This is a genomic window from Sphingobium sp. FG58 (assembly GCF_057809055.1).
This window is the reverse complement of the sequence record NZ_JBMDJF010000008.1, coordinates 1-55659: the sequence shown is the minus strand read 5'-3', so window position 1 is coordinate 55659 and position 55659 is coordinate 1. Positions and strand designations below refer to the sequence as shown.

The following is a 55659-nucleotide window of genomic DNA, read 5'->3' as shown; positions in this document are numbered from 1 at the left end:
TTGGCATCAACGTGCGTTTCCTGTTCGGGTCGCGCTGATCGACGACAGGCCGGTTCAGGGCTTTGGGATCGGCCGGGCAGCCCCATCGGGTTGTCCGGCCGATTGCTGTCATGGCCTTGAAAAACCGGCATGGCTCTTCGCTGGAGCGATGAACGGTCGGGTTCCGCGACGGGAGCGTCCGACTGCTTGACTCTCCCCGGCGCACAGGCAGGGATAGCGGCTGAACAGAATGATGGTGACGACGTGCCCTTGCCTGATGGACAACATGGACGTTGATTATCCGGGTGGTCCTGTCCGACATGCTTTGTGCCGGGACGGGGAAGCCGCCTGAAGGACAATTGAGGCACACGCTATGACGGACATTCGCAAAAGACGCGCTCGCGACCCCGCAGCTACCCGTGAGGCGATATTGGACGCCGCGCAGGCGCTGCTGGCCAAGCATGGCCCTGAAGGCATCAGCCTGGCGGAAGTGGCGACGCTCGCCGGGGTCAACCGCGGCACCGCCTATCAGCATTTCGAAACGCGCGACAAGCTGATCGCCGCCACGGCGGATGGCGTATCCGACAGTATGTTCCGGGCTGTGTTCGGCGATCCTGAAACGATCGGCGAACGACGGGTCGAGCAGGTCGACATTGCCGACACGACCGATCGCCTCGCCATTTTCGCGATGGACAATCCTGAACTCTGTCGCATCTGGTTGCTCCAGCTGCTGGCCTCGCCCGATCCGATGGCCGATCCCTTCTGGCGCGAATATGAAGGGTCGCTGCAACGCTTCGCCGACACCGACCTGGCGCAGCCTGGGATCGATGTCGAAGTGCTGTCGGTGATGATGCTGGCGGGGGCTTTTCTCTGGCCGGTCTGGGCGCGCTCTCACGCGCGCGATGATAATGAGCGCAGCCATCTCGCGCGCCGCATGGCGCAGGAGGCGCTGCGCCTGTGCATGTATGGATCGCTGCGCGCCGAATCTTTCCCCGAAGTTGCCGAACGCCTCCGGCAGGGCGTGGCGGCTGCCGATCCATCACCTTCCCTTTCGGAAAAGGACTAACCCATGTTTTCAGCCATCGTGATCGACAAGAGTGACGACAAGCAGAGCGTATCGCTCAGCCAAATTGACGAAGCGCAACTGCCCGAAGGGGATGTCACGATCGACGTCGATTATTCGACCCTCAATTACAAGGATGGCCTGGCCATCACCGGCAAGTCGCCCGTCGTCCGCAAATTCCCGATGGTGCCTGGCATCGACCTGGTCGGCACCGTGCGCTCATCCGATCATGCCGACTGGAAGCCGGGCGACAAGGTGGTCCTGAATGGCTGGGGCGTGGGTGAAGGCCATTGGGGCGGTCTGGCCCAGGTGGCCCGGCTCAAGGGCGACTGGCTGGTGCCGCTGCCCGCCGCCTTCACCGGCGCGCAGGCGATGGCGATCGGCACGGCCGGCTATACCGCTGCGCTATGTGTCGAGGCGCTGGTCAAAGCTGGCGTGACCCCCGATCAGGGCGAAATCCTCGTCACCGGCGCGACTGGCGGCGTGGGCAGTGTCGCGGTCGCCCTGCTGAGCAAGGCGGGGTACAAAGTCATCGGATCGACCGGCAAGGCGGCGGAGGCTGACTATCTGACCCAGCTGGGCGCGGCGGGCGTCATCGACCGCGCTGAACTCTCCGAAAAGGGCAAGCCGCTCCAGAGGGAACGCTGGGCCGGTGTCGTCGACTCGGTCGGCAGCTTCACGCTCGCCAATGCCTGCGCCCAGACCCGCTATGGCGGCGCGGTTGCGGCCTGCGGTCTGGCCCAGGGCGCGGATTTCCCCGTCACCGTCATGCCCTTCATCCTGCGCGGCGTGCGCCTGCTCGGCATCGACAGCGTGATGGCGCCCAAGCCACCGCGCATGGCCGCCTGGGAACGCCTGGCCCGCGATCTCGACCCCGCGCTGCTGGGCGTCATCGCCCATGAAATCCCCCTGTCGGAAGCGCCTGCCGCTGCCGCCGACCTGATCGACGGCAAGGTGCGCGGGCGCATCATCGTCAATGTGAACCGCTAAGCGATAAAGCGAGACCGCATCATGACCGACCAGCCGCTCTCGATCGTCGCCGGTCCCCCGCTCAGTGAGGAGCCGGGGCTGGGGACGCTGACATTGAGCGGCTGGTTGCGGGAAGTCACGGCCCGCTCCGGCCCGGCGGAAGCGCTCGTGATGCATGAAGGGGACAGCGCCACCCGCTGGACCTATGACGATCTGTGGGCGCGGGCGAACCAGGTCGCCCGCGCGCTCATCGCCTGTGGCGTGGGGAAGGGCATGCGCGTCGGCGTGCTGATGACCAATCGCCCTGAATTTCTCTCGGCGGTGTTCGGGGTCGCGCTGGCGGGCGGGGTTGCCGCGACGTTCAGCACCTTTTCGACGCCTGCCGAACTGGACCATCTGCTCCAGTCCTCGGCCTGCCACGTCCTGCTGATGGAGCGCAAAGTCCTCAAGAAGGATTTTACCGCGATCCTCATTGATCTGGAACCGGCCATCGCGACGGCTGCCCCCGGCGCACTGGCCGCGCCGCATTTTCCGTTCCTGCGCCACATCGCCTGCGTCGGCGGCGGCGATGGCATGATCGAGCCTTGGGACGATTTCCTTTCGCGCGGCGATGCGGTCGATCAGGCGCTGGTCGATGCGACCGCCGCTACCGTCACCCCGGCGGACCCCGGCGTCCTCTTCTTCTCGTCCGGCTCCACCGCCAAGCCCAAGGGCATCCTCTCAATGCATCGTGGCGTCACGCTGCAACTGTGGCGCTGGAAACGTTTTCTCGCCGCGAAGGAGGATGCTCGCGCCTGGTCGGCCAATGGCTTCTTCTGGTCGGGCAATTTCGCCATGGCAATCGGCGGCGCCCTGTCATCGGGCGGCAGCCTGATCCTGCAAGCCACCTTCCAGCCCGAAGAAGCGCTGACCCTGATGGAGCGGGAGCGGGCGACGATGGCTTTCGCCTGGCCGCATCAATGGACGCAATTGGAGGCGGCGGCCAACTGGAACGATGTCGATCTGTCGTCGCTCTATTATGTGAATCCCGCCAACCCGCTCGGCCGCCATCCGACCGTCAATACCGACTGGCAGGAGCCGATGAGCGCCTATGGCAATACCGAAACCTTCACGATCAGCACCATCTTCGATTCCGGCACGCCGGTAGAACGGATCGCCGACACCCATGGCGCGCCGCTGCCCGGCAATATTTTCAAGATCCTCGATCCGTTGACCGGCCAGGTCGTGCCGCTTGGTGAGCGTGGCGAAATCGCGGTCAAGGGGCCGACTTTGATGCTGGGCTATATCGGCGTGCCGCTGGACGAAAGCGTCGATGTGGACGGTTTCTTCCACACCGGCGATGGCGGCTGGTTCGACGCTGATGGTCGCCTCCACTGGGAAGGCCGCCTCAACGATATCATCAAGACCGGCGGCGCGAACGTCTCCCCGATCGAGATCGACACCGTCATCAAATCCTGCCCCGGCGTCAAAGTGACCCAGACCGTGGGCGTGCCGCACGAAACGCTGGGCGAACTGGTGGTCACCTGCATCGTCCCCCATCTCGGCGCGCCACTGGATGAGGAAGCGATCCGCAGCTTCGCCAAGGCGCAACTGGCCAGCTACAAAGTGCCGCGCCGCGTCCTCTTCTTCAACGAGGATGATCTGTCGCTGACCGGCAGCGCCAAGATCAAAACAGCGGACCTGAAAGCGCTGGTGGTCAAGCAGCTGGCTGCCGAACTGGCATGAGTGATCAGGCGGATCAGGCGCTGGCGATCGCCAATCTGAAGGCCCGTTATTGCGCCGCTGCCGACCTGTCCGCCAGCAACCCGGATCAGGCGCGCCGCCTGCTTGCCGATATATTCGCGGACAATTTCGTCGGCGATTATGGCATGGGCCTTTTCGAGGGTGCGCAGGCGATCACGGACTTTCTCTGCACCGCGATCGGCGCGAACAGCGAATGGATGATCCATATGCTCCATTCGCCCCGCATCGAAATAGATGGCGACCGCGCGACGGGCGACTGGACCGTGCTGGGCCATATGAAGCGGCGCGCTACCGGCGCGATCGACAGCGTCGTGGGCCGCTATAGCGACATTTTCCGCCTGACCCCAACGGGCTGGCGGATCGAGCGGGTGACCTTCACCCGCCTGCAATAATCAAAAAAGGACAAGAGGATCATGGCCGATCGTTTCAGCGGCAAGACCGTGCTGGTCACAGGCTCCGCAGGCGGGCTGGGCCGCGCCCATGCGCTGGCGTTCGCAGGCGAGGGCGCGCATCTCATCCTCGCCGACATTAACGAAGCGGGGCTGGCGGAGAGCAAGGCGCTGGTCGAGGGGCTAGGCAGCAGTGCCTCGGTCCACCGTGTCGACATGGGGCAGGAAGCTGACATCACGGCCTTTGCCACCACCGTGCTGGCCGCACATGACCGGCTCGACGTGCTGATCAACAATGCAGGCCTGCATGCGGGCGAAATTGCGCGCGGCTTCTTCGGCCTGGGCATGGCGAAATGGCAGCATTTTTTCGCGGTCAACACGTTCGGCCCAATGCTGCTCGCCGAAGCGCTGCGCCCCGCACTGGCTAAGGCGAAAGGCGTCATCATCAACAAATGCTCGATGGCCAGCTATAATCCCGCGACCGCCTATGGCATCACCAAGGCATCGCTCAATGTTTTCACCCACGCCATGGCGCAGCAATTCGGTGCGGACGAGATACGCTGCGTCGGCATCGCGCCGGGCCTGATGGAAACCGAAGCTGCCTTGCAAGGGGTCGATCCCGCCAATTGGGAGCGGCTGAAAGCCATGCAGTCGGTCAAGCGGCAGGGGACGGCCCAGGACATCTCCAACCTCGCCCTGTTCCTCGCCTCCGACGAAGGCAGTTTCGTCAATAATCAGGTCATCCTGTGCGACGGCGGCAACCAGATGCGCGGCTTCCGTTTCTGATGGCCGCGCCAGACTTTGCCGACTGGCTGGCCATCTCCGAGCTGAAGGCGCGCTATTGCCGCCTGCTCGACAGCAAGGACTGGGACGGCTGGGCGGCCCTGTTCACGCCAGACTTTTTTCTGGACGCCACCGGATCGGGCGGACCGCGCATAGAAGGACGGGACGCCTTCGTCGTCAGTATCCGCGGGTCGCTGGAAACCGCAGTCACGGTCCATCATGTCCATATGCCCGAAATTGCGGTGACGGGTGATGCCGCCACCGCAATCTGGCCGATGATGGATCATCTGGTCTGGCCCGACGGGCGCACGCTGACCGGCTATGGCCATTATCATGACCGCTATGTTCGCGTGGGCGGCGATTGGCTGATCGCGGAATCGCGTCTGACCCGCCTGCACATGGCTATGGTGTCGCCGCCCGACACGCCCTGATCGCATTGCCCCGGCGATCAATCGGCCGAGTGCGTCCAAGCCTCTGGCGCGCCGTCCCGGTCCATGCTGGATTAGCGCCAAACAAGCGCCATAGCGCGCGCCGCCAGAGGGCAGAGGCCATGAAACAGCATACCACTATCCACCTCCACAACGTCCCCGCTGGACGAGAGGCTGACTATGCCGCCTGGTTCGACGGCCAGCATCGCGACGACCTTGCCCGGTTGCGTGGCTTTCGTTCGGCCGACCGCTATGAATTGACGCCGCAGCAGATCATGCCCGACATTCCGCAGCCCTGGCGCTATATGAGCGTCTATGAACATGACACGGCGACCCCGGAAATAGACCTGCCTGCGCTCGCCCCCTTGCTGGCGCAGGCGCGCGACGCCGGGCTGATCGACGACAGCGACGAAAGCGAGCGTATCCACAGCTACGCCATGTATGCCGACTGGGCGTTCAGCCCCAATCATCGTCCCGACCAGCCATTCTCCGGCGTCAGCATCATCCTGGCCAACTTCGTCGCCGGGCGCGAAGCGGAATATCATCACTGGTATGACAATGTGCATTCCCCCGAAGTCACCCGCGTGCCGGGCAAGGTTGGCATGAAACGCGGTCGCCTGTCGCCGGTGCAGCTTGAACCCAGACGCTATTGCCCCGGCAGCGACCTGGTATTGTGCGCGCAGCAGACCGACGATCTGCTGTTCACCGTCAAGGATTTCAGCGCCCGCGCCCGCGGCGTCAGCCCCAGCGGCGTCGCTTTCGCGCCGCGCTCCGCCTCCGGCTCGGTCGCGCGCACGGTCCATTATTTCGCCAAGGTTAGCGGCACGCATTTCTGGCCCGGCGGCATCGCCTATGATGGCGATCTGTCCGTCTATCCGACCGACTTCGCCCGCCCGGTGGGCTAGCACCAAGCAGCTATCGCGCGCGCGATGGCCAGCCCCCTTGCCGCGCGCGCGCCGGTGCGGGAAGGAATGAAGCGACAATCAGGACAAGCGGAGCAGGATATGGCCAAGACGATCGTGATCACAGGAGCCGGCGATGGCCTTGGCCGCGCGCTCGCCCGCCGCTTTGCGCGCGACGGCGAAACCGTCATCCTGCTTGGCCGGACCTTGTCGAAGGTCGAAGCGGTCGCGGCGGAACTGGGCGCGCCGCATCTCGCCCTGCAATGCGATGTCGGTGATCCTAACTCGGTGCGCACCGCATTTGCGGCAATCGCCGCGCAGCATGAGCGCATCGACGTCCTCATCAACAACGCCGCCGTCTATGAACCCTTCACTCTTGCCGAAGTGCGCGACGACCAGATTGTCACGTCGCTGATGACCAACGTCGCCGGGCCGATCCATTGCGCCCGTGAAGCACTGCCGCTGCTGCGCGGCGGCGGGCATATCATCAACGTCAGCAGCGAATCCGTCGCGCTCAAAATGCCGATGCTGTGGATGTATGCCGGGGGCAAGGCGGCGCTGGAACTGGTATCGGACATGTGGTCGCGCGAACTGGAGGCCGATGGCATCCGCGTCACCACCGTACAGGCGGGCATGATGATGGATGAAACCAAGACCGGCAGCAGTTGGCCGGTCGACGTGTCGATGCGCTTTGGCCAGGAAAATGCCAAGGTCGGCATCAACCTGCGCGAACGTGGCATCAGCCATTATAACAGCGTGACGGACGCCTTCCGCGCCATCCTCGACATGCCCGCCGACCTGCACATGGGCATCGTCGCCCTCAACGCGCGCAAGCGCTGACCTCCCTTTTTCCCAAGCCTTTCGACAGGAACACGCCATGGCCACTCTTCCCGACGCCAAACTTTTCATCGACGGCGCGCTGCGCGAAGCACAGGGCGGCGCGACCTTCGACGTCATCAGCCCCTGGACCGGTGAGCCGGTCGGCAAGGCCGCCGATGCGTCGGCCGCCGATGTCGATGAAGCGATAGCCGCCGCCCGCCGTGCCTTCGACACGACCGACTGGTCCACCAATGTCGCCAAGCGCGTCGAACTGGTGACGAAGCTGCGCGCCCTGTTTGATGAGAATCGTGAACGCCTGTCGGATCTTGCCCGGAATGAAGCAGGCGCAGCGTTGGGCGCGGTCGGACGCGCCCATGTCGATATGGCGCTCGACGGCTGGGACGATTATCTGCGCCTCTTCCCGCAGTTGAAGTGGGACAAGGATTATGGCGGTCGCACCGGCTATGGCTTCGAAACCCAGCGCAAGGCGGTCTATGAACCCGTGGGCGTCGTCGGCGCGATCACCCCTTGGAACGTGCCGCTCTATGTGAACGTGGGCAAGGTCGTTGCGGCCTTGCTGGCGGGTTGCACCGTGATCCTGAAACCCGCGCCCAACACGCCGGGCATGGGCGCGATCTTCGGGGAACTGGCGCGCGAAGCAGGCTTCCCTGCCGGTGTCCTCAACGTCATCTTCGGCAGCGACGCGGCACTGGCCGGCGAAATGCTGGTCACTGACCCCCGCGTCGATCTCATCTCCTTCACCGGCTCCACCGGCGTCGGCAAGCGGATCATGGAACAGGGCGCCGCAACCCTGAAGCGCGTATTTCTGGAACTGGGCGGAAAATCGGCCAAGATCGTGCTGGAGGACAGCGCCAATTTCGCCATGGACGTCGCCCAGTCGATGCTCGTGTTCCACGCTGGTCAGGGTTGCGCCGTCCATTCGCGCCTGCTGGTCCCGCGCAGCCGCTATGAGGAAGCCAAGGCGGTCCTCAAGCACGCCTATGCCAGCTTCGGCGACAATTGGGGCGACTATGACAATCCCGCCCACATCATGGGTCCGGTCGTGTCGAAGCGGCAGATGGAGCGGGTACTGTCCTATGTCGACATCGGCGTTGCCGAAGGCGCGACTTTGCTCGCAGGCGGCAAGGCGCGGCCCGACAAGGGCAGCGGCTATTTCATCGAACCGACCTGCTTTGCCGACGTCACCAACGACATGCGCATCGCCCAGGAGGAGATTTTCGGTCCCGTTCTGGTAGTCATCCCATTCGATGACGACGATGACGCCGTCCGCATCGCCAATGAAAGCGCCTATGGCCTGTGCGGCGGCGTCTATTCGGCCGATCTCGATCGCGCGATCGCGGTCGCGAAGCGGATACGCACTGGATCGGTCAGCGTTAACGGCGGCATGTGCATCGCGGGAGACTTGCCTTTTGGCGGTTACAAGGCCAGTGGCATCGGTCGCGAATGGGGTCTGGAGGGAATCGAGGAATTTCTCGAAACCAAACTGATCGCATGGCGCGCCTGACGGACAAGTAAAGGACGGCAATGTGAGCGCAAAGGCGGAAGCGGCGGTGGAGCAGGGGGCAACCAGGCCGTCTCGCACACGCGCGCCCGCCGCGACCAAGGCGCTCAGCCATAATCTGAATGGCCAGCGGCTGGGACGCAAGGGGCGCGACACGCGCGACCGTATCCTGGCCGCGACCAACGAACTGCTGGCCGGTCCCCCCGACGTCGAGATTTCACTGAGCGCGGTGGCGCGCCAGACCTCGCTGGGCATGACGTCGCTCTATAATTATTTCAACGATCTGACCGAATTGCTGCTGGCGGTGCTGGAACCGGTGATGGCGACGGCCGAGGATGAATATGTCGGCCTGCTGCGCACCCGCTGGGACGACGCGGATCTGGGTGAGCGGACATTGGCGTTCGTCACCGCCTATCATGGTTTCTGGGTCAAACATTCGCGCCTGCTCCATTTGCGTAACCGCATGGCCGATGCGCAGAATGAGCGGATGATGATGCATCGTGTCCGCGCAGCCCAGCCGGTCATGCGGCTGATGGTCGAACAGATGGACGGGGAACTGGCTCAGCCGCAATCGCCGGTATACAGCATGGCGACGGCGCTGATGACGGGGCTGGAACGTATCGTCACGGTGACGACCGACGTTGCCCTGCAAAACACGTTGCACGCGCCAAACCCGCTCGGCCGCACCCATTTGCTGCGCGCCGAAGCGCGGCTGCTGGAACTGGGAATTCGCGATTACCGGACGCTGGCCGCGTCGTCCTAATCCTTCTTGCCGCCAACACCCTTCAGATAACGCTCCATCCCTTCCAGATAGGCCGGGTTCAGCATCAGCGCGCTATTGGCCATCCGCTCGACATGGCGGCCCATGGACGGCCCGACTTCCGCCGCCAGTTCGATCGCGATCTTGGCCGCGCCCATCTGTTCGGCGTTCTGCTTTGTCAGGTGACGGCAGAAATTCAGCGCCGCCTCGTCAAACCCTTCATCGGGCAGCACGTCATGCACCAGCCCCATGATGAGCGCCTTATCGGCATCCGCCTTCTGGTTACCCATGATCAGCCAGCGCGCCCAATGCGGCCCGCAAATGCGCGTCAGGCGACTGACCCCATTGGACGCGGGCAGCACGCCGAACAGGCCTTCGGGAAAAGAGAAAGCCGCGCTCTTCGCCGCGAGCCGGAAATCGCACGACAGCGCCATTTCCAGCCCGCCACCCACACAGGTCGCATGAATGGCGCTGACGATCGGCTTTTCGATATGCTCCATCTCGTCATAGATGCGCTGCATCCCGTTGAGATTGAGCCGGTGGTTCTCGCGAATGCCCGAAGGCGTGCGCGGATAGGCGGGGGCGTCCCCGCTTTTCAGGTCCGCGCCCGAACAGAAATAGCGCCCGGTCGCCCGGATCAGCATGACCAGCAGTTCCGGCGTATCGCGGAACCGTAACAGCGCCTGCTCGAACAGCGTCATTGTCTGCGCCGACAGTGCATTGAGCTTGTCGGGCCGGTTCAGCGTCACGATCAGTATGCCGTCCTGATCCTCGCTCAACAGATGCGGGGCGTCGCTCATATCATCATCCTCAGGCGCGGGTGCGCGGCAGGCCCAGCGCACGCTCGGCGATCATGGAACGATGGACCTCGCTTGTCCCGCCATAAATGGTCGCGCCCTGGGCATGGCGATAGAACATGTTGATATCTGCCGCCGCGCCCTTGCGCTTGGATAGGGACAGCGGCGCTGTCAGGTCCAGCAGGTCGCGGGCATCGCTCTGGAATTTTTCGGAGCTGAACATCTTGGCCATCGGGCCATAGGCCAGGTTCGGTTTCTTCTCCATGCTCGCCCAATTGGCGCGGAAGGCGATCAGTTCCGACACCCACAGATTGGCGGCAGTGCGCGCCAGCCGCGCCTGCGCACCCTCATCCTCGATCAGCGGCTTGCCGTTGTGGCGTATCTCGCGGCACAGCGTTTCGGCTGCGTGCAGCATGGCGCGCTGATATTTGGCAAAGCCGCCTCCATGCTCCAGTTCCAGGCTCGCGCTCATCGTGCGCACGCCGCCGTCAATCTCGCCCAGCCGCCAGCTATCGGGGATGCGCACCCCGTCATAGAAGGTGATGTTGGTACGCTCGTCCTGAAATGTGTAAACCGGCTGAATCGTCACGCCATCGGCCTTCAACGGCACGATGAACATGGTCAGCCCCTTATGCTTGGCGACTTCCGTGTTGGTGCGGCACAGCATCAGCACATAGGTGGACAGATTCGCCCCGCTGGTAAACATCTTGGTGCCATCAATCCGCCAGCTGCCGTCCGGCTCCTGGGTGGCGCGGCATTGCGCCGCGAACACGTCGGACCCGGACCCTGGCTCGGAATAGCCCAGCGAACAGATCACTTCGCCCCGCATGATTTCCGGCAGGACCGCCGCCTTCAGTTCCTCGCTGCCGAACCGGTGGATGATCAGCGCCACCATCTGCGTCACCCCTGCGGCAGGGTTGTTATAGCCCTGCAACTCGAACGCATCCATCGCGGCGGTCTTTTCATAGGCGGACAGGCCACGCCCGCCGACATCCTTGGGCAGGCCCAGATAGAGGAGATTCTGCTCTGCCAGCTTTCGGTTGAGTTCGGGGTTATAGCCTTCCCAGCTATAGTGGAATGTCTCGCGCATGTCCGGCGTGACGTTCGCTGCGAAAAAGGCCTCAATCTCCTGCGTGATCGCCCGCGCATCCTCACCCAGATCGAAGTCGACCGGCATCGCGCCAGCGTCGGGCAAGGCGGCGGTTTCCCCGCTATAAAGGCGCCGACCAGCCTCTGCGATCAAGGCTTGCGGATCGCCCAGCACCAGCGGCCATGCCTTGGCCCGCAGGTTGAACAGGAAAATATCATATTCGGTGGTCAGGCCATAGCCGCCGAATGTGTGCAGTCCTTGGCCCACCGCGCGGCTTGCCGCATCGCTGTTCCACCATGCCGCGATGCTGATTGCAGCGCCCGCTTGCGGCGCACCATCGGCCAGATCACGGATCGCCTTCCACACCAGAAACTTGCCGCCATCGACATCGCAGAGCAGATCGGCGAGCGGGTGGGAAATCCCCTGAAACTGGCCGATATACTGGTCGAACTGCTTACGCTCACAGGCATAGGCTGCCGCCAGTTTCAACGCTTCGCGCCCGATCCCGGCGAGACCCGCGGCGATCAGCAGCTTCCATTCCTCGACCCCCGCGGCGAAGGTTGCCAGCGCATCCGCACCCGACGCCAATGTCACCCGCGGATGCGCCAGCAGGTGGATCTGTGCGATCGGTGTGGAGGCCAGATTATCCTCCGCGATCCGCGCCGTGTCGGGTACGCTGATCAGGACGATCTCTTCGCCCATGCGCGCGATCACGGCCTGCGCCACCTGTCCGCCGCCGATCCACTGGACCGGCTCGACCGCCACATCGTGGAACGCCAGACTGGCAACCGCCTCGCCGCTGACGACCTGTGCCAACAGCGTTGCACCGACGTCACCGCCCAGTTGCGCCAGCAGGCGCGCAGTCACTAATGTTTCGGCCAGCGGTCCCGACGCCAAAGTCCGGCCCGCTTCCTCCATCAGGATTGCGGCATCGAACAGCCCCAGCCCCAGCCCACCGGCTTCCTCCGGCACGCGGATCGACAGCGCCCCCAGTTCGGCCAGCCCCGACCACAGCGTAGGGTCGAACCCCGACGGCGCGGCCTCACGCACGCGGACCATGCTGCTATGTTCATCCAGAAAACGCGCGAACATGTCGCGCATCATCTCCTGGTCGTCGGTCAGGTCGAAATTCATGGGGCCAGGCTCCGGGGGGTTATTGTGCGGGTGCGGAACGGCGCATCATGACGCTCAGGTCCACCTGTCCGGTGGCGACCCCGCCCATGAAGCCGCCATCGACCGGGAACACCACGCCATTGACGATGCTGGCCAGATCGCTGTTGATCAGCACCAGCCCGGCGGCCTGTTCCTCCGGTGTCGAATAGCGACCCATTGGTTCCGCTGCCGCCGCGACGACATCCTTGCCCGACGTGGCTTCGAACGCGGCCATCATCGGCGTCTGGGTAGGGGAGGGCAGGGTGCAATTGATGCGGATGCCCTGCTTGATCAGATGCGCGCCCATAAACTGGGTCCACACGATCACATTCTCCTTGGAGAAGCTGTAGCCTTCCTTGACTATGTCCATGTTGCTGTCGCACCAGGCGGCCGCTTCGTCAAAGCCCTTGGTCGTCACAAATTCCATATTGGTCGGAATCCGGCGGCTCCAGCCCAGCCCGCCCGTGGACGCAATGCTGGCGATCGCCCCGCCCGGTCCCATCAGCGGCAGCACCTGCTGCGTCAGATGGCGCAGGCCAATGAAATTGACCTTCATCACGTCCATCGCCGGGAAGGATTGCGGCAGGCCCGCGCAGTTGAACAGCGCGTCCACCTTGCCGCCGATGCCCGCGACCGCCGCGTCGATGGATGCCGGATCGCGCAGGTCGACATTATGGAAGGATGCCAGCGGCAATGCGCTGTCCTTATAATCCAGCCCATGCACTTCCGCGCCCAGCTCCAGCAACAGCTTTGCCGTCGCCTCCCCCATGCCGGAAAAGCAACCGCTCACGATGACGCGCTTGCCCTTATAGCCCAATAGGTCGCTCATTTTCGGCTCTCCACTATCTGTTGTCAGGCTTTGGCCGCAGGGGGCCAGCTGATGCTACCGTCATCTTCCTCGACGAAGATGATCCGTTCCGGGCAGGCGCGCGCGCCATTTTTCGCGGCGCGCTCCTCGCCTTCCGGCACGTCGAAACCCTCGGTATCGATGTAGCCATCGTCATCGAGCGGATAGAGGCTTTCCGACACGGCGGCGCAGCGGGCATTGCCCACGCAACCGGCCTTTTCGATACGAATTTTCATGGGGTCTCTCCCGCATTGCTTGCTGTCCTTAGAAAGGAGAAAGATGTGTCGATCAACATGGCCATCCGCTCAATCGCCGCCACGATACGGCATCGGCGCTCGGCCGTGCGTCTATCGTCGGTGCGGTATCATGGGGCGGCGCACGGCGGACATTTGCCTTTGACGGCGCTGCGCGCGACACCGGTCTTAACAAGATGCAGGATTGCCGGAGATTCACATGGCCCACGCCGCCCTAAGCCCCGCCGCACCCAAGCCAGCCCATGTGCCGGACGCGCTGGTCTATGATTTCGATATCCATGCCGATCCGGGCCTGCTGGCTGATCCACACGCCCGTATCCTCGACCTGCTGCGCAGCGCCCCGCCGGTATTCTGGACCCCGCGTAACGGCGGCGGCTGGGTCGCGCTGACCCACGCGGCCAATCATGAAGCCTCGCGCGACACCGAAACCTATTCCAGCGAGTTCGTGCCGCAGGACAAGATGAAGGCGCTCCTCGCCTCGCTCCCGCCCGGTGCGCCGCACATCCCGCAGCCGATCCCGATCACGCTCGACCCGCCCGAACACACCAGATATCGCCAGCCGCTGCAAAAGGTGTTTTCGCCCAAGACGATCGCCGCGTTGCGCGACAGCATCCGTGAGCTGGCCGCTGCCCTGATCGAAGAGATGAAGCCCGCTGGCCGCTGCGAATATATGGCCGCGGTCGCCGAACCGCTGCCGGTGCAGGTGTTCCTCAAGATGCTCGGCCTGCCGCTCGACCGGCTGCCCGAATATCGCGCCATCGTGAAGGAGCATATGGAGGCGATCGACAGCGATCGCGAAGGCTCGATGCGCCGCCTGCAAAAGATCGCTGCCGCCATGCGCGATACCGTGCTGGACCGGCGCGACAATCCGCGCGACGACATCCTTTCCATGCTGTGGAAGCTGGAGATTGACGGGCAGCCGACGACGCTGGCTGACATGGAAAATTACGGCGTGCTACTGTTCATCGCGGGCCTCGACACCGTCATGAACGCCATGGGCCTGGCCATGCGCGGCCTGGCGACCGACCTGCCCCTGCAACGCAAATTGCGCGCGGAGCCCAAGCTGATCGCAGAAGCCGCCGAAGAGATGCTGCGCCGCTTCACCTTCACCGTGCCGATGCGCATCATCAAGAAAGAAGCTGAGCTTGCTGGCGCGCGCATGATGCCCGGCGAAACGCTCAAACTCTTCCTGCCCGCTGCCGATCTGGATGCGAAGGAATTTCCCCAGCCCGACATCTATGATCTCGATCGCGAAAATAACGTCCATATCGCCTTTGGCGTCGGCCCGCATCGCTGCCTTGGTTCGCACCTTGCCCGCGTGGAATTGCAGGTCCTCTATGAGGAGATGCTGGCGCGGATGCCCGAATTCCGGCTCGATCCCGATCATCCCACCGTGTTCCATGGTGGCCATGTGATCGGCATTGAAAGCCTGCATCTGGTCTGGGACGTCTGACCCATGGCCTGGCAACGCTCACGTCCGCGCCTCGACCGGGAAAACAGCGCCTTCTGGACCGGGGGGGCGGACGGGAAACTGCATATCACCCGCTGCGGCGATTGCGGCCAATATACCCATCCGCCGCGCGAGATGTGCCGCCATTGCCAGTCTGAAAATGTCGCCCCCCATGCCGTCGCGGGGACCGGCACGATCGACACCTACACCGTCAATCATCAGGCCTGGGCCAAGGATATGGACGTCCCCTTCGTCATCGCGCGGGTGAAGCTGGACGATGCGCCGGGGGTCTATCTCACCACCAATATCGTCGGCAGCCCGGTCGACGCTGTGGACATAGACGATCCGGTCCATGTGGTGTTCGAGGAGCAGGACGGCATCTGGTTCCCCTTGTTTGAGAAGGTGGCCTGAGCATGGCGCAACCTGAAGCCTATATCACCGGCATCGGCATGTCCGACGTCGGCGTCCGCCTGACCCGTTCGCCCTTGTTGCTGACGGTCGATGCGGTGCGCGAAGCCATTGCCGACGCTGGCCTGACCCTCGACCAGATTGACGGCGTCGCAACCTATCCCGGCAAGATGCCGAGTTTCCTCGGCTTTTCTCCCGTCAGTTCGGACGATCTGATCGAAGTGCTCGGCCTGAAAACCCGCTGGCATATTGGCGCTGCGGAATCGACCGCGCAATTGGGCGCGATCATCGAAGCCGCCAATGCCGTGAAAGCGGGGCTGGCTCGCCATGTCCTCTGTTTCCGCACCGTCTATGAAGCCGCCGCCCTTGCCCGCCCGGAAGAATTCCCGCCGATGGAGCGGCGCAAGGATGTGTCGGGCAATTCGCAATGGGTGTCGCCTTTCGGCGCTTTCTCCGCCGCCAACTGGACCGCGCAATTCGCGATGCGCCACATGAAGCGCTACGGCCTGACCCGCGAGCAACTGGCGCAGGTCGCGCTCAACGATCATGCCAATGCCGCGATCAACCCCCGCGCGCTGGTCAAGAAGCCGCTGACGATGGACGACTATATGTCCGCGCGGATGATCAGCACGCCCTTCTGCCTCTATGATTGCGACCGTTTCACCGATGCCTCTACCGTCGTGATCGTGTCGGCGGGCGAGGCGCTGGACGAGGTGAAGGCCACACCCATCCGCATCGTCGCCAGCGCCGGATCGGTCGAACGCTATAGCTGGGACCAGGCCGAATGGGCGGGCGCCTATCCCACCGGGCGCGACCTGTGGCGCAACACCGATTATACGGTCAAGGACGTCGATACCGTCCAGCTTTACGATGGTTTCGCTTTCCAGCCGATCACCTGGCTCGAAGGGCTGGGCTTTTGTGACGTGGGCGAGGGCGGTCAGTTTCTGGAAGGCGGCACCCGGATCGCCCGCGACGGCGCATTGCCGATGAACACCGGCGGCGGTCAGCTTGGCTGGGGGCGGCTCCACGGCTTCGGCTTTGCCTATGAAGCCGTCGTCCAGTTGCGAGGGGAGGGCGGCGTGCGCCAGATTGGCGGCGATCCCCGCGTCGCCATCGCCACGTCAGGCGGCGGTCCCATGGCGGCGGCGCTGTTGCTGGCCAAGGACTGAACATGATGGACAGCGCCACGCTCGACGCGCTGTCCGGCTTCCGGCGGTGCCTGCGCGTCACGCCGTCGGCTGGACAGGTGATCGCCGCGCTGGAGGATGATTATCACTGCATGGCGGTCACCCTGCGCCATGACGGCACGGTCATCACCCACGTCGAATCCGTCATGGAGCGCGTGCCCTGGACGACCTGCCCCGGCGCGCCCGCAGTGCTGGCGGCAACCTTCACTGGCGTCGCATTGGCCGATGTCGCGGCACGCGGCGAAAAGAAGGCCAATTGCACTCATCTCCACGACCTGACCGTGCTGGCGGCGGCCCATATAACCGATGCCGACCCCACCCTCTATGACATCGTCACCTGCGATCCGATCGACGGCCTCGCTATCGCCGAAATCCGCCGCAACGGCGTGGCTTTGCTCCAGGTCGCCCACCGCAATCATGTGATGGAAGCCCCTGCCGCTATCACGGGCCTGTCGATCATGAAGCTGCGCGACTGGATCGAGGGGCTGGATGGCCCGCAGCGCGAAGCCGCCAAATTGCTGCAATGGGGCGCGATCCTGGCCAATGGCCGGCTGATCCCGATGGAGCGGCAATCCACCGCCAGCCGGGTGCCACCCAACTGCTTCACCTTCCAGCCCGATAATGCGGCCAAGGCCGTGCGCGTCGGCAAGGTGATCGACTTCACCGCCGCGCCACTGACCCCGCTCGATCATTTTGACGGAGCCAGCTTCTCGTCCCGCTAGCTGTCGAATCGCGCCGGACGGGACAGGCGAAAAGGCAGGCCGGGCGATGATATCCGCGATTCCGTCCCATCGTCATGGATCAGCGACACGCGGCCAACGCCCGGCGAAGAAACGACCGCTACCACGCTGTCCACCCATTGATGCAGCATCGCGTGGGCATGGGCCAATTCGTCGCCCTGCGTAGATGCCGCGCCCTCGGCCTCCAGCTCGCCTTCCAGTTGCAGCACCCGCTCGGTTGCCTGCCTGATGCTATCACTCTTGTCGGTCATGCGCGTCCTTCTCCATCATCCCAGTTTGGGCAGCCACCCGGCCATTGCAAGGCACCGCCCACATATCGCCCCGGCGAGTTGACCAATTCCCCCTGAGCGCCAATTCAAGGAGGCATCCCATTGGCCATCTTGAGGACATCATGGCAGAGCTGAGCAACGCCCCGGCGCCTACCCCGGACCAGCTGGTAGATATCTACCGGCGCATGATCCGTATCGAGCGCAACGACGACGCCATCCGCAAGACCATTCGCCTTGGGCGGCTGGTCATGCCCTATTATTCGGCACGGGGGCAGGAAGTGATCCCCGCCACCCTGTCATCGCTGATGACCGATGATGACAAGATCTGCACCATCTATCGCGGCATCCACGACATGGTGGCGAAAGACATGCCGCTCCGCCCGCTCTGGGCGGAAATCGCAGGCCGGGTCGATGGCACCTGCAAGGGCAAGGGCGGGCCGATGCACCTCACCCACCCCGAAAGCGGTGTGATGGTCACGACCGGCATTGTCGGCTCCTCCATGCCGATCGCCAATGGCCTGGCCTGGGCGGCCAAGCTGGATGGCAGCAAGCGCGTTACCATCGCCTATTTCGGCGATGGCGCGTCCAATATCGGCGCCTTCCATGAATCGCTCAATCTGGCGTCGGTGTGGAAGCTGCCGGTGATTTTCGTGTGCCAGAATAATGGCTTTGCCGAACATACGCGCTACGAAAATGGCACCTCGGTCGACTTCATCGCCAAGCGCGCGATCGGCTATGGGATGCCGGGCCACACCGTGGACGGCAATGACCCGCTGGCAATGTTCGCTGCCGCGCATGAAGCCATCACCCGCGCCCGTGAAGGCGAAGGGCCAACGCTGCTGGAATGCAAGACTTTCCGTTTCCACGGCCATGTGCTGGGCGACGACGACAAATATATGACCAAGGAAGAAAAGGCCGCCGCGATCGCGAAAGACCCGCTGCCCGCCTTCAAGGCATGGCTGGTCGAACAGGGCCACGCTACCGAGGAGTCCCTCGCCGCCATGCAGGCGACCATCGAAGCCGAGATTGAGGACGCGCAGGAATTCGGTCTCGCCAGCCCCTTGCCATCGGTGGACGAACTCCGCCGCGATGTTTTTGCGCAGGAGATCCCGGCATGAGCGCGAAGAAGATGAACAGCCTTCAGGCCGTCAATGCGGCGCTGCATCAGGCGATGGCTGAAGATGACAAGGTGATCGTGCTGGGCGAGGATATCGCCGATCGCGAAGGCGGCGGCGTCACGGGCGCAACCGCTGGCCTGTCGACCAAATTTGGCGATGACCGGGTCAAATCGACCCCGATTTCGGAACAGGCAATCATCGGTGCGGCCATCGGCGCAGCGCTGGCCGGTTACAAGCCGGTCGCCGAAATCATGCTGATGAACTTCACCGCTGTCGCCATGGACATGATCTTCAACCACGCCGCCAAATTGCGCTTCATGTCTGGCGGGCAAAGCACCGTGCCGATCACCATCCGCACGCTTACCGGCGCAGGCTGGCAGACGGCGGGCCAACATGCCGATCATCTGGAAGGTTGGTTTGCGCATACGGCGGGGATCAAGGTGGTCGCCCCTTCCAATCCGGTGGACTATAAGGGGCTTCTCCTGTCCTGCATCCAGGACCCGGACCCCTGCATCTTCATCGAATCCGCAGGCTCACTGTTCATTCCTGCCGAAGTCCCCGACGATCTCGCTCCCATCCCTTTGGGCAAGGCGCGGGTGGTGCAGGAAGGCACCGACGTCACCATCATCTCCTGGTCCTCACAGGTCATCCGCTGCCAGCAGGCGCTGGCTCCCTTGGCGGAAGCGGGCATCTCGGTCGAACTGATCGACCTGCGCACGGTGTCGCCCTGGGACAAGGAAGCCGTGCTGGCCTCGGTCGCCAAGACGGGCCGCGCCGTCATCGCCCATGAAGCGGTACGCCATTTCGGCCCCGGCGGCGAAATCGCTTCGACCATATCGGAGGAACTGTTCGGCCAGTTGAAAGCCCCGGTCCGTCGCCTCGGAGCGCCTTACTCGCCCGTGCCTTTCGCCAAGGTGCTGGAGGACGCCTATATCGTCTCGCCCGATCAGGTGGTCGAAACGGTCAAGGCACTGATGGCCTGACACCATAATGGCTGTCCCGCCTTATCGGGCGGGACAGCCTTGGATCAGCCAATCGTCTGCCGGAACAGCGCCAAAGTCCGCGCCCAGGCCAGGTCCGCCGCCGCCTTGTCGAAGCGCGGCGTGGTGTCGTTATTGAAGCCATGCTCCGCGCCATCATAGATATAGGCCCGGTAATGCGTCCCGGCCTGTTTCAGCGCCGCCTCATAATCGGGCCAGGCCGCATTGGTCCGCGCGTCATTGCCGCCATAATGGATCAGCAACTGCGCTTTGATCTTCGGCACGTCGGCCAGCGTCGGCGGACTGCCATAGAAGGGCACCGTCGCACGCAGGTCGGGTAGCCGCGTCGCCAGCAGATTGGCGATCCACCCGCCAAAGCAGAAGCCGACCGCGGCGATCTTGCCATTGCTCCCCGCCATCGTCCGCGCATAGGTCGCCGCCGCGACAAAATCCTCGCCAATCTTGGCCCGGTCCAGCGTCGCAAAGGCGGTCCGCGCCTTGTCCTCATCGCCCGGATAACCGCCGATCGTCGTCAGTGCGTCTGGCGCGACCGCCATATAGCCATCGACCGCCAGCCGCCTTGTTATGTCCTCGATATGCGGGTTAAGCCCGCGATTTTCATGTGCGACGATGACGACCGGCAGCTTCGCGGCCTTCTTGGCCGCTGGCCGCGCGACATAGGCGCGCACCGTGCCATTGCCCGCGGGTGAGGCTATATCGACATGACTGATGACGATCCGCTTGTCGTCTGGCTTGATCACCTGCCCCCGTGCAAAATCCGGGCTGAGCGCCGCCAGCATCGTCGTGGCCGCCGCTGCGCTCCCGACATGGACGGCGCATTGGGTGACAAAACCGCGCCGGTCGATAGCGCCATGCACATAGGCATCGAACAAATCCAGCACCGCGCGCGGATAGGCGGCGGCTCCCTTCCCGTCAGCATCTTGCGTCATGTCGCTGTCCTTCCATCCTGCCCGCTACAGCCGGTTTATTGCCGCCTTTCGCAACCAAGCCAAGAAAAACTCATAGCCCCCGACCGCAAAGCCTCGCTATGGGATGCCGACCCCACGGACACAGGATATTGCCCCCGATATGAGCGCCCCGCTGTCGCCCCGCACCATCGGTCCCTTCACGGTCAAGGCCATCGGGCTTGGCTGCATGAATTTGAGCCACGCCTATCTGCCCCGGCCTGAACCGGACCAGGCCGAACGGCTGCTGCGCCACGCGCTCGACGTCGGGGTCGACTTCTTCGATACTGCCGCCCTCTACGGTTTTGGCGCCAATGAGGAGCTATTGGGTCGCACGCTGATGCACCGGCGCGACGATTTCACCCTCGCCAGCAAATGCGTGCTGGGCGGCAAGGATGGCAAGCGTAGCATTAACGGCTCGCCCCAGGGGATCGCCGCCACATTGGAAGATTCGCTCCAGCGGCTGAATGTCGATCATATCGATCTCTATTATCTCCACCGGCTGGATCCCAATGTTCCGATCGAGGAGTCGGTCGGCGCGCTGTCCCGCGCGGTGGAGGCGGGCAAGATCGGAGCGATCGGCCTGTCGGAAATGTCCGCCGCCACGCTGCGCCGCGCCCATGCGGTTCACCCGATCGCGGCGATGCAGACTGAATATTCGCCCTGGAGCCGCAATGCCGAAGTCGCGGTGCTGGATGCCTGCGGCGAATTGGGCGTCAGCTTTGTCGCCTTCTCCCCCGTCGCGCGCGGCGTGCTGGCGGGCGGGGTGGGGCCGGACGGGGTGCCGGCGGACGACGTCCGCGCGTCCATGCCGCGTTTCCAGGCTCCCCATCTGGCGCATAATCTTCAGCTCGCCGCCGCGTTCGGCCAGATCGCGGCGGACGCAGGCTGCACCATGGCGCAACTCTCGCTCGGCTGGGTGCTGTCGCGTCGTCCCTATGTCGTCGCCATTCCCGGCACCACCAGCATCGCCCATCTGGACGAGGATATGGCGACGCTGACGATCGACCTGCACGCCGACACGCTGGCGGCAGTCGATGCGCTGTTCAGCTTCGGCGCCGTGTCCGGCCCGCGCTATTCCCGCGCCGCGCAGGCGCAGATCGACACCGAAACCTGGGACGGCGAACCGCTCGAATAGCGCCTACTCCACCACGACCCGCACCCGTCCCAGATTCTGGATGCGGGCAAAGGGCGTGGCGGGATCGCCCTGCCGCTGCGATACCACCCGCAGCGCCGGGAAATAGGTGCCGGGTCGGGTGAAGCTGTGGCTCGCCTTGATCGTCACGGGCTCGCCTGCGCGGCGGGGCAGGGCGGCCTTGACCGGGAATGTCCCGTCACCTTCGAAATCCCATTCCGCCGCCACGATCCGCCCCGCACCGGGCGGCACGGCGATGCTGGCAACAAAGGCGACGGGCGCGCCGGGCTTCACCACTGCCTTCACGCCGCCATTGGCGCTCACCTGCGCGACCGGCTGAATGCCCTTGCGCGCCGCTGCATCGGCCGGAACGATCACCTGCCCATCATCGATACGATAAACCGTGCTGGCGGGCGGCGCGATGCCCCTTTCGACCCAGGCCGACAGGTCACGCAGCGCCTGTTGCAGCACGCCCAGATAGCTGACCGTGCGGGTCGGGTCGTCCTGCCTGCTGCTGTCGCCATGCAGCGCATGGTCGGTAAACCACAGCCGTACATTATCGTCCGTCGCCGCGCCCAGATAGGCTGCGATCCGCTGGCGATACCAGTCCGCCTGCCATGGCATCGCCTCGCGATCCCACAGATTTTCCACGATGATCATCTTGCCCGCAAATTTGCCGGTCAGTTGCGATCCCGATGTCGCCTGCACGAATAGAGGGCCAAGGATCATCGGCCGTTGCGGATAGATGGGCGTGCCGTCACTCTTGCGGAACTGGTCCCACACCGGAAAGTCGCGGCCAGGCACCTGATGGCGATGATAGGTCTGCGCTGCCAGAAAATTACTATTGTCCACCTGCACGCGATCGCCCGCCTTCACGCTGGCGGCCAGCGCCGGATCGGCCACGCCCAGGATGACGACATCCCCCACGATCCGGCTGAGCGCCAGCCGCCGACCATCGGCCAATATCAGGTCGCCGCCCAGAAAATCGACCGGCGGCGGCGCGCTCGACAGGCGATAGGCGACGATGCGTTGCGCCCCTTCGCCCTGCAACGCGGCAAAGGCGTTATCCACCCCGCCATCCTTGCGCCCATCCACCACGCTGGTGTTGAGCTTCAATCCCGCCGCCTCCGCCGCAGTGATCGCCGCTGTCACCTGCGCCTTGTGCTGCACCCGCGCGCCGTCGAAATCGCGGGGATTGTCGAAGCCCAGATAGCCCGGCTTGGTCCAGAAATCGGTGAAATAGCCGGGATCGGCCATCACCATGCCCTGATAGAGCGCGGCAAAGCCATGCACACCCATGGTGCGATAGCCAAACCAGGATGGCGTCGGGAACCCCATCTTCGTCACTTCGCGCAGCGCGGCGGCCTCGCGTGCGGTCAGGCCTGCATAGGGATCACCGCTACCGCCCGGCTCGACCGCGTCGATGATCCGGGGCCAGCGATCCTTCAAAATGCGCATCGCGTGCATCCGCACGGTGAACATGTTGGGGATCGCCATGGTCGATCCCATGACATAGGGGACCACCCCGTCCCACACGCCGACGCTATTTTCGATCGACCCGATCGTGCGAAACGCGCCGCCGCTGCCGCCATAGGCATAGCCATAAGGGCGCTTGCCGCCGTACATTTTCTGCGCCACCGCCCGCGAATAGGTGGCCGCCGCGGCATTGGCGCGCCACGCAGCGATGGTCGGGTCCACGCGCGTCCCCGGCATCCCCACCTGATTACGCCCGCCGCCATTGGTTTCGACGAAATAGCCGCCGGACGCGAGCGCGAAGCCGACCTTGTCCTCCTCGCCGACGCTGGGCAACTGGCCGTTATTTTCGCTGTCGGGGACGGGGGTGATATGCTGGAAGAAGCGGCCCTGATAATGCGCCTTGTCAGGGAAATAGAAGGAAAAGCGCGTGTCCGTGCCGGTAAAGCCGCCATGGACATAGCGGTGCCGCACAGGTGCGTCGCGCCATTCATCCTTGTCGATATAGGGCTGGGCAAACAGCGCGTCAGCCGCCGGGGCGGGGGCGGCTGGCTGTGTCACCTTGTCTGCTCCGGCTGGTGCCACCAGCAACAGCGATAGCGTCGCGAATCCCGCGACCATCAACCCAGCCTTCATGCCCTTATCCTCTCGGTCGTGCCGGTCAGGCGGTCATCGCCTGCCGTCCTCTGGCTTCGTCCCACTGGTCTCCATCCCCACCCAGCACGGCGTTCAGCGTCGCGCGTTGCAGGAACAGGTGGCAGGGATGCTCCATGGTCAGGCCAATGCCGCCATGCAGCTGGATCGCCTCCTCGGCGATCAGCCGATAGACGCCCGCCGCATGGGCCTTCATCGCCCCCATCGTCACCGCATCTGCAGCGTCATCCCCGGCCCGCGCCCAGAACAGCGCCTCGGCTGCGACCAGCGCGGTTTTCATGTCGGCGACGCGATGTTTCAATGCCTGAAACAGCGCCAAAGGCCGGTCGAACTGCCGCCGCGTCTCCAGATAGTCGATCGTCATCGCCAGCGCCGCATCGGCCCCGCCCAGACAATCGCCCGCCAGCGCCACGCTGCGCAGCGCCGACAGCCGGTCGGCAATTGCCGTCGCGGCATTCCCCTGCGCCAGCACGATGCCCGTGGCATCGCCCACATCGACATCGAACAGCCGCCTGGTCTGGTCCCAGGTCGCCCGCGCAGTGATGGTCAAATCTTCGACGGGCAGCAAGGACACGATCCCCGCCTCGACCCGCAGCACATGACTCGCACGGTCCGCATCCGGCACCGCGCTCAGCCCCTCGGTAAGCGATGCCGACATCATCTCGCCCGCCATCGCCCGGCCCAGCAGTTCATCCTGCCCGCCAGCCGCGCTCAGCGCTTCGATCACCAGCATCTGCGCAATTGCCGGCCCCGCCACCAATGTCCGCCCCAGCGCCTGATGGATCACGCCCACCGCTTCTCGCCCCAGGCCCAGTCCGCCCTGATCCTCCGGCACGGCCATCATCAGCCATCCCATCTCTGCGATCAGGTTCCAGCTATGCGCCGCATCGGGGGTCAGGTCGCCGTCAAACGCCTTGGCCGCGGCATCCTGCAATTCGGCTCTGGTCATGCTCATGCCACGCCCTCCTTCGCAACCCAGTTTTTGGGTTCGCGCGGCATCCCCAGCAGCCGTTCGGCGATGATATTGCGCTGCACCTCGTCGCTGCCGCCCGCGATCGTCCAGGCATAGCTGTTCATGAAATCGGCCATCCAGTTGCCCGTCTCCATCCCCCCGCCAAAGGTGATCGGCGCATGATATTGCGCCTCCAGTCCGCCGATCCGCAGCCCCAGCGACGTGAAATCGCGCAGCGTGCGCGAATAGGCGAGCTTCACGATCGAAGCGTCACCGACCCGTTCCTCGCCTGCGATCCGACTGGCCAGAAACTGGTCGGCCACCGCGCAGGTCGCATCGACCTTGCTCGCCAGCCGCCCGAAATCGCGCAGCACGCCCGCATCCTCGCCGCGCCCGTTCGCGCGAATAAGGTCGCCGATCCGCCACAGCGCTCCGCGCATCCGCGCGCTCAGCTCCAGCAGGGTCAGTCCGCGCTCGGACGACAGGGTCGATTGCGCCACGGCCCAGCCTTGGCCTTCCTCGCCCAGCCGGTTGGCGACCGGTATCTCGACATTGTCGAGAAAGATTTCGGCAAATTCCTCGTCACCATGAATCTGGTGGATCGGCCGCGCGGTCACGCCCGGTGCCTTCAGGTCCAGCAGCAAATAGGTCAGCCCGGCCTGCTTCACGCCCTCGCTGCTCGTGCGCACCAGCAACAGGCACTGGTCGGCAAATTGCCCCATGGTCGACCAGAGTTTCTGGCCATTGACGACATAGACATCGCCTTTGCGCTCGGCCCGCGTGCGCAGCGCCGCCAGGTCCGACCCCGCGCCCGGCTCGGAAAAGCCCTGACACCAGATTTCGCCTTCCAATATGCGCGGAATATAGCGTTGCTGCTGTTCCTCGCTGCCCCATTCGAACAGGGTGGACGCGGCATGGTAGGTGGACATGAAGGACAGAAGCAGGCGCGGCGTATCGGCCCGCGCAAACTCCTCGTAAATCACCTTCTGCTCGGCCAGTGACCGCCCGCCCCCCGGCCAGTCTTCCGGCCAGTGCGGCACGGCATAGCCGCCCTTCGCCAGCGTCGCGAACCAGCTGCGCTGCAACTCCAGAAAGGCCGCCTCGCTCGTGCTGCGCGCGCGCCAGTCCTTTGGCGCATGAACGGCAAGCCAGTCGCGCACCTCCTGCCGCAAGCTGTCCAGTGCGTCGCTCAAAGTCCCGTGCCTCCAGTCATTATGGATCAGCTAGGCAGCAGTTCGGCCCTCTCGCGCAAGGGGCGCAGCCGCAATATCCCCAAGGCGATGGCCTACAATGCCACCTCGATCATCCCGTCCACCACCCGCACGGCATAGGTGGCGATCGGGTCGCGGGCTGGCCCGGTCAGCGCTTCGCCGGTCTCCAGATCGAACCGTGCGCCATGCGCGGGACAGGCAATCCAGCCCAGCCGCATCCGCCCGCACGCCAGTGGCTCCTGCGCGTGCGAACAGAGATTATCGAGCGCATGGATGCGCCCCTCAAAATGGCAGAGCATGATGGCGCGCCCGCCTGCCTCCACGGCTATGGCTTTGCCGTCCGGCACATCGTCCAGCGGCAGCAGGGGGGTGAAGCGGGCATCGTCCATATCCATGCCCTCCATTTTTACCGCCGCGCTCCGCTTGTCCAAGCCTCGATGCGCCATATCACCGGGGCGTTCTCTTGCGCGCGCGTCTATTCTCGCCCCGCGGCATCCCTTAATCACCATGCATGGACTTTGCATGGACAGAACAGGAAACCGCCTTCCGCGATCGGCTGCGCGCGCTGCTTGCCGACACGCTGCCGGACGACTGGGAGCGTTTCTCGCAGCACGGCCCGGCTTCGCCTGCGCTCACCAAATATGCCGAAACCTTCTGCGGCACGCTGGCGGAGCAAGGCCTGCTGATTCCCCACTGGCCGGTGGAACTGGGTGGGCAAGGGCTGGACCCATGGCACCAGACGATCCTGGCCGAAGAAATGTGGATCGCGGGCGAACCGCGTGGCGGCCAATATATGAACGTCAACTGGATCGGCCCGACGCTGATCCGCTACGGCTCCCCCGACCAGCAGGCGCGCTATCTGCCGCCGATTGCGGAAGGCAAGGCGCTCTGGTGCCAGGGCTTTTCCGAACCCGGCTCCGGCTCCGACCTCGCCTCGCTGCGTACCCGCGCAGAACGAGACGGTGACACATATCGCGTCAACGGCCAGAAAATCTGGACAAGCTATGCAGGCCTTGCCGACACCTGTTTCCTCGTCTGCCGCACCAGTGACGATCGCAAGCGCGGCATCTCCATCCTGCTCGTGCCGATGGACACGCCCGGCATCACCGTCCGACAAATTCCCTCGCTGATCGGCGAGGGCGACATTCACGAAGTCTTTTTCGACGACGTCACCGTTCCGGTCACGGCCCGTCTGGGCGATGAGGGCCAAGCGTGGGAGATTATCGGCTATTCGCTGACCAACGAACGGCTCGGCATCCCCCGTTACGCGCTGGCCCGCGCCGCGCTCGACCGCGCCGTTGCGGTGCTGAAGGGGCAGGGAGAATTTGACGGCGAAGCGGTGAAAATCGAAGCCGCCCACGCCGCCGCCCTCACCGAAGCCGCGCGCATGGCCAGCTACGCCATTGTCGACCGCCGCGCCAAGGGCGAAGCGATCGGTGCGGAATCCAGCTCTGCCCGCTTCGCCACCGTCATGGCCGAACGGCGCGTGTGCGAATTCATCGTCGAATATCTTCCGCAAGCGCTGGCCGATGCGCATCCCTATCTCAAGATGCACCACCAGCGTGGCATCGTCGCGGGCATCGCGGCGGGGGCAGCGGAAATCCAGCTCAACATCATCGCCACCGATGTCCTCAAATTGCCACGGGAGCCGCGCTGATGAACCTCTCGCTCACCGACGATCAGGTCGCGATCCTCGATGCGATCGACACGCTGACCCGCCCCTATGCTGGTGCCTCGCTGCATGAAGCAGGCTTCGCTTTGCCGGACGCGCAGCTCGACCGTGATCTCGCCGAAGGCGGCTTCCTCGACATCGGCTTCGATCCCGATCTGGGCGCAGTGTCCGCCGCGCTGGTGGTCGAACGCCTCGCCCGTCTGCCCCAAACGGTCGAAGCCGCCGCCAGCGCGCTGATCCGCCCGCTGCTCGGCGATGATCTGCCCCGCCCGCTCTGCCTGGTGGAGGAAGGCCGCACCACGCGTCCCGTCCGCTTCCTGCGCGAAGGTGCGACCGTCTTGATCGTCGGCCCGTCCGGTGTCTCCACCTTCACGGCCACGGCAGAACAGGTCCGTGCCGAACCCGAAGCGCTCTACGGCTATCCCATGGCCACGCTGTTCGCTGTGCCAACCGACCGTACTCCGCACGCCATCCCCGCCGATGAAGTCCTGACCCGCTGGCGCATCGCGCTAGCCGCCGAAGCTTCCGGCCTGCTCGCCGCCGCGCTCGACAGCACGGTCGCCCATGTCACCGACCGCCAGCAATTTGGCCGCCCCCTCGCCACCTTCCAGGCGCTACGCCACCGCCTTGCCGAAGCGCAGGTGCGCGCCAATGGTGTGCGTTGGCTGGCGCTCAAAGCCGCAGCCACGCTCGACCCCGGCGATGCCGCGCTCGCCGCGCTGCACGCCCAGGAATCGGCCCGCGCGACCGTCTATGATTTCCACCAATTCTTCGGCGCGATGGGCGTGACGCTGGAACATCCGCTCCACCTGTGGACCTACCGCCTCAAGGCGCTGATCGGCGACCTGCGCGGCCGCGGCGGGCAGGCGCTGGCCGCCGCGGCCGCCCTTTGGCCCTAAAACCCCAGATCCAGTATCGGTCCGTCGAAATTCCCCGCCAGCTTCTGCGTCGCCGCGCTCAACTTCTCCGGCTCCACGCCCTTCAGATAGCCGTCGATGATCCGCTGATAGTTGGAAATCAGCCCTTCAATATCCTTCGACAGTCGCATGAAATCGAATCCCTTGGCGTGCAGCCCCTTCTGCTGGAGCGGGATATTGCCATAGTCCTGACGCGGGATCATCGGGAACTGATCGCTGTCATAGGGCAGCATCACCGCCTCCATCACCGGCGCGGGTTCTTGGCCTTCCGCGAAATTGGTCAGCGACCATAGCTCGAACAGGCAGCTTTCCGGCCCCAGTGGCCGGATGCGGTATGCCGCCATGCTCGAAAGGAACGGCAGCAGGAAATAGTTGGGGAAGATATATTCCACCGCCTTGACCGGCGTGTTGACCGCAATGTGATTGAGGTCCGCCGCCGGTTCGCCCCGCGCCTGCGCGGCCTGCGTCACGCAATGATTGACCATGCCGAACCACTGCATGATCGCCTGGCCCGGATCTTCGGGCAATTCCACGTCGATCAGCGTGCGCGCCACCGCGACATCCTTGGCATGGCACATCCCCGCCATGCCATCGCTCAGCAACTGCATATGCTCGACCTGATCGACGATATTCTCTTTCATCGACCGGTTGGGGTTGATCGGCACGCCGATCCCGCCCGTATCCATGCCATACATCATATTATAGAGGATCGGCACCTTCTGCTGCAATTGCGGATGGGTGCGCATGACATGATAGCCCTCCATGAAGGCTTCCATCGCGATCTTCCAGTTGGCGGGCAGCACCGTGGCAAAGCACCATTCGGCCCGCATCGAGTCGGCATGATAGGCGTCCAGCCCCGCTGCCAGCGGCCCCAGCTGCTGCCGGAAGCCCGGCGCGTCATCATCGAAATTGATGAACACGCAGCCCATCTCGATTTCCGACCGGCACGGCCGCAGCGCCAGGTCACCCTCATCCAGCTGCCCCTCGCTGAACATATGGCGGCCATAGACGAAGGTATTTTTCCCCTCGATATTCCAGCGCCAGCCATGGAAGGGGCAGATGAACCCCTTGCCCTTGCAATTGCCGTGGCTCCCCTCGGTCAGCGGCACGCCGCGATGGCGGCAGGCATTGTGAAAGGCGCGGATGCCGTCCTTGGTCCGCACGATGATGACTGATTGGCCAAGGTTGCTATATTCGATCCAGTCGCCGACTTCCGGCACCTGCTCGATGCGGCAGGCCATCTGCCACACATGGGGCCACAGTTCCTCGCACTCGCGCTTGTAAAAGCCCTCATCATAATAGCGCGGCGTGGGGATGCGTTCGGGATCGGTAATCTCGAACGGAACCGATGTCGTCGCTGCCATAACTTCTGCCATATCACCCTGTCCGCTATTAGCTTTGAGGGCGAAGGGTAAAGACTGGAGAGGGCCGTTCAAGACGGATCGGGCACACCCCCCGCTTCATCGCCGTGGCGGTGGAAATGTCTCGTCCTATAAGGGAGGCCTGCCGATCGCCGCCCTGATCGCATCCCCATGCGCGCCTATTCCCGGCGCACCGCCCGCGACCTTCCCCGGCGTCGCGGAAAACCATGTCGGCACGCCGGGAAAGCGCACGGCGCCATGCTCGGTCTCCACCGTCTCGAAAAAGCCGATCGCGTTCAAATGTTCATTCTCGAACAGCTCGTCCGTGGTGCGCAAAGGCGCCGCCGGAATATGCAAGGATTCCAGCAAATCCAGCCATTCCTGCGTCGTCCGCTGCGCAAACGTCCCGCCCAGCAACCCATAGACCCGGTCGATCTGCTTGGCGCGCTTGGGCAGGCTGTCAAATTCCTCGCTCGCCCATTCCGGCTGCACCGCGCCCATAAAGGCGTTCCAATGCTTGTCATTATAGATCAACGCCGCGACATGGCCGTCCTTGGTCGCATAGGGTTTGCGGTTGCGCGCCACCACGCGGTGATAATGGGCCGGTCCCATCGGCGGATCGAACAGCATCCCGCTGGCATGTTCGGTCAGCATGAACGACGCCATCGTCTCGAACATGCCGACTTCCACCTCCTGCCCCTCGCCGGTGCGCTCGCGGTGGAACAGCGCCATCATCGTGGCATACAGCCCGGTCAGCCCCGCCACCTTGTCGGCGATGATCGTCGCCATGAAATCGGGCTTGCCGGTCATCAATCCCTGCAAATGCGGGATGCCACATTCCGCCTGGATCGTATCGTCATAGGCGGGCTTGTCGCAGTCCGGCCCGCGGCGGCTGTAACCATAGCAATTGGTATAGACGATATCGGGCCTGATCGCCCTGACCGCCGCATAATCGAACCCCAGCCGGGCGATCGCCTTGCCCCGCATCGAATGAATGAAGATGTCGGCCGTTGCGATCAGCGCGCGCAGCACATCCTTGTCCGCCTCTTGGGCCAGGTCCAGCACGATGCTGCGCTTGCCGCGATTGACGTTGGTGAACACGCCGCCCAGGTCTGGCGCATTGCCGCTGTTGATGAACCGGGTCTGGTCGCCCCCCGGCTGCTCGACCTTGATGACGTCCGCGCCCATGTCGGCCATGATCTGCGTCGCATAGGGGCCAAAGACCATCGCGGTCAGATCGACCACCCGCACCCCCGTCAGCGGCCCGCCATGTGCCTTCGGCTCGCCCATTTCACTCTCCTGTTTCATGCCATCGGGCTAAAACAAGGTGCGGGCCGACGCCATGGGCAACCACTTCGCCCCACCGATATGTAAAATGTTGAACAGCTGTTCGATTGTGCGTCCGGCCTGCCACTGATAGCCCGAACATAGGAAAACAGGCGCCGCAACGGCGCGGCAAGCAGGGCCAGAAACGTGGATTTTGCCTTTACCGACGACCAGCAGAATATTCGCGACGCCGTGCTGGCCCAATGCAGCACGTTTAGCGACGATTATTGGCTGGCACGCGATCATGACGCCCAATTCCCCGTCGATTTCTACCGCGCGATGGCGCAGGCGGGCTGGCTGGGCGTCGCCATGCCGGAATCGGTCGGCGGCGCTGGCCTTGGCATCACCGAAGCGGCGATCATGATGCAGGCGGTGGCCGAAGCGGGCGGCGGCATGACCGCCGCGTCCACCATCCACGGCCCGGTATTCAGCCTGGAGCCGATCGACCTGTTCGGGACGGAGGAACAGAAGCAGCGGATGATCCCGCCGATCCTGTCGGGCGAAGAAAAGATGTGCTTTGCCGTCACCGAACCCAATACCGGTCTCGACACGACCAAGCTCAAGACCCGCGCCGTGCGGGAGGTGGGCGGCTACCGCGTCAATGGGGAGAAGATCTGGATCACCAACGCCCATGTCGCAGACCGGATGATGCTGCTCGCCCGCACCACGCCGATCGACGAGGTGGAGAACAAGACCCATGGTCTTTCGCTCTTCTTCACCAAACTTGACCGCACGAAGATCGAGCATCGGCTGATCCCGAAAATGGGCCGCCACGCCGTCGGCTCCAACATGCTGTTCATCAATGATCTTTTCATCCCGCAAGAGGACCGCATTGGCGAAGAGGGACAGGGCTTTCGCATCATCCTCAAAGGGCTGAACCCCGAACGCATATTGCTGGGGGCCGAAGCGATCGGCATCGGTCGCAACGCGATCCAGCGCGCAGCACGCTATGCCCGCGAACGCATCGTGTTCGACCGGCCGATCGGCATGAATCAGGGTATCCAGCACCCGCTCGCCAAATGCTGGGCGCAGTTGGAGGCCGCCAACCTGATGGTGATGCAGGCCGCGACCAAATTCGACAAGGGTGAGGATTGCGGCATCGAGGCGAACGCGGGCAAATATCTCGCCGCCGAATTCGCGTTCGAAGCGTGCCATACCGCCATGCTGACGCTGGGCGGCATGGGCTATGCGCAGGAATATCATGTCGAACGGCTGCTGCGCGAAGTGCTGATTCCGCGCACCGCGCCGGTCAGCCCGCATATGATACTTAACTTTCTCGCCGAAAAAGTGTTGGACTTGCCCAAATCCTACTGACCGGAGAGAAGATCATGTCCACCCCCCCCAACCTCTCGATCAAGATGCGCTCATGGCTGTTCGCGCCCGGCGACAGCGACAAGAAGATGGCCAAGGCAGCCGACAGCGCCGCCGACATCGCACTCTTCGATCTGGAAGATGCCGTCGCGACCGAAAATAAGCCGCTCGCGCGCAAACTCGTTCACGATTTTCTCGCCAGCCGCACGCAAGGCCGCGAACGGCTGTGGGTGCGGGTCAATCCGCTCGATGGCCCTTATACCCTGCTCGATCTTGCTGCGATCATGCCCGCCCGGCCCGGCGGCATCATGCTGCCCAAAGTCTATGGCCGGCAGGATGTCGATCGGCTCGACCATTATCTCTCCGCACTCGAAGTCGCCAACGGCATCGATGAAGGCTCCACTCCGCTGATCGTGCTGGTTACCGAAACCGCCGAAGCCATGTTCCACACCGGCAGCTACAAGGACGCGCCGCGCGTCGTCGCTTTGACCTGGGGCGCGGAGGATCTGGCTGACTCGATCGGTGCCAGCGACAACCGCAATCCCGACGGCAGCTATGGCTTCACCTATGAACTCGCGCGCTCCATGTGCCTGCTCGGCGCTGCCACCGCAGGCGTGACCGCGATCGAAACGATCCAGGGCGATTTCCGCGATCTCGATGGTCTCAAGGCCCGCGCCGAAAAGGTCCGTCGCGACGGCTATCGCGGCATGTTGGCGATCCATCCGGCGCAGGTCGACGTCATCAACGCCGCCTTCACCCCTACCGCCGAGGAAATCGCCCAGGCGCAGGAAATTGTTGATATATTTGCCAAAAATCCCGGCGTTGGCGCGATTGGCTACAAGGGCGGGATGCTCGATCGCCCCTATCTCAGCCGTGCTGAACAACTGCTCAAACAGGCCGGTGCAACATGACCACATATGTCCAGCTTGGTGTCGGGTTAAGGCCCGGCGACCATATCGTCCTGGGCCAGGCCTGCGGCGAACCCACCACATTGGTGGAGGCGCTGATCGAACAGGGCCGGGAAATTCCCGGCCTGTCCGCCTTCATCGCCACCAGCTTCTCCGGCCTCTTCACCCCCGCCACCGCTGAGAGCTTCGCCCTCTCCAGCATGGGCGCGATCGGTGCGTTGCGGTCGATGACCAAGGCAGGCAAGCTCCAGGTCATCCCCGTCCATGTCAGCCAGGTCGGCCCGCTCATCACCGCCGGGATCATCCCCTGCGACGTCGCGATGATTCAGGTCAGTCCCGCCGACGAACATGGCAATCATAGCTGCGGCCTGATCAGCGATTATGTCCGCGCCGCCGTGGACAAGGCGCGGGTCGTCATCGCCGAAATCAACGAAGCGGTCCCCTTCACACCGGGCGAAACCATCCCGGCCTCCGCGATCGACGTCGCGATTCCCGTCAACCGCCCCCCGGTCGAAGTCGCCCCCGCTGCCATCGGCCCGACCGACGAAGCCATCGCCCGCCATTGCGCCGCTTATATCGGCGACGGCGCTGTCATCCAGACCGGGGTAGGGGCCGTCCCCGACGCCATCCTGCGCTTGCTCCATGACCGCAGGGATCTGGGCGTTCATTCCGGCATGTTGGGCGATGGCCTGGTCGATCTGGTCGAGGCAGGCGTCATCACCAACGCCCGCAAGGAAGTCGATCGCGGTGTCTCGATCAACGGCGCGTTGATCGGCACCAAGCGTCTCTACGACTGGGCGCATCGCAACCCCACAATCCGCATGTGCGCGACCAGCTACACCCATGACGCGGCGGTGCTGGGCCGCCTCTCGCGCCTCGTCACCATCAACAGCGCGCTGGAGGTGGACCTCACCGGACAGGTCAATGCCGAACAATCGGGCGCAGCCTATCTGGGCGGAACCGGTGGCCAGGTCGATTTCGTCCGCGCCGGGGCAAGGTCGCCCGGCGGCCGCTCGATCATTGCGCTATCTGCCTCGGCCAAGGGCGGCACGCTCAGCAAGATTGTTGGCCAACTCTCCGGCCCGGTCACCACGGCCCGCACCGATGTGGACGTCATCGTTACCGAATATGGCGCGGCCGAACTCAAGGGGCAGAGCCTCGCCGAACGCACCCGCCGTCTGATCGCCATCGCCCATCCCGACTTCCGCAAGGAACTGGACCGGGCTGCCCATGTCATTGCGCAAAGGGGATTTTGATCATGACCGACGCCGTCCTCTTCGACGCCCGCGCCGATGGCATCGCCATCCTGACGATCAACCGCCCCGACCAGCGCAACTGCCTCAGCCGCGAAGTTCGCGACGGGCTGCGCGATGCCTGGGCGCGGTTCGAAGCCGCCCCCGGACTGCGCGTCGCAATCCTGACCGGATCGGGCGACAAGGCTTTCTGCGCGGGCGGCGATCTGAAGGAAATGGTCGAAACCGGCATGACCGTCCCGCCGCGCGCCATGTTCCCCTTGCCCTATGACAGCATCGAACTGAGCAAGCCGACCATCGCCGCCGTCAATGGGGTAGCCTTTGCCGGTGGCTGGATGATTGCCCAAGCCTGCGACCTCTGCGTCGCCAGCACGAGCGCGCGTTTTGCCATTACCGAGGTCAAGGTCGGCCGCGCCTCGCCCTGGGCTGCGCCGCTCATTCACATGATCCCGCAGCGGATCATGATGGAGATCATCCTGACCGGCAAGCCGATCACTGCCCAACGCGCTTATGAGATCGGCCTGGTCAACCGTCTTGCCGAACCCGACGCATTGCTCGACACGGCGCTGGCACTCGCGGCAGAGATACTCGACGGTGCGCCCTTGTCGGTGAAGGCCGGGCGCGACACCGTGATGCTCGCCACCGAAATGGGCCGCGCCGCCGCGCTCCAGGCCGCCCGGGCGGCTTCCGAATATACATATATGAGCCAGGACGCGCAGGAAGGCCCACGCGCCTTCGCCGAAAAACGCCCCCCCAACTGGCAGGGCCGATAGATGACAAGCGAGGATGTTATGACAGATCTCACCAAGCCGGTCACCGTCCCGGTCGAAGCCTATGTGTCGCGCGACTATGCTCGCGCCGAGCAGGACCACCTCTGGCGCAAGGTCTGGCTACAGGCCGCCCGGCTGGAGGACATCCCCAATGTCGGCGACTTTGTCACCTACGATATTCTCGAAGACTCGGTCATCGTCATGCGTACCGGCCCGGACGAGCTGCGCGCCTTCCACAATGTCTGTCCCCATCGCGGCCGCCGCCTGATCGACACGCCGCCCGGCGCCCGCAATGCGCGTGGCAACCGGACGAGCATCATCTGCGGCTTCCACGGCTGGACCTTCGACAGACAGGGACAATGCAGCTTCGTCAACCATCAGGACGATTGGCAGGGCAAGCTGACGGCGGAGCGCACGGCGCTGGGCAAGGTGCAGGTCGATACATGGGGCGGCTGGGCTTGGATCACGCTCAATCCCGATGCGAAATCGCTTACCGACTATCTGGGCGTCGTGCCGGAGATGCTTGACCCGTTCGGCCTCCAGAATATGCGCTATCGCTGGCGCAAATGGATCATCTTCGACTGCAACTGGAAGGTGGCGTTGGAAGCCTTCAGCGAAACCTATCATGTCCAGACCACCCACCCCGAATTCAACGCATTTGGCGAATTTCGCGGCTGGTCACGCCAGCACGGCCTGCACAGCAATATCGGCTATGACGCGCCCAAAAATATGGACGAAAATCAGGCCAAGCTGCGTATCGGGTCGGGCGAGGACCCGCGCCTGTCGACAGCAGAAATGCAGCTTTTCACTTGGGAAAATGCCAACACCAATACGACGATGACGCTGGTGAACGCCGCCACCCGCCTGAAGGACGAACTGCCCGAAGGCACGCCCGCGCCGCAGGTGCTGCAACACTGGCTTGCCTCCGCCCGCGCTGATGACGAAAGGCGGGGCGTCATCTGGCCGGCCGTAGAGCCTGCCCATACCGCCAGGAGCGGCACTGCCTGGCAGATCTTCCCCAATTTCCAGATCGGGCATGCCGTCAACAACATGCTCTGCTATTCCGCCCGCCCCTATCAGGGCGACCCCGACAAATGCATTTTTGAGGCTGCGGTCTACGAACTCTTCCCGGAAGGCCAAGCGCCCGCGACCGAGTGGGAATATACCCCGCCCGAAGCCTGGCCCCCGGTCCTGCAACAGGATTTCACCAACATGGCGGCTGTCCAGCAGGGCATGAAAAATATTGGCTTCCGCGGCACCCAGCCCAACCCTTATATGGAACGATCGGTCGCCGGCCTCCACCAGAATCTGGCGCGTTACATGGGGACGGGCGCACCCCGACCGATCTATTGACCTGCTTGTCCCGTCCTCGATATTCATTATATTGAGGACAGGGAGAAAGCGCCATGTCCAAACCGATGACTCTCAACGTGCGGGTAAGCGGCGCACTCAGCGACTTCGTAGCCGCCAATGTCAGTGACGCTGGAGCCTATGACAATGTCAGCGAATATGTCCGCGACCTGATCCGCCGTGACAAGGAGCGGGTGGAAGCCGATCACTTTGCCCGCTTGAAAGCCGAACTGACGCGCGCCTTTGCCGCACCGGATTCAAGCTATCAGACGTTGGATGTCGAAACGGTCATCGCCCACAACCGTCGTCCCTGAAACCGGTGGCCACATTCCGGGTACAGGAAGCGGCGGGTCGTCGGCTGGACGAAATCTATATCTACACTCGCGACACCTGGGGCGAAGCGCAGGCTGAACAATATATCCGCGCATTGTTCGGCCAGTTTGAAGCGATCGCGGCGCGGGGCGTCATGTGGCGCGCGATCCCGGCGGAATTTGGTGTGGACGGCTATTATTGCCGGTTCGAGCATCATTATATCTACTGGCGGATCTTGCCAGACGGCGCGGTCGGGATCGTGACGATCCTCCACAAACGGATGCACCAGATGGATCGCTTCCGCGACGATCTGCCCTGATACGCGAACAAACGAGAAGCCCGCCGCCGTTCCCGGCAGCGGGCTTCCAAGTCGTCCAAATTACCGCCGCTTATTCAAACGGTTCTTCGCCCTGCAACTTGGTGCGGTGCATCATGCGGTTGCAGGTCGGGTCATAGGCCTCGGCGCGGTGCATGGTGCCGGTATTGTCCCAGATCACCAGATCGCCAACGCTCCAGTCGTGGCTGTAGCTGAATTCTTCCTGCGTCGCCCATTCGCGCAGGCCGACGAGAATTTCCGCGCTCTTCATCGGCGTGACGTCCAGCACGCGGTGTGCGGTGCAGCCCAGAACCAGTGATTTGCGGCCTGACTTGTGGTTCCAAACCAGCGGCAGTTCATTCTCGCCGATCCGCTGCATCCCCTGGATCTTTGCCAGGCTGGGTTCCGGCTCATAATAGAATACGGTCGCCCAGACCGAATGGATCACGCGCAGCTTTTCATATTCCGCCTTCTGCTCGTCGCTCAGCGCGTCATAGGCTGCATAGGTGTTGCAGAAACCGGTATTGCCGCCCCAAGTCGCCTTGACCTTGCACGACAGCAGCGACGCCAGGATCGGCGTGTCGTTCATGGTGCCGTCGATATGCCAATAGAGCGAGCCTTTGAGATATTCGGCGCTCTGCGGGTTTTCCTTCACGTCCAGCGTGATCTTGTGGATCTTGTGGTTGGTGCCGTCCTGCATTTCCGGCGCGAACGTACCCAGCGTCTTGGTGAAGGCGATCTGCTCATCGTCGTTAAAGTCGATCTTGGGAAACACCAGCACGCCGCGCTGTTCCAGCAATTCGCGAATCTGTGGACCCAGATCGCCCGCCAGCAACTCTTCCTTGCTGTTCAGGATGCGGCTGCCGATCTTCGGCTTGATCTCTTCATGCGCAAAGCGCGTGATCGCGGTGGTTGCCATGTCCGACTCTCCTCAGTCTTGCCTGTGCGTTGAACACATGTTCAGCACTACGCGCGCAAAAAGTCAACATGTCTCATTTTTCAGGCCAGCAGATCGTCCAGCCATTGTTCAACCGCCTGCCGCGCGTCCGCGTGTCCGGCTTCGACGCCCAGTCCGCCTTCCATCACCAGCGCACGCCCCGCGCTCGCCAGCAGCAGGCTCAGGCCTGCTGCGCTGACGCCGCGCTGCGCCAGCCGGTCGCCCAGCAGGCGTTCGAAACATTCCGTTTGCCGCGCGCGCATCGCTTCGCTGTGGCGGGCGATTTCGGCACGGATCGCCTTGCGATGATTGGCCAGCGCGACAAATTCCATCGCCAGCGCATTGCGGCTGGTGTCGGAAAAAAAGCGCCACAGCGCCCGGACCGGATCGTCACTGGCCAGTGCCTGCTCGATCATCGTGTCGCTCTGTTCCGCGCCGCGTCGGAATACGGCCAGCAGCAGATCGTCAGTGGTGGGGAAATAATAATGGACCAGCGATGGCGGCAGTTCGGCGCGCAGCGCAACGCGCCGTGAACTGGCGGCGGCATAGCCTTCATCGCGGATCACCTGTTCGGCGGCTTCGACAATGCGGGCGCGGGTTTCGGAGCTTTCCGCCCCGATGCGACGTTTCTGGACCATCGGACGACCATAGGTGTCGTTGCCGCTTGCGCAAGAGCGCTGGACGGACGACTGTGTGGCCTCCCGGACGGTCACCGGGCGAAATCCTGCACGGATATGCCGCTCATCGCCGTCCAGCCTGCGTCATTGTTGAACACGCCGCCAGTCGCGAAGCTGGCTTCGTCGCTGGCCAGGAACAGCGCCATCATCGCCATTTCCTCCGGCTGCGCCATGCGCCCCAGCACACCCATCCGGTCCATCAGCACGCTGGAGGTCGGTAGGCCAGCCTTCTCCATTTCCTGTCGCTGATGCTTGGCCATCGGCGTTTCGGTGGCACCGGGACATAGCGCATTGACGCGAATATTATGGCGGCCCAGTTCGACGGCTGCTACCTTGGTAATCGCGACCGCACCTGCCTTGGACGCGCAATAGCCTGCCGTTCCGGCGACGATCGACGCCGCAATGGAGGCCGTGTTGACGATCGAGCCGCCGCCCGCCGCGATCATGCGCGGGGCGACATGTTTGATCATCAGCCAGACGGCCTTCAGATTGACGTCGATGCATTTGTCGAACGCCGCCTCGTCGATGGTCAGGATCGACTGCTTATTCTCCGTATCGACACCCGCATTGTTGAACAGGATCGTGGGCAGGCCCAGTTCCGCCTCGGTGCGGGCGACGATGCGCAAGATGTCGGCTGTCTTGCTGACATCGGCACCGATGGCGATCGCCTCGCCCCCTTGCGCGCGGATGGCGTCGACCACCGGCGCGACCTTGACCTCATCGAGATCGACGGCAGCGACCTTCGCGCCTTCCCGCGCGAACAGCAAGGCGGCTGCCTCCCCCATACCGCCAGCAGCGCCGGTGATGATCGCGATCTTGCCCGCCAGCCGCATGGGTTTCGTCCTTTCGACCCTAGCTCAATGCGACCCCATATAGCGGCCGCCATTGGTGCTGATCGTCTGGCCGGTGATGTAGCTGGCTTCCTCCGATGCCAGATAGGCGCAGGCGGCGGCAATATCCTCCGGCTTGCCGATGCGCTTCATTGGAAGCGTCTGGGCGAAGGCATCAACATCGATCGGCGCGGCGCGCAGCATCGGCGTATCGACAAATCCAGGCGGCACCATGTTGAACGTCACGCCGCTGGCGGCAAATTCCAGCGCCAGCGCCTTGGTCATGCCCATCAGCCCACCCTTGGACGAGACATAATGGCCCTGTGCGAAGGAACCGGACTGGACCGAGGAGGAGGTAATGTTGATCACCCGGCCCCACCCGGCAGCCAGCATGTCGGGCAGCACTTCCTTGGTCAGCAGATAAGGGCCGCGCAGGTTGATATGGATGACCTTGTCGAACAAGTCGTCGTCAATATCCATGAAAGGGGTGAAGGGCGCGATCCCGGCATTGTTTACCAATATCGCGACCGGCCCCAATTTGGAGCGGGTTTCTTCGGCAGCCGCGTGGATCGCAGCCTTGTCCGAACAATCGACGGTCAGGGCGATGGCGGTGCCGCCCGCCGCCTCGACCAGACGGGCAGTTTCGGCTGCCCCTTCGGCGTTAATGTCCCAGATCGCGATCTTCGCGGTATCTTCTGCCAGCCGGATGGCGATAGCGCGGCCAATGCCCGACCCGGCGCCCGTCACGATTGCTACCTTGCCATTGAGAGAGCGTGTCATCGCCAAATCCTTCCTGTCGTTCGGTCGCTCTGGACCGGACCTGTGTTTGAACGGGTGATCAACTTGGGGCTTCCCACTGTCAAGCAAGGCCAGACTGTGATCGCCTGAGCGAACTTGCCGCGCGGTTCAATGCCTGCCTCTCCTGCGATATCGGGGCGGCGATCGGGCTGATCAACAATCGCTGTTGGGTCGGCCGCTTCGCTGCGATAGGGTCTGAGAGACAAGCGGCGCGAAGCCGCCGGGGGAGGCAAGGGCTATGGACGGGTTGGTCGTCGCTACGCAATCAGGTTTGGTTCGGGGTATGGGCAGTGGCGGCGCACGGCGCTGGCTGGGTATCCCCTATGCCGATGCTGCTCGGTTCGCTGCGCCGGTGCCAGCGGCCCCTTGGATCGACGTGCGAGACGCAAGCATTGCGGGGCCGCAATGCCCGCAAATGTTTGGTAATGCCGCCAAACGCGCGCGTCTCGCGGAACCCGATTTTTCCGAACAATGCCTGACGCTCAACATCTACGCGCCCGATGATCTGGGCGAGGGCGAACGTCTGCCCGTCTATGTGTGGATCCATGGCGGCGCTTTCGTCGCGGGCAGCGGCAATGGCTATGAAGGCTCAGTGCTGGCGCGCGAGGGGCGGATCATCGTCGTAACGATCAACTATCGTGTCGGCGTGCTGGGGTTCGTCAACTTCGCGGCCGCGCTCGAAACGTCTGACATTCCTTCCAACCTTGGTCTGCGTGACCAGATTGCGGCGCTGACTTGGGTGCAGACGAATATTGCCGCCTTTGGCGGCGATCCCGGCTGCGTGACGATTGGCGGCCAGTCAGCCGGGTCGATGTCGGTGTCGCTGTTGCTCCACGCTCACGCCGCGCGGCGGCTATTCCAGCAAGCGATCATGCAGAGCGGTGCGGTCAGCATGATCCATAGTCAGGCCAAAAGCGTGGCGATCGCGCGGCAATATCGCACCTTCCTGGGCGATGATGGCCGGAGCCTTGCGGCGTTGCAGATGGTGGATCTGCGTCGGTTGTTCGAGGCGCAGGCGGCTGTGGGCGCGGCCAATCCCGGCACGATTCCAGCCTCGCCCTGGCTGGACGATGATCTGGTGCCGGGGACGATGGAGGATGTTCATGCCGCCCAGGCAGCACCCGTGCCGTTGCTGGCGGGTGCGACGCGCGATGAGGTGCGGTTGTTTGAACTGATGCCCGGCGACATATTACCGACCAGTTGGCCCGCGCTGGAAACGCTGTTGCACGGGCAATTGGGGGCGGATCGGGCGCAGGCGATATTGGCGACCTATCCGCGGACCAAGGCCGGGCGCCGCGCGCTGGCGAGCGACCTGACTTTCGTCATGCCCACCCGCCATTTTGCCGACCGCCATGCCGCGCATAGCCCGACCTGGTTCTATCGGTTCGATTATGCCCATCCGATTGCCGGGGCGACCCATGGGCTAGACCTGACCCTTATGTGGCCAATGCAGGGATTGCGCGCGGCGCTGGCGCGGGGCGGGCGGATGACCGGACGCCGTGCGGCGCTGGGGCAGCGGATGGTGCGGCACATTGCGCATTTCGTGCGCCATGGTCGGCCCGAAGCCGCATGGCCTGCTTATGAGGGCAGCGAAGGGCAGGTGATGATCTTCAACCTGGCCGACCGGGTCGAGACCCGGCCGGAGGCAGATCGCTGGCGGGCATGGGACGGGAAGGATGTCGGGGTCGGCCTGTCCGGCTGACCCCGACCCACGTCAGGCGCTAACCTCTTCGGGCCAGTAGAGACGCATGGGGTTGTCGATCAGCAGCTTGCGTTGCAAATCGGCGGTGGGCGCGATGCGCGGGATCATGTCGACCAGATGGCCGTCATCGGGGATGGCGTCCTGCATATTAGGGTGCGGCCAGTCAGTGCCCCATAACACCCGGTCCTGATAGTCGGCGACCAGTGGCGCGACTGTGTCGGCAAAGCTGTTCCACGGGTCGCCATTTGGGTCCAGCCGGTCGGGGCAGGTTGCCTTGAACCAGATGTCGTCCCGGCTGTCGAGGAAGGCACGAAATGCCTTCATGTCCGCGCCGTCCGGTCCCTGGGTCACATCGGGGCGGCCCATATGGTCGATGACCAGTGGTACGGGGATGGCGTCCATGAAGGGGCGCAATTCTTCGAGAATATCCGCCTCGAAATAGATGACGACATGCCAGCCCGCGGGCAGGCGCTTGGCCACCTCCAGAAACTTGTCCTTGGGCGCATCGTCGACCAGGCGCTTGAGGAAATTGAAGCGGATGCCACGCATCCCGCCATCGTGCAGGGCGGCGAGATCGGCGTCAGAGATGGCCGGATCGACCACGGCGACGCCGCGTGCCTTGCCATTGGATTTGGCGATGGCGTTCAGCGTCGCCGCATTGTCGGTGCCATGGCAGCTTGCCTGGACGATGATGTTGCGGGCAAAGCCCAGATGGTCGCGCAGGGCGAACAGCATGTCCGGCCCGGCATCTTCCGGCAGATATTTCGCCTTCGCGCTAAAGGGGAAGTCGGCCATCGGCCCGAACACATGGCAATGCGCATCGATCGCGCCGGGGGGCGGGGTGTAGAGCGGTTTGGACGGGTTGGCGTGCCAGCTTATGATGCGCCCGGTTTCCTTGACACTCATGCGAAAATCTCTCCATCCATCAGCTTGCGGGCGGTGCGCAGCATGGCGGCGCTGGTGACGGTGCCGCTGTCGTCCAATTCCATGACGCAGGTAGTTTCGCCAGTCGGATGTTCGACCGACAACGTCTTGCGATTTCCGTCGGGGATGTTGGCGACCTCGGCCGCTGGCGAGCCTTCGATCAGGCAGGCGGTGGCGACGCTGACCGCGCCCAGCACGCCGATGGAGGCATGGGCGCGGTGCGGGATGAAGCTGCGCACGCTGACCGCGCCGCCATGGCGCGGTGGGGCGACCAGCATCATCTTCGGCACGGACTTTTCGGTGACATCGCCCAGATTCATCCGTTCCCCGACGGCAAGGCGGATGGTTTCGATCCGGGCTTTGAGCGCGCTATCCTTGTCCAGCGTATCGCGGTCCTCATAGCCGGTGACGCCGACATCGCTGGCCTTCATCACGACGCAGGGCATCCCATTGTCGATCAGGGTTACGCGGACCCCTTCGACTTCATCAAAGGCGTTACCGGTTGGCAGCAGCGCCCCGCAGGAGGAGCCGGCGGTGTCGCGAAATTCCAGCGGGATCGGCGCGGCGCTGCCGGGGACGCCGTCAATCTTCGCGTCGCCGTCATAGCGCACGATGCCGCCGGGGGTCTGGACGGTGGCGATGGCGATCTGGCCGGTATTTTCCATGAAGATGGCAACGCGGGTTTCGTCCTGCTGCGCGGAAACGAGGCCGCGCTCGATGGCGAAGGGACCGATGCCCGACAGGATATTGCCGCAATTCTGCGCGTCGCTGACGATCGCCTGATCCACGAACACTTGCAGGAAGAGGTAATCGATATCGACGCCGTCGCGCTGCGATTTCCTGACCAGCGCGACCTTGCTCGTCAGCGGGTCTGCACCGCCCATGCCGTCGATCTGGCGCGGGTCGGGCGATCCCATGACACGCAGGAGGAAGGCGTCGCGGGCGGCAGTGTCTGTCGGCAAGTCGTCGGCCAGGAAATAGCCACCCTTCGACGTGCCGCCGCGCATCCACATGACGCGGGCGCGATCAAACATATTTGAGGCCCATTTCTGCGAGGCGCGGGCGCATATTGTAGATGTCGAGGCCGAGTTCACCTGCGGCGAGGCGGACACGCTTGGCTTCTTCGGCGGCTTCGCGGGCCTGGGCCTTTTCCAGCACCGACACGGCGTCGGCGCGGGGGACGATGCAGACGCCGTCATCGTCGGCGATGACGACGTCGCCCGCATTGACCAGCGCATTGGCGCAGACGATGGGGACGTTGACTGACCCCAGCGTCCCCTTGATCGTGCCCTGGGCGTGGACCGCTTTCGACCAGACCGGGAAGTTCATCTGCTTCAAGTCGCGCAGATCGCGGACGCCTGCGTCGATGATGAGGCCGCGGCAGCCACGGGCCTGGGCGGAGGTGGCGAGGAGGTCGCCGAAATAGCCGTCGGTGCAGGGACTGGTGGGGGCGAGGACGAGGATGTCACCTTCCTTGAGTTGCTCGATCGCGACATGGACCATCCAGTTGTCGCCGGGAGGGGCGGAGATGGTGACGGCGCTACCAGCGATGCGGGCGCCGGGATAGATGGGGCGCATATGGGGGGCGAGGAGGCCGGTGCGGCCCTGGGCTTCATGGACGGTGGCGACGCCGCATTGGGCGAGGCCGTCAATGACGGAAAGGTCCGCCCGTTCGATATTCTGGACGACGATGCCGGACATGGGCGCTGCTCCTCTTAACCTAAACCCGACAGTGACATGGACATATGTAACGCGATGCTCAAATCGGTTCTGGCGCGACGCCATAAAATTTTGCTAATTGTCAAAAATGGAAGCTGATCAGTTCAATATCCGGCACTTGGCCGCGCTGGTCGCGGTGGTCGATCAGGGCAGCGTCAGCCTGGCGGCGCGGGCAGTGAATTTGACCCAGCCGGCGGTGACGCAGGGCATCGCCAAGCTGGAGGCGCAACTGGGCGCGGCGTTGTTCGAGCGGCGACCGGGCGGGATGGCACCGACCGACGTGGCGCTGGGGTTCAAGCCGCGGGTCGAGGTCGCGTTGCGGCTGATCGGCAGCAGCCGGGTGACGGCGGCGCAAATCCGCGCCTTTGTCGCGCTGGCGCGGGCGGGCAGCTATGCGGCGGCGGCGGCGCTGATCGGGGTAGCGGAGCCGTCGCTGCACCGGGCGGTGGGCGATCTGGGGCTGGCGCTGGGTGTGCGGCTGGCCGAGCGGCGGGGCAGGGGGTTGATGCTGACGCGCGCGGGCGTGGCGCTGGCGCGGCGATTGCGGCTGGCGCTGGCGGAACTGCGGCAGGGGCTGGAGGAGATTGCCGAACTGCGGGGCCAGGAGAGCGGGCGGATATTGGTGGGGGCGATGCCGCTCAGCCGGGCGCGGCTGCTGCCGCTGGCGATCACCCGCTTTCGCCGCGATTTTCCGCATGTCGACATATCGGTGGTGGAAGGATCGCACGCCGAACTGGTGGGGCCGCTGCGCGATGGCGAGATCGACATGATGGTCGGTGCCTTGCGCGATGCGACGATCGGGCAGGATCTGGTCCAGTTGCCCCTGTTCGAGGACCGGCCGACGATTTTTGCACGGGCGGGCCATCCGCTGGAGCGGGGCTGGGATGGCGATGATCTGCGGCGGTTTCCGTGGATATTGCCGCCCGAAGGGACGCCCCTGCGCCAATTGTGGCGGGCGATGTTCGCGGCGCTGGGGGGCGACTTGCCTGCGGTGCCGATCGAGTGCGGATCGGTGATGACGGTGCGGCAATTGCTGGTGAGTGGCGATTATCTGACCTTACTCTCGATCGACCAGTTGCGGGTCGAACTGGACAGCGGGATGCTGGCGGATATTGGCCCGGCTCCGGGTGATATCAGCCGCACCATTGGCCTCACCAGTCGGGCGGATTGGCGACCGACACGGTTACAACAACAGTTCATGGTGGCGATCGAGCAAGCCGTCGTCGAGATGAATTCGTAAAATCTTATAGTGAGGCCCCGGATATGATTGGCGACTGCGGCTTCAATCCGGCATCCCATTCGCATGGAGCAGGAAGTCGGTCTCATCGGGTTTGGCGAAGCGGGATCCACCTTTGCATTGGCAGGGGACTGGGCCGTGGCCGCCCATGTCTATGATGCCAAGACGGAATGCGCGACCACGCGCGATGCGATGCTGGCCGCCTATGCGCAGGCGGGTGTGCTGCCCGCACGCTTCATGGAAGACGCGCTGGACGGGGTCGAGTTGATCCTGTCGCTGGTGACGGCGGATCAGGCGCTTGTCGTGGCGGAGGCTGCGGCAGCGTTGATCGCGCCGCGGGCGATCTTTTGCGACATGAACAGTGTCGCGCCGCAGACCAAGCAGGCCGCGGCGCAGGTGATCGAGGCGGCGGGCGCGCATTATGTCGATGTCGCTGTCATGGCCCCGGTCGATCCGGCGCGGTTGAACGTGCCGTTGCTGTTGAGTGGCGAAAAGGCTGGGGTTGCAGAAGCGCGGTTGCGGGCGCTGGGCTTTGCCAAGACTCGTGTCGTGGGTGCGAACGTCGGGCGGGCGTCGTCGATCAAGATGATCCGGTCGGTCATGGTCAAGGGGATCGAGGCGCTGACCGCCGAATGTGTGTTGGCGGCGGATGCGGCCGATGTGCTGGAGGAGGTGCTGGCGTCGCTCGATGCGAGCGAGAAGGCAAAGCCATGGGCCGAGCGGGCGGACTATAATTTCGACCGGATGCTGGTGCATGGCCTGCGCCGCGCGGCCGAGATGGAGGAAGTGGTCAAGACGCTGGAGGGGCTGGGCACGGGCGCGGCGATGACGCGCGGGACGGTCGAGCGGCAGCGGGCGATCGGCGCACTCGGGATGAAGGTGGTGCCGGAGGGGTTGGGGGCGAAGATTGGGGTGGTTTGCGATTCTTCACTTCGTCATCCCCGCGAAGGCGGGGATCCATCTCCGGCCTTGGCGCTCGCTGAAGCGTTGGGAGATGGGTTCCCGCCTGCGCGGGGACGACGGAAAGTTTGTGGAGATAAGCGCGGATGAGCCTGATTATTGATTGCCATGGCCATTATACGGTGTTGCCCAAGGGGCATGACGCCTGGCGCGAGGCGCAGAAGGCGGCATTCAAGGCAGGGACGCCATGCCCGCCCTATCCTGAGATTAGCGACGCGGAAATTCGCGAGACGATCGAGGCGAACCAGTTGCGGCTCATCAAGGAGCGCGGTGCGGACCTGACGATCTTTTCACCGCGCGCATCGGCGATGGCCCCGCATGTCGGCGATGAGGCGATGGCCAAGGAATGGGCGATCCGCTGCAACGACCTGATCGCGCGGGTCGTGGCGATGTTCCCCGAAACTTTCGTCGGCGTGTGCATGTTGCCACAATCGCCCAAGGCCGACATGCGCAACAGCATTGCGGAGCTGGAGCGGTGCGTCACCGAACTGGGCTTTATTGGCTGCAATCTCAATCCCGATCCGGGCGGCGGGCATTTCACCCATCCGCCGCTGACCGATCGCTACTGGTATCCCTTTTACGAGAAGATGGTCGAGCTGGACGTCCCGGCGATGATCCATGTGTCGGGCAGCTGCAACCCGGCGATGCACGCGACCGGCGGCTATTATATCGCGGCGGACACGATTGCGTTCATGCAGCTGCTGGAAGGCGATCTTTTCAAAGATTTCCCGACCCTGCGCTTCATCATTCCGCATGGCGGCGGCGCGGTCCCTTATCATTGGGGGCGCTATCGGGGGCTGGCCGACATGCTCAAAAAACCCGACCTGTCGACCCATTTGATGAACAACATCTATTTCGACACCTGCGTCTATCACCAGCCGGGCATCGACCTGCTGGCCGATGTGATCGATAATAAGAATATCCTGTTCGGGTCGGAAATGGTCGGCGCGGTGCGCGGGATCGATCCGACCACCGGTCAATATTTCGATGACACCAAACGCTATGTCGATGCGCTGGATATTAGCGATGCCGAGCGCGCCGCCATTTTCGAGGGCAATGCCCGTCGCGTCTTTCCCCGGCTGGATGCGAAATTGAAGGAGAGGGGACTATGATTACAGAAGATCCCAAGCATCAGGATATTCACGAATATCTGGCCGAGATGGAGGATATTCCCGGCACCCGCGTGTTTACCGCCAAGCGGGCGCGGCAGGGCTATCATATGAACCAGTTTGCGATGAGCCTGATGAAGGACGAAAATCGCGCCAGGTTCAAGGCGGACGAACGCGCCTATATGGACGAGTGGCCGCTGACCGAGGACCAGAAGCTGGCGCTGCTGGCGCGCGATTATAATCGTTGTCTGGATCTGGGCGGCAATGTCTATTTCCTGGCGAAGCTGTTTTCGACCGACGGCCTTCCCTTCGCCGAAGCGGTCAGCACGATGACCGATATGGAATTTCCCGAATATCGCGCGATGATGATGGCTGGCGGTCGATCGCCCGAAGGTATGCGGTCGATCAGGGCCAATGAAGCGGCCGCTGCGGCCAAGAAAGAGGATCGCTGATATGGCGCGGATAACTGCTGGCGTGGCCTCGAGCCATGTGCCGCTGCTGGGTGTGGCGTCGGACTTCAACAAGGATCGCGACGATTATTTCGGCCCCATTTTCGCGGGCTATGACTGGACGCGGGAATGGGAGAAGGCGGAAAAGCCCGACGTCATCATTCTGGTCTATAACGACCATGCGTCCGCCTTTGACATGAAGATCATCCCGACCTTCGCGATCGGTTGTGGCGAGCGCTACAAGTCGGCGGATGAAGGTTGGGGACCGCGTGCGGTGCCGGACGTGGAGGGGCATCCTGACCTGGCCTGGCATATCGCGCAAAGTCTGGTGCTGGACGAATTCGACATGACCATCATCAACGAGATGGACGTCGACCATGGTCTGACCGTGCCGCTCTCCATGATGTTCGGCAAGCCCGACGCCTGGCCATGCAAGGTCGTGCCGCTGGCGGTCAATGTCGTTACCTATCCGCCGCCGTCGGGCAATCGCTGCTGGGCGCTGGGCGAGGCTATCGCCAAGGCAGTAGCAAGTTTCCCCGAAGATCTGAACGTGCAGATATGGGGTACGGGCGGCATGAGCCACCAGTTGCAGGGACCGCGCGCGGGGCTGATCAACAAGGAATGGGACAATATGTTCCTGGACGGGCTGGTCGGTGACAGCGACCATCTGCGCCGGATTCCCCATATCGAATATCTGCGCGAGACGGGCAGCGAAGGCATTGAAATGGTCATGTGGCTGGTGATGCGCGGGGCGTTGGGGAAGAAAACCCGCGCGCTGCACCGTCATTATCATGTGCCCTGCTCCAACACCGCGATCGGCCATATGGTGCTGCGCCCGGATAATGGCGAAGGGCTGGACATGACCGGTAGTGACACGGTGACGGCTATCGCGGCGGAGTAAACCCCCTTCAAGATGGGTGCAGGCTCGCTTCGCTCGCACCCACCCCTTCCCCCTCCCTTGAAAGGGAGGGGCTTATTATGGAGTAGTTTTCCATGCGTATTGCCCTGGCTGGTGCGGGCGCCTTTGGCGAAAAGCATCTGGATGGCCTGAAGAATATCGATGGTGTGAGCGTGACGTCGCTGGTTGGGCGGCGGCTGGACGCGACGCAGGCGATTGCCGACAAATATGGTATCGGCCATGCAACCACCGAGCTGGCGGACACGCTGGCGCGCGATGATGTCGATGCAGTGATCCTGTGTACGCCGACGCAAATGCACGCGGAGCAGGCGATCGCCTGCATGAATGCTGGCAAGCACTGCCAAGTCGAAATTCCGCTGGCCGACAGCTGGGCCGATGCGCAGGCGGTGCTGGCCAAGCAACAGGAAACCGGCCTCACCTGCATGGTCGGGCATACGCGGCGGTTCAACCCCAGCCATCAATATGTCCATAATCTGATCACGGCGGGTGATCTGAACATCCAGCAGATGGATGTGCAGACCTATTTCTTCCGCCGCAAGAATATCAATGCCAAGGGTGAGGCGCGGTCCTGGACCGACCATCTGTTGTGGCATCATGCGGCGCATACGGTCGACCTGTTCGCCTATCAGGCGGGCAAGATCGTGTCGGCGCACGCGATGCAGGGGCCGATCCACCCGGAACTGGGCATTGCGATGGACATGTCGATCCAGCTGAAGAGCGAGAGCGGGGCGATCTGCACCCTGTCGCTGTCGTTCAACAATGACGGACCGCTCGGCACATTCTTCCGCTATATCGGCGACACCGGCACCTATATTGCGCGCTACGACGATCTGGTGAACGGCAAGGAAGAGCCGATCGACGTCAGCAAGGTGGCCGTGTCGATGAACGGCATCGAATTGCAGGACCGCGAATTCATCAGCGCGATCCGCGAAGGTCGCGAACCCAATTCGAGCGTCGCCAAGGTGTTCGATTGCTATCGCGTGCTGGGCGAGCTGGAGCAGCAGCTGGCGTAATGGAGATCCCTTCGGGGTCGCACGGAAGGGCGCGGCGGAAACATCCGCTGCGCCTTTTTGCCTCAGGCGGTGACGAACGGGTGCGCCAGACGCAGATCGTCCAGCAGGGTTTCGAGCCGAGCAACATCGGCAAAGGGGCCGGTGGGCGTCACCGACCAGTTGCAATGGGGATGGGTAGCGCGGCTGTAGAGGCGGATCGGGCCGATCAGCTTGCGCCAATGATGTTTGGTCTTGCCATGGTCGCGCAGCAATTTCGCCACGAGCAGGTCGGTCAGCTTGTCCACGGTCATTGCCTGTGCATAGGGCCGGGCGGGCGCGGGTTCAACCATCTCTGGCGGCGCGCCAGACACGGGGTGGCTGGCCGATATGGCGGGCGAAGAAGCGGGAGAAATAGGCCGGGTCCTCAAAGCCGATGGCATAGGCGATGTCCGCCACCGACATTTGCGAATAGAGGAGCAGGCGGCGCGCCTCCAGCAGGGCGCGGTCGTCGAGCATCTGGGCGGGTGATGTATTGGCAACGCGGGCGCAGGCCTGACGCAGGGCGGTGAGGCTGACGCCCAATGCGCGGGCATGGTCCGACACTGGCTCGCGCTGGCGGAAGCGCTGCTCGATCCGTTCGCGCAGCCGGGCGACGAGCGCGGCCTGACGCGGCGTCCCGGGCTGCGCCTGCTTTGAAAGCGCGGCGTGGCGCAGCGCCAATACCATGAGGTGCAGCAGCGCGGATTCGACCGCGGCGCGCTGGCCGGGGCCGGACCAGCCCAACTCCTGCACCATGCGCGCGATGGCGGCTTCGGCGGCATCGCCCTCCGCCTGTGGCAGCATCACGGCATGGGGATGGGCAAAGAGCGGGGCGAGATCGGCGTCGCGGGTGACAAGGTGGCGCAGATAGGCAGCGGCAATGGTGGTGACATGGCCGCTGGACTCGCGGTGCCAGGTGAAGCCGTGGACGATTCCGGCCGGGACCAGCAGCAGGCAGGGCGCCTCGAACCGGAATTCGCTGGCTTCCGCCTGCATCGCGCCGCCGCCCTGCGCGATCAGGATGATATGGTTGAGGTCGCGATGGACATGGCGGTTGATTGTCCATTCGCTGGGGCGGGAGCGGTCGTCCAGGCTTTCGACATGGACAAACCCCTCTGCAACGCTGCGCTGCGGTTCGCCATAGAGGTAGAAGCTGGGGACCGGAGCGGTTGCCATGGGCGGTGTCAGCTGGGACGGGCGCGCAGCGGGATCAGCAGCGCCGCACCGACCAACGATCCGAGCGCCATGGCGAAGGCGACCCAGGGCAGGCTGACGTCGAGGCTGAAGAGGAAGCCTGCCAATATCGGTCCCAGCGCCGCGCCGCCACGTCCGACGCCGATGACGATCCCGGTCCCACCGGCGCGCACGGCGGTCGGGAAGGATTGCGCGACCAGCGCATAAAGGCCGACAACCGCGCCATTGGTGCAGAAGCCCGCCGCGGCGGCAATCAGGCTGAGGCCCGCCAGCGTCGTCTGTTCCTGACCGAATAAGGTGACCAGACAGGTCGAAGCGACCATGGCGATGATAACCAGCGGCCGGATCGCGATCCGCCAGCTGAGCGCGCTTAATAGCAGCGCGCCCAGCAGGCCGCCGACATTGGCCCATACCAGCACGCCGCCCGCTGCCGAGGGGGCATAGCCCATGTCCACCACGATCTTTGGCACCCATTTCAGGATGAAATAGAAGGTCATGATGTGGCAGAAATAGCCAAGCGTCAGCAATATGGTGGTGCGCGCCAGGCCCGGCGCGAATAGCGCGGCGAAGGAGGGCTTGAGCGCGGTGCTGTCAACCGGCGGCAGGGCGTCGATCGGGGGCTGGCCGAGGCGACCTAGCGCATGATTGACCCGCACCAGCGCTTTGTCGGGCCGCTTTTGCAGCAGGAAACCGATCGATTCAGGCAGCAGGAACCAGATGAAGGGCAGGAACAGGGCGGTGGCGACGCCGCCCAGCAGGAAGATGTCGCGCCAGTTGCCCGCGACCAGCAGATGGGAAGCGACCGACCCGCCGAGGATCGCGCCCGCCGGATAGCCCGCCGCCATGATCGCGACGGCCAGGCTGCGGGCGCGGGCATTGGCCAGTTCGGCGACCATTGCATTGGTGCAGGCAAGCATCCCGCCAATGCCAAGGCCGGTGACAAGGCGAATGACCGAGAGCGAGACAACGTCCCAGGCCTGCGTCGCCGCGCCCATGCCGATCGCCATGACGATGAGGCAAAAGAGGATGGTGGGACGGCGGCCGATCCGGTCTGCGACATTGCCGAGCAGGACCGAGCCGACCGCCATGCCGATCAATTCCATCGACAGGACCAGACCCAGAGCGGCGCGCTCCACGCCCCATTCCTTGGCGATGCCGGGCGAGGCGAAGCTGATCGCCAGTACATCGAACCCGTCCAGCGCATTGAGCAGGACGCACAATATGATCGCGATGATCTGAAGCCGCCCCATGGGCGCTTCATCCAGTCGCTGCCGGATGTCCGCTGCCGGTCCCGTCATCCTCAATCCTTTTGTTTTCAGCCGACCGCGAAAATATCGAGCCGCACATGGTCTCTATAGCGCGCAGCGGTGCAGAGAAAGACCGTGCGGCCAAGCCAGGCGTGCGGGCCATCGCTCGCCACCTCGAAGCGCGGTGTGGTGCGGAAATAATAGAGCGCGGGATCGACCACTTCGCCCGCCGCGATCCGCGCCAGCACCGGGGCAGGGCCGTAGCGATAGCCCGGATTGACGATCGAGACGATTGCGCCGTCGCTGGCCTCTATCGAATAGCGGGCGAGAATGTCCGCAGTCCCGTCCGGGCGGATGGACTGCCAGTCCGCGCCGCCGGGCAGGATTTTGCCGGTCAGGCGCGGGCCGTCCACGCTGCCGCCGGTAATGGGGATGACCCGCTTGCGCACCCCATCGACGGTGCCGAGTTCCTGCGGCGGACCGATCAGCACGCGCAGCCGCATGGCAAGGGTGAGCGGCGGGGTCGCCAGCGCATCGGAGGGAGCGGCCATGGCGGGAGCGACAGCACCGGCCAGGGCGAGGCCCGGCATCGCCTTGAGCAGGCTGCGGCGGGGCAGGGGATCGGTCATATCTCTCCTCTCGCGTCCGTGTCGGATCGTCCATTATTCCTTCTGGCGCTAATTCATGCGGTAATCCACCATGTCGGTCAAGTTGGCTCTGCATTCGCGCGACAAGACTGCTGGATCGTCCAACTATATGGTTGCTCCACCTCTGTGATGGCGACCGGCAAATGGGCATGATCGGTGCAAATCTGGTTCGGCAGGAGAGGCTTATCATGAAAACCCAGGTTGCGATTATCGGCGCAGGGCCAGCCGGGCTGTTGCTTGGGCATCTGCTGCGGGCCGAAGGGGTCGACACGGTCATCGTCGAGCGCGCCGCGCCCGATTATGTGCTGGGCCGCATCAGGGCGGGTGTGCTGGAGCGGACGATGACCGATCTGATGGACCGGCTGGGGCTGGGGGCGCGGATGCACGCTGAAGGCCTGCCGCATGACGGCTTTCATCTGGCCGACGGCGAGCGGCTGATCCGCATCGATGTCGCGGCGCTGACCGGCAAGCAGGTGATGGTCTATGGCCAGACCGAAATCACCCGCGACCTGATGGAGGCGGCGCCCGAACGTGGGCTGGAGATTATTTACGATGCTGGCGACGTCGCGCTGCACGATGTTGATAGCGATGCGCCCTATGTGACCTATAGCAAGGATGGCACCACCCACCGGATCGACGCGCAATTTCTATGCGGATGCGATGGTTTCCATGGCCCCTCGCGCAAGGCGATCCCGGCTTCTGTGGCAACCGCCTATGAGAAAGTCTATCCGTTCGGCTGGCTTGGTATATTGGCCGACGTGCCGCCCTGCAATCATGAGCTGATCTACGCCAATCACGAACGCGGTTTTGCGCTGGCGTCGATGCGGTCGGAAGCGCGCAGCCGCTATTATGTGCAGGTGGCGCTGGATGAGAAGGTCGAGGACTGGTCCGACGACCGGTTATGGGACGAGCTGGCGATCCGGCTGGGACCGGAGGCTGCGGCCCAGATGGTGCGCGGCCCTGCTTTGGAAAAGTCGATTGCGCCGCTGCGTTCCTTCGTGTTCGAGCCGATGCGGCACGGGCGGCTGATGCTGGCCGGCGACAGCGCGCATATCGTGCCGCCGACAGGGGCGAAGGGGCTGAACCTGGCCGCGTCGGACGTTCATTATCTGTCGCAGGCGCTGATCGGCTATTTCCGGCGCGGGGATGCTGACGGGGTGGCGGGCTATTCCATCAAGGCGCTGGCGCGCGTGTGGAAGGCGGAACGCTTTTCTTGGCAGTTGACGCGGTTGATGCACCGCTTCCCCGACAGCGATGCGTTCGACCGGCGGATGCAGGTCGCTGATCTGGACTATATCGCCTCATCCGTGGCGGCGCAGACGACGATCGCGGAAAATTATGTGGGTCTGCCGTTGTAGGCATCGATTGATTCGTGGTTCCGGTCATGGCTGGACGGTGAAAATGGCGCGAGTGGACTGAAAAGCCGCTTGCGCCATTTGTCGTTTCGGAGCGTGCAAACGCCGATGATTGAGGAGCTTTGGCGTCATTTTAATGAACATTCTCAACAAAAAATCGTTCTGAGGCCATTTTCCCTGTTGACCGAATCTGTGGTGTTACCTAGAGGGCTGTTCACCGGACGGGGCGCTGCCAGCGGGTAGCGCTTTGAACGGTCGCCACTATGGTTGGACGCCATTCCCTCGGCACTTAGGTATCGGGGCGGGATGGTTGTCCGGTTTTTAGTTTGGTGTTGGTTCTTTGACATTGTTAGTCAGATGAAGGGACATGTGGGCGGCGGCTCCGGTCT

At 63.7% G+C, this 55659-nt stretch carries 58 protein-coding genes (1 of these 58 only partly in view); 35 read left to right on the top strand and 23 right to left on the bottom strand.

The genetic code is table 11. From position 1 onward, the window contains the following. The 11 genes from ACODR8_RS11755 to ACODR8_RS11705 form a co-directional block, all read left to right on the top strand. Positions 1-38: the 3' end of a TonB-dependent receptor gene (locus ACODR8_RS11755; protein WP_489007405.1), read on the top strand. Its footprint begins 2377 nt before the window's first position; 38 of the gene's 2415 nt are visible here — the last part of the coding sequence; the start codon falls outside the window, past its left edge; it ends in the stop codon at positions 36-38. A gap of 314 nt (positions 39-352) precedes the next feature. Continuing rightward, a complete protein-coding gene (locus tag ACODR8_RS11750) occupies positions 353-1045 on the top strand; it encodes a TetR/AcrR family transcriptional regulator (RefSeq protein WP_489007404.1) in 693 nt (230 codons plus the stop codon). Between the two features lie 3 nt (positions 1046-1048). Continuing rightward, the gene (gene acuI / locus ACODR8_RS11745) at positions 1049-2032 is read left to right on the top strand and encodes an acrylyl-CoA reductase (NADPH) (RefSeq protein WP_489007403.1); all 984 of its coding nucleotides are present in this window, start codon (positions 1049-1051) and stop codon (positions 2030-2032) included. Between the two features lie 21 nt (positions 2033-2053). Then, entirely contained in the window at positions 2054-3736 is a 1683-nt protein-coding gene (locus ACODR8_RS11740; protein WP_489007402.1) for a class I adenylate-forming enzyme family protein, read from the top strand. After that, positions 3733-4146 carry a nuclear transport factor 2 family protein gene (locus tag ACODR8_RS11735; protein ID WP_489007401.1) on the top strand — a complete coding sequence of 138 codons (414 nt, stop codon included), beginning with the start codon at positions 3733-3735 and terminating at the stop codon, positions 4144-4146. The genes ACODR8_RS11740 and ACODR8_RS11735 overlap by 4 nt, the downstream gene beginning before the upstream one ends. Positions 4147-4167: 21 nt before the next feature. Then, a complete protein-coding gene (locus ACODR8_RS11730) occupies positions 4168-4929 on the top strand; it encodes an SDR family NAD(P)-dependent oxidoreductase (protein ID WP_489007400.1) in 762 nt (253 codons plus the stop codon). After that, the gene (locus ACODR8_RS11725) at positions 4929-5357 is read left to right on the top strand and encodes a nuclear transport factor 2 family protein (RefSeq protein WP_489007399.1); all 429 of its coding nucleotides are present in this window, start codon (positions 4929-4931) and stop codon (positions 5355-5357) included. Before ACODR8_RS11730 ends, ACODR8_RS11725 begins: the two co-directional genes overlap by 1 nt. Positions 5358-5476: 119 nt before the next feature. Next, positions 5477-6259, top strand: coding sequence for a hypothetical protein (locus tag ACODR8_RS11720; protein WP_489007398.1), 783 nt, complete (start codon positions 5477-5479; stop codon positions 6257-6259). A 99-nt stretch (positions 6260-6358) separates the two neighbouring features. After that, complete coding sequence (locus ACODR8_RS11715) at positions 6359-7096, top strand: SDR family oxidoreductase (protein ID WP_489007397.1); 738 nt, start codon at positions 6359-6361, stop codon at positions 7094-7096. Positions 7097-7133: 37 nt separating this feature from the next. Further along, positions 7134-8600, top strand: coding sequence for an aldehyde dehydrogenase family protein (locus ACODR8_RS11710; RefSeq protein ID WP_489007396.1), 1467 nt, complete (start codon positions 7134-7136; stop codon positions 8598-8600). Between the two features lie 22 nt (positions 8601-8622). After that, entirely contained in the window at positions 8623-9360 is a 738-nt protein-coding gene (locus ACODR8_RS11705) for a TetR/AcrR family transcriptional regulator (protein ID WP_489007395.1), read from the top strand. Here ACODR8_RS11705 and ACODR8_RS11700 read toward each other — a convergent pair. The 4 genes from ACODR8_RS11700 to ACODR8_RS11685 are packed head-to-tail and all read right to left on the bottom strand — an operon-like array spanning position 9357 to position 13479. Further along, positions 9357-10157 (bottom strand): enoyl-CoA hydratase/isomerase family protein, encoded by an 801-nt coding sequence (locus tag ACODR8_RS11700; protein WP_489007394.1) that lies wholly within the window; start codon positions 10155-10157, stop codon positions 9357-9359. The two genes, ACODR8_RS11705 and ACODR8_RS11700, sit on opposite strands and share 4 nt — an antisense overlap. 10 nt (positions 10158-10167) lie before the next feature. Beyond that, positions 10168-12378 carry an acyl-CoA dehydrogenase family protein gene (locus tag ACODR8_RS11695; protein ID WP_489007393.1) on the bottom strand — a complete coding sequence of 737 codons (2211 nt, stop codon included), beginning with the start codon at positions 12376-12378 and terminating at the stop codon, positions 10168-10170. Positions 12379-12397: 19 nt separating this feature from the next. Beyond that, positions 12398-13225: a coniferyl-alcohol dehydrogenase gene (locus tag ACODR8_RS11690; protein ID WP_489007392.1), complete on the bottom strand. Its 828-nt coding sequence runs from the start codon at positions 13223-13225 to the stop codon at positions 12398-12400. A gap of 23 nt (positions 13226-13248) precedes the next feature. Then, positions 13249-13479, bottom strand: coding sequence for a ferredoxin (locus tag ACODR8_RS11685; RefSeq protein WP_489007391.1), 231 nt, complete (start codon positions 13477-13479; stop codon positions 13249-13251). Positions 13480-13696: 217 nt separating this feature from the next. Here ACODR8_RS11685 and ACODR8_RS11680 point away from each other — a divergent pair, with 217 nt between their 5' ends. Genes ACODR8_RS11680 through ACODR8_RS11665 form a run of 4 tightly spaced genes read left to right on the top strand, consistent with a single transcriptional unit; the run spans position 13697 to position 17264 of the window. Beyond that, the gene (locus tag ACODR8_RS11680) at positions 13697-14950 is read left to right on the top strand and encodes a cytochrome P450 (protein ID WP_489007390.1); all 1254 of its coding nucleotides are present in this window, start codon (positions 13697-13699) and stop codon (positions 14948-14950) included. A gap of 3 nt (positions 14951-14953) precedes the next feature. Beyond that, complete coding sequence (locus ACODR8_RS11675; protein ID WP_489007389.1) at positions 14954-15358, top strand: Zn-ribbon domain-containing OB-fold protein; 405 nt, start codon at positions 14954-14956, stop codon at positions 15356-15358. Continuing rightward, entirely contained in the window at positions 15355-16524 is a 1170-nt protein-coding gene (locus tag ACODR8_RS11670; RefSeq protein ID WP_489007505.1) for a thiolase family protein, read from the top strand. Before ACODR8_RS11675 ends, ACODR8_RS11670 begins: the two co-directional genes overlap by 4 nt. A gap of 2 nt (positions 16525-16526) precedes the next feature. Beyond that, positions 16527-17264, top strand: a complete 738-nt coding sequence (locus tag ACODR8_RS11665) for a DUF2889 domain-containing protein (protein WP_489007388.1) — start codon at positions 16527-16529, stop codon at positions 17262-17264. Here ACODR8_RS11665 and ACODR8_RS11660 read toward each other — a convergent pair. Then, on the bottom strand, positions 17261-17533 hold the full coding sequence (locus tag ACODR8_RS11660) for a hypothetical protein (protein WP_489007387.1): 273 nt from the start codon (positions 17531-17533) through the stop codon (positions 17261-17263). The genes ACODR8_RS11665 and ACODR8_RS11660 overlap by 4 nt on opposite strands. Before the next feature lie 140 nt (positions 17534-17673). Between ACODR8_RS11660 and ACODR8_RS11655 the strand changes: the two genes are divergently transcribed. Together ACODR8_RS11655 and ACODR8_RS11650 are read left to right on the top strand one after the other, a co-directional pair. Next, on the top strand, positions 17674-18669 hold the full coding sequence (locus tag ACODR8_RS11655; protein ID WP_119746720.1) for a thiamine pyrophosphate-dependent dehydrogenase E1 component subunit alpha: 996 nt from the start codon (positions 17674-17676) through the stop codon (positions 18667-18669). Beyond that, a complete protein-coding gene (locus ACODR8_RS11650) occupies positions 18666-19652 on the top strand; it encodes an alpha-ketoacid dehydrogenase subunit beta (protein ID WP_489007386.1) in 987 nt (328 codons plus the stop codon). Before ACODR8_RS11655 ends, ACODR8_RS11650 begins: the two co-directional genes overlap by 4 nt. A gap of 44 nt (positions 19653-19696) precedes the next feature. Here the strand turns inward: ACODR8_RS11650 and ACODR8_RS11645 are convergent, their stop codons facing one another. Next, positions 19697-20599, bottom strand: coding sequence for a dienelactone hydrolase family protein (locus ACODR8_RS11645; RefSeq protein WP_489007385.1), 903 nt, complete (start codon positions 20597-20599; stop codon positions 19697-19699). A gap of 139 nt (positions 20600-20738) precedes the next feature. On the opposite strand from ACODR8_RS11645, the gene ACODR8_RS11640 reads away from it, so the two are divergent. Next, positions 20739-21752 (top strand): aldo/keto reductase, encoded by a 1014-nt coding sequence (locus ACODR8_RS11640; protein ID WP_489007384.1) that lies wholly within the window; start codon positions 20739-20741, stop codon positions 21750-21752. A 3-nt stretch (positions 21753-21755) separates the two neighbouring features. Here the strand turns inward: ACODR8_RS11640 and ACODR8_RS11635 are convergent, their stop codons facing one another. The 4 genes from ACODR8_RS11635 to ACODR8_RS11620 all read right to left on the bottom strand — a co-directional run bounded on the left by ACODR8_RS11635 (position 21756) and on the right by ACODR8_RS11620 (position 26434). After that, positions 21756-23858, bottom strand: coding sequence for a PKD domain-containing protein (locus tag ACODR8_RS11635; protein ID WP_489007383.1), 2103 nt, complete (start codon positions 23856-23858; stop codon positions 21756-21758). Between the two features lie 25 nt (positions 23859-23883). Next, entirely contained in the window at positions 23884-24831 is a 948-nt protein-coding gene (locus ACODR8_RS11630; protein ID WP_489007382.1) for an acyl-CoA dehydrogenase family protein, read from the bottom strand. Beyond that, complete coding sequence (locus ACODR8_RS11625) at positions 24828-26021, bottom strand: acyl-CoA dehydrogenase family protein (RefSeq protein ID WP_489007381.1); 1194 nt, start codon at positions 26019-26021, stop codon at positions 24828-24830. The genes ACODR8_RS11630 and ACODR8_RS11625 overlap by 4 nt, the downstream gene beginning before the upstream one ends. Before the next feature lie 92 nt (positions 26022-26113). Further along, positions 26114-26434, bottom strand: coding sequence for a Rieske (2Fe-2S) protein (locus ACODR8_RS11620; protein ID WP_489007380.1), 321 nt, complete (start codon positions 26432-26434; stop codon positions 26114-26116). A gap of 116 nt (positions 26435-26550) precedes the next feature. On the opposite strand from ACODR8_RS11620, the gene ACODR8_RS11615 reads away from it, so the two are divergent. Then, positions 26551-27696: an acyl-CoA dehydrogenase family protein gene (locus ACODR8_RS11615; RefSeq protein ID WP_489007379.1), complete on the top strand. Its 1146-nt coding sequence runs from the start codon at positions 26551-26553 to the stop codon at positions 27694-27696. Continuing rightward, a complete protein-coding gene (locus ACODR8_RS11610) occupies positions 27696-28610 on the top strand; it encodes an acyl-CoA dehydrogenase family protein (RefSeq protein WP_489007378.1) in 915 nt (304 codons plus the stop codon). Before ACODR8_RS11615 ends, ACODR8_RS11610 begins: the two co-directional genes overlap by 1 nt. Here ACODR8_RS11610 and ACODR8_RS11605 read toward each other — a convergent pair. Then, positions 28607-30004 (bottom strand): aromatic ring-hydroxylating oxygenase subunit alpha, encoded by a 1398-nt coding sequence (locus tag ACODR8_RS11605; RefSeq protein WP_489007377.1) that lies wholly within the window; start codon positions 30002-30004, stop codon positions 28607-28609. The two genes, ACODR8_RS11610 and ACODR8_RS11605, sit on opposite strands and share 4 nt — an antisense overlap. 114 nt (positions 30005-30118) lie before the next feature. Further along, positions 30119-31279, bottom strand: a complete 1161-nt coding sequence (locus ACODR8_RS11600; protein ID WP_489007504.1) for a CaiB/BaiF CoA transferase family protein — start codon at positions 31277-31279, stop codon at positions 30119-30121. A 183-nt stretch (positions 31280-31462) separates the two neighbouring features. Between ACODR8_RS11600 and ACODR8_RS11595 the strand changes: the two genes are divergently transcribed. The 7 genes from ACODR8_RS11595 to ACODR8_RS11565 are packed head-to-tail and all read left to right on the top strand — an operon-like array spanning position 31463 to position 37538. Then, positions 31463-32629 carry an acyl-CoA dehydrogenase family protein gene (locus tag ACODR8_RS11595; RefSeq protein WP_489007376.1) on the top strand — a complete coding sequence of 389 codons (1167 nt, stop codon included), beginning with the start codon at positions 31463-31465 and terminating at the stop codon, positions 32627-32629. A gap of 14 nt (positions 32630-32643) precedes the next feature. Next, positions 32644-33537 (top strand): HpcH/HpaI aldolase/citrate lyase family protein, encoded by an 894-nt coding sequence (locus tag ACODR8_RS11590; RefSeq protein WP_489007375.1) that lies wholly within the window; start codon positions 32644-32646, stop codon positions 33535-33537. Then, positions 33534-34790 (top strand): acetyl-CoA hydrolase/transferase family protein, encoded by a 1257-nt coding sequence (locus ACODR8_RS11585; RefSeq protein WP_489007374.1) that lies wholly within the window; start codon positions 33534-33536, stop codon positions 34788-34790. Before ACODR8_RS11590 ends, ACODR8_RS11585 begins: the two co-directional genes overlap by 4 nt. 2 nt (positions 34791-34792) lie before the next feature. Beyond that, the gene (locus ACODR8_RS11580; protein WP_489007373.1) at positions 34793-35560 is read left to right on the top strand and encodes an enoyl-CoA hydratase/isomerase family protein; all 768 of its coding nucleotides are present in this window, start codon (positions 34793-34795) and stop codon (positions 35558-35560) included. An 18-nt stretch (positions 35561-35578) separates the two neighbouring features. Then, entirely contained in the window at positions 35579-36910 is a 1332-nt protein-coding gene (locus ACODR8_RS11575; RefSeq protein WP_489007372.1) for an aromatic ring-hydroxylating oxygenase subunit alpha, read from the top strand. Positions 36911-36963: 53 nt separating this feature from the next. Continuing rightward, the gene (locus tag ACODR8_RS11570; RefSeq protein ID WP_489007371.1) at positions 36964-37221 is read left to right on the top strand and encodes a ribbon-helix-helix domain-containing protein; all 258 of its coding nucleotides are present in this window, start codon (positions 36964-36966) and stop codon (positions 37219-37221) included. A gap of 5 nt (positions 37222-37226) precedes the next feature. Then, the gene (locus ACODR8_RS11565) at positions 37227-37538 is read left to right on the top strand and encodes a type II toxin-antitoxin system RelE/ParE family toxin (RefSeq protein ID WP_489007370.1); all 312 of its coding nucleotides are present in this window, start codon (positions 37227-37229) and stop codon (positions 37536-37538) included. 70 nt (positions 37539-37608) lie between these two features. Here the strand turns inward: ACODR8_RS11565 and ACODR8_RS11560 are convergent, their stop codons facing one another. From ACODR8_RS11560 to ACODR8_RS11545, 4 genes are all read right to left on the bottom strand, one after another. Next, complete coding sequence (locus ACODR8_RS11560; RefSeq protein ID WP_489007369.1) at positions 37609-38454, bottom strand: TauD/TfdA dioxygenase family protein; 846 nt, start codon at positions 38452-38454, stop codon at positions 37609-37611. Between the two features lie 80 nt (positions 38455-38534). Beyond that, positions 38535-39110, bottom strand: coding sequence for a TetR/AcrR family transcriptional regulator (locus ACODR8_RS11555; RefSeq protein ID WP_489007368.1), 576 nt, complete (start codon positions 39108-39110; stop codon positions 38535-38537). A 71-nt stretch (positions 39111-39181) separates the two neighbouring features. Further along, positions 39182-39982: an SDR family NAD(P)-dependent oxidoreductase gene (locus ACODR8_RS11550; protein ID WP_489007367.1), complete on the bottom strand. Its 801-nt coding sequence runs from the start codon at positions 39980-39982 to the stop codon at positions 39182-39184. A gap of 24 nt (positions 39983-40006) precedes the next feature. After that, on the bottom strand, positions 40007-40759 hold the full coding sequence (locus ACODR8_RS11545; protein WP_489007366.1) for an SDR family NAD(P)-dependent oxidoreductase: 753 nt from the start codon (positions 40757-40759) through the stop codon (positions 40007-40009). A gap of 256 nt (positions 40760-41015) precedes the next feature. On the opposite strand from ACODR8_RS11545, the gene ACODR8_RS11540 reads away from it, so the two are divergent. Further along, a complete protein-coding gene (locus ACODR8_RS11540; RefSeq protein ID WP_489007365.1) occupies positions 41016-42479 on the top strand; it encodes a carboxylesterase/lipase family protein in 1464 nt (487 codons plus the stop codon). A gap of 12 nt (positions 42480-42491) precedes the next feature. Here ACODR8_RS11540 and ACODR8_RS11535 read toward each other — a convergent pair whose 3' ends face one another. From ACODR8_RS11535 to ligK, 3 genes are read right to left on the bottom strand one after another with little or no spacing between them, the layout of a single operon-like run. Then, positions 42492-43385, bottom strand: a complete 894-nt coding sequence (locus ACODR8_RS11535; RefSeq protein ID WP_489007364.1) for an amidohydrolase family protein — start codon at positions 43383-43385, stop codon at positions 42492-42494. After that, a complete protein-coding gene (locus ACODR8_RS11530) occupies positions 43382-44437 on the bottom strand; it encodes a 4-oxalomesaconate tautomerase (protein WP_489007363.1) in 1056 nt (351 codons plus the stop codon). Before ACODR8_RS11530 ends, ACODR8_RS11535 begins: the two co-directional genes overlap by 4 nt. Further along, on the bottom strand, positions 44430-45104 hold the full coding sequence (gene ligK, locus ACODR8_RS11525) for a 4-carboxy-4-hydroxy-2-oxoadipate aldolase/oxaloacetate decarboxylase (protein WP_489007362.1): 675 nt from the start codon (positions 45102-45104) through the stop codon (positions 44430-44432). Before ligK ends, ACODR8_RS11530 begins: the two co-directional genes overlap by 8 nt. Before the next feature lie 106 nt (positions 45105-45210). On the opposite strand from ligK, the gene ACODR8_RS11520 reads away from it, so the two are divergent. The 6 genes from ACODR8_RS11520 (at position 45211) to ACODR8_RS11495 (ending at position 50809) form a co-directional block, all read left to right on the top strand. Beyond that, on the top strand, positions 45211-46362 hold the full coding sequence (locus ACODR8_RS11520; protein ID WP_489007361.1) for a LysR family transcriptional regulator: 1152 nt from the start codon (positions 45211-45213) through the stop codon (positions 46360-46362). Between the two features lie 63 nt (positions 46363-46425). Next, positions 46426-47409, top strand: a complete 984-nt coding sequence (locus ACODR8_RS11515) for a DUF1932 domain-containing protein (protein ID WP_489007360.1) — start codon at positions 46426-46428, stop codon at positions 47407-47409. Then, positions 47406-48431, top strand: a complete 1026-nt coding sequence (locus ACODR8_RS11510) for an amidohydrolase family protein (protein ID WP_489007359.1) — start codon at positions 47406-47408, stop codon at positions 48429-48431. Before ACODR8_RS11515 ends, ACODR8_RS11510 begins: the two co-directional genes overlap by 4 nt. Beyond that, the gene (gene ligA, locus ACODR8_RS11505) at positions 48428-48880 is read left to right on the top strand and encodes a protocatechuate 4,5-dioxygenase subunit alpha (protein WP_489007358.1); all 453 of its coding nucleotides are present in this window, start codon (positions 48428-48430) and stop codon (positions 48878-48880) included. The genes ACODR8_RS11510 and ligA overlap by 4 nt, the downstream gene beginning before the upstream one ends. A 1-nt stretch (position 48881) precedes the next feature. Then, positions 48882-49778, top strand: a complete 897-nt coding sequence (locus ACODR8_RS11500; RefSeq protein WP_489007357.1) for a class III extradiol dioxygenase subunit beta — start codon at positions 48882-48884, stop codon at positions 49776-49778. Positions 49779-49870: 92 nt separating this feature from the next. Then, the gene (locus tag ACODR8_RS11495) at positions 49871-50809 is read left to right on the top strand and encodes a Gfo/Idh/MocA family oxidoreductase (protein ID WP_489007356.1); all 939 of its coding nucleotides are present in this window, start codon (positions 49871-49873) and stop codon (positions 50807-50809) included. A gap of 62 nt (positions 50810-50871) precedes the next feature. On the opposite strand, the gene ACODR8_RS11490 is transcribed toward ACODR8_RS11495, so the two are convergent. From ACODR8_RS11490 to ACODR8_RS11475, 4 genes are read right to left on the bottom strand one after another with little or no spacing between them, the layout of a single operon-like run. After that, complete coding sequence (locus ACODR8_RS11490) at positions 50872-51099, bottom strand: hypothetical protein (protein ID WP_294134479.1); 228 nt, start codon at positions 51097-51099, stop codon at positions 50872-50874. 31 nt (positions 51100-51130) lie between these two features. After that, a complete protein-coding gene (locus ACODR8_RS11485; RefSeq protein WP_489007355.1) occupies positions 51131-52003 on the bottom strand; it encodes a helix-turn-helix domain-containing protein in 873 nt (290 codons plus the stop codon). Positions 52004-52011: 8 nt separating this feature from the next. Next, complete coding sequence (locus ACODR8_RS11480) at positions 52012-53319, bottom strand: MFS transporter (RefSeq protein ID WP_489007354.1); 1308 nt, start codon at positions 53317-53319, stop codon at positions 52012-52014. A 17-nt stretch (positions 53320-53336) separates the two neighbouring features. Further along, on the bottom strand, positions 53337-53897 hold the full coding sequence (locus tag ACODR8_RS11475) for a DUF3237 domain-containing protein (RefSeq protein ID WP_489007353.1): 561 nt from the start codon (positions 53895-53897) through the stop codon (positions 53337-53339). A 206-nt stretch (positions 53898-54103) separates the two neighbouring features. Between ACODR8_RS11475 and pobA the strand changes: the two genes are divergently transcribed. Next, the gene (gene pobA, locus ACODR8_RS11470) at positions 54104-55273 is read left to right on the top strand and encodes a 4-hydroxybenzoate 3-monooxygenase (protein ID WP_489007352.1); all 1170 of its coding nucleotides are present in this window, start codon (positions 54104-54106) and stop codon (positions 55271-55273) included. The last annotated feature ends 386 nt before the right edge of the window (positions 55274-55659 follow it).

What these genes read in the sequence shown, in the direction of transcription:
- ACODR8_RS11750 (WP_489007404.1), top strand. Translation starts at nt 353, where the DNA reads ATGACGGACATTCGCAAAAGACGCGCTCGCGACCCCGCAGCTACCCGT.
- acuI (WP_489007403.1), top strand. Translation starts at nt 1,049, where the DNA reads ATGTTTTCAGCCATCGTGATCGACAAGAGTGACGACAAGCAGAGCGTA.
- ACODR8_RS11740 (WP_489007402.1), top strand. Translation starts at nt 2,054, where the DNA reads ATGACCGACCAGCCGCTCTCGATCGTCGCCGGTCCCCCGCTCAGTGAG.
- ACODR8_RS11735 (WP_489007401.1), top strand. Translation starts at nt 3,733, where the DNA reads ATGAGTGATCAGGCGGATCAGGCGCTGGCGATCGCCAATCTGAAGGCC.
- ACODR8_RS11730 (WP_489007400.1), top strand. Translation starts at nt 4,168, where the DNA reads ATGGCCGATCGTTTCAGCGGCAAGACCGTGCTGGTCACAGGCTCCGCA.
- ACODR8_RS11725 (WP_489007399.1), top strand. Translation starts at nt 4,929, where the DNA reads ATGGCCGCGCCAGACTTTGCCGACTGGCTGGCCATCTCCGAGCTGAAG.
- ACODR8_RS11720 (WP_489007398.1), top strand. Translation starts at nt 5,477, where the DNA reads ATGAAACAGCATACCACTATCCACCTCCACAACGTCCCCGCTGGACGA.
- ACODR8_RS11715 (WP_489007397.1), top strand. Translation starts at nt 6,359, where the DNA reads ATGGCCAAGACGATCGTGATCACAGGAGCCGGCGATGGCCTTGGCCGC.
- ACODR8_RS11710 (WP_489007396.1), top strand. Translation starts at nt 7,134, where the DNA reads ATGGCCACTCTTCCCGACGCCAAACTTTTCATCGACGGCGCGCTGCGC.
- ACODR8_RS11700 (WP_489007394.1), bottom strand. Translation starts at nt 10,157, where the DNA reads ATGAGCGACGCCCCGCATCTGTTGAGCGAGGATCAGGACGGCATACTG.
- ACODR8_RS11695 (WP_489007393.1), bottom strand. Translation starts at nt 12,378, where the DNA reads ATGAATTTCGACCTGACCGACGACCAGGAGATGATGCGCGACATGTTC.
- ACODR8_RS11690 (WP_489007392.1), bottom strand. Translation starts at nt 13,225, where the DNA reads ATGAGCGACCTATTGGGCTATAAGGGCAAGCGCGTCATCGTGAGCGGT.
- ACODR8_RS11685 (WP_489007391.1), bottom strand. Translation starts at nt 13,479, where the DNA reads ATGAAAATTCGTATCGAAAAGGCCGGTTGCGTGGGCAATGCCCGCTGC.
- ACODR8_RS11680 (WP_489007390.1), top strand. Translation starts at nt 13,697, where the DNA reads ATGGCCCACGCCGCCCTAAGCCCCGCCGCACCCAAGCCAGCCCATGTG.
- ACODR8_RS11675 (WP_489007389.1), top strand. Translation starts at nt 14,954, where the DNA reads ATGGCCTGGCAACGCTCACGTCCGCGCCTCGACCGGGAAAACAGCGCC.
- ACODR8_RS11665 (WP_489007388.1), top strand. Translation starts at nt 16,527, where the DNA reads ATGATGGACAGCGCCACGCTCGACGCGCTGTCCGGCTTCCGGCGGTGC.
- ACODR8_RS11660 (WP_489007387.1), bottom strand. Translation starts at nt 17,533, where the DNA reads ATGACCGACAAGAGTGATAGCATCAGGCAGGCAACCGAGCGGGTGCTG.
- ACODR8_RS11655 (WP_119746720.1), top strand. Translation starts at nt 17,674, where the DNA reads ATGGCAGAGCTGAGCAACGCCCCGGCGCCTACCCCGGACCAGCTGGTA.
- ACODR8_RS11650 (WP_489007386.1), top strand. Translation starts at nt 18,666, where the DNA reads ATGAGCGCGAAGAAGATGAACAGCCTTCAGGCCGTCAATGCGGCGCTG.
- ACODR8_RS11645 (WP_489007385.1), bottom strand. Translation starts at nt 20,599, where the DNA reads ATGACGCAAGATGCTGACGGGAAGGGAGCCGCCGCCTATCCGCGCGCG.
- ACODR8_RS11640 (WP_489007384.1), top strand. Translation starts at nt 20,739, where the DNA reads ATGAGCGCCCCGCTGTCGCCCCGCACCATCGGTCCCTTCACGGTCAAG.
- ACODR8_RS11635 (WP_489007383.1), bottom strand. Translation starts at nt 23,858, where the DNA reads ATGAAGGCTGGGTTGATGGTCGCGGGATTCGCGACGCTATCGCTGTTG.
- ACODR8_RS11630 (WP_489007382.1), bottom strand. Translation starts at nt 24,831, where the DNA reads ATGAGCATGACCAGAGCCGAATTGCAGGATGCCGCGGCCAAGGCGTTT.
- ACODR8_RS11620 (WP_489007380.1), bottom strand. Translation starts at nt 26,434, where the DNA reads ATGGATATGGACGATGCCCGCTTCACCCCCCTGCTGCCGCTGGACGAT.
- ACODR8_RS11615 (WP_489007379.1), top strand. Translation starts at nt 26,551, where the DNA reads ATGGACTTTGCATGGACAGAACAGGAAACCGCCTTCCGCGATCGGCTG.
- ACODR8_RS11610 (WP_489007378.1), top strand. Translation starts at nt 27,696, where the DNA reads ATGAACCTCTCGCTCACCGACGATCAGGTCGCGATCCTCGATGCGATC.
- ACODR8_RS11605 (WP_489007377.1), bottom strand. Translation starts at nt 30,004, where the DNA reads ATGGCAGAAGTTATGGCAGCGACGACATCGGTTCCGTTCGAGATTACC.
- ACODR8_RS11600 (WP_489007504.1), bottom strand. Translation starts at nt 31,279, where the DNA reads ATGGGCGAGCCGAAGGCACATGGCGGGCCGCTGACGGGGGTGCGGGTG.
- ACODR8_RS11590 (WP_489007375.1), top strand. Translation starts at nt 32,644, where the DNA reads ATGTCCACCCCCCCCAACCTCTCGATCAAGATGCGCTCATGGCTGTTC.
- ACODR8_RS11585 (WP_489007374.1), top strand. Translation starts at nt 33,534, where the DNA reads ATGACCACATATGTCCAGCTTGGTGTCGGGTTAAGGCCCGGCGACCAT.
- ACODR8_RS11580 (WP_489007373.1), top strand. Translation starts at nt 34,793, where the DNA reads ATGACCGACGCCGTCCTCTTCGACGCCCGCGCCGATGGCATCGCCATC.
- ACODR8_RS11575 (WP_489007372.1), top strand. Translation starts at nt 35,579, where the DNA reads ATGACAGATCTCACCAAGCCGGTCACCGTCCCGGTCGAAGCCTATGTG.
- ACODR8_RS11570 (WP_489007371.1), top strand. Translation starts at nt 36,964, where the DNA reads ATGTCCAAACCGATGACTCTCAACGTGCGGGTAAGCGGCGCACTCAGC.
- ACODR8_RS11560 (WP_489007369.1), bottom strand. Translation starts at nt 38,454, where the DNA reads ATGGCAACCACCGCGATCACGCGCTTTGCGCATGAAGAGATCAAGCCG.
- ACODR8_RS11555 (WP_489007368.1), bottom strand. Translation starts at nt 39,110, where the DNA reads ATGGTCCAGAAACGTCGCATCGGGGCGGAAAGCTCCGAAACCCGCGCC.
- ACODR8_RS11550 (WP_489007367.1), bottom strand. Translation starts at nt 39,982, where the DNA reads ATGCGGCTGGCGGGCAAGATCGCGATCATCACCGGCGCTGCTGGCGGT.
- ACODR8_RS11545 (WP_489007366.1), bottom strand. Translation starts at nt 40,759, where the DNA reads ATGACACGCTCTCTCAATGGCAAGGTAGCAATCGTGACGGGCGCCGGG.
- ACODR8_RS11540 (WP_489007365.1), top strand. Translation starts at nt 41,016, where the DNA reads ATGGACGGGTTGGTCGTCGCTACGCAATCAGGTTTGGTTCGGGGTATG.
- ACODR8_RS11535 (WP_489007364.1), bottom strand. Translation starts at nt 43,385, where the DNA reads ATGAGTGTCAAGGAAACCGGGCGCATCATAAGCTGGCACGCCAACCCG.
- ACODR8_RS11530 (WP_489007363.1), bottom strand. Translation starts at nt 44,437, where the DNA reads ATGTTTGATCGCGCCCGCGTCATGTGGATGCGCGGCGGCACGTCGAAG.
- ligK (WP_489007362.1), bottom strand. Translation starts at nt 45,104, where the DNA reads ATGTCCGGCATCGTCGTCCAGAATATCGAACGGGCGGACCTTTCCGTC.
- ACODR8_RS11520 (WP_489007361.1), top strand. Translation starts at nt 45,211, where the DNA reads ATGGAAGCTGATCAGTTCAATATCCGGCACTTGGCCGCGCTGGTCGCG.
- ACODR8_RS11515 (WP_489007360.1), top strand. Translation starts at nt 46,426, where the DNA reads ATGGAGCAGGAAGTCGGTCTCATCGGGTTTGGCGAAGCGGGATCCACC.
- ACODR8_RS11510 (WP_489007359.1), top strand. Translation starts at nt 47,406, where the DNA reads ATGAGCCTGATTATTGATTGCCATGGCCATTATACGGTGTTGCCCAAG.
- ligA (WP_489007358.1), top strand. Translation starts at nt 48,428, where the DNA reads ATGATTACAGAAGATCCCAAGCATCAGGATATTCACGAATATCTGGCC.
- ACODR8_RS11500 (WP_489007357.1), top strand. Translation starts at nt 48,882, where the DNA reads ATGGCGCGGATAACTGCTGGCGTGGCCTCGAGCCATGTGCCGCTGCTG.
- ACODR8_RS11495 (WP_489007356.1), top strand. Translation starts at nt 49,871, where the DNA reads ATGCGTATTGCCCTGGCTGGTGCGGGCGCCTTTGGCGAAAAGCATCTG.
- ACODR8_RS11490 (WP_294134479.1), bottom strand. Translation starts at nt 51,099, where the DNA reads ATGACCGTGGACAAGCTGACCGACCTGCTCGTGGCGAAATTGCTGCGC.
- ACODR8_RS11485 (WP_489007355.1), bottom strand. Translation starts at nt 52,003, where the DNA reads ATGGCAACCGCTCCGGTCCCCAGCTTCTACCTCTATGGCGAACCGCAG.
- ACODR8_RS11480 (WP_489007354.1), bottom strand. Translation starts at nt 53,319, where the DNA reads ATGACGGGACCGGCAGCGGACATCCGGCAGCGACTGGATGAAGCGCCC.
- ACODR8_RS11475 (WP_489007353.1), bottom strand. Translation starts at nt 53,897, where the DNA reads ATGACCGATCCCCTGCCCCGCCGCAGCCTGCTCAAGGCGATGCCGGGC.
- pobA (WP_489007352.1), top strand. Translation starts at nt 54,104, where the DNA reads ATGAAAACCCAGGTTGCGATTATCGGCGCAGGGCCAGCCGGGCTGTTG.